Consider the following 56935-nt stretch of genomic DNA (forward strand, 5'->3'; position numbering starts at 1 on the left):
TATATATAAATCTATGGGCGACAGAGACGCTCCGCCGGTCGGTGGGTCCGGACGGATCCGGGCCGACGTGACCACCACCGCCGGCGGGCCTGAGCCGTCTCCGCCGAGCGGTCTGGCGATTCATCCAGCCGCGGCGGGCCTGGCGGCCCGCCGCGTTTATCGCGAAGGACTCTGATGAGACTGCCCGCACGATTAACGACCCGCCTCGTCGCGGCACTGGCCGCCTCGGCCGCGGTCATGGCGGGGATGGCCGCCTGTTCGGACGACAAGGCCGACACGACCACCAGCGCTCCGACGGTCGGCGTCGCCGACGTGAAGGCCGGGCCGCCCTCCGGGTGGAGCGACGGCGGCTACAAGCCGGACCTGTCCACGCTGAAGTGCGGCCAGACGGCCGCCGACCCCACCCGGGGAATCACCGACACGGAGATCACCATCGGTGGCCTGGCCTATCTGACGAGTCCGTCCGGTGCCTCGATGACCGGCACGGAGGCGGGCGCCCAGGCACGGTTCGCCCGTGCCAACGCCGAGGGCGGCATCAACGGACGTAAGATCAACTATGTTGGCACCCTCGACGATGGCAACGACCCGGCCCGCAACAGCTCGCAGGCCAAGGTGCTCGTCGAGCAGAAGAAAATCTTCGCCGCCGTGCCGGTGATGACCAGCGGCGCCAGCTACCTGGACACGTTCTGCGCGCAGACCGTCCCGTTCTTCGGCTGGGGGTTCAACTCCGGCTTCTGCAACACCTCGATCGGGTTCGGCATCACCGGATGCCTGCTGCCCGGCAAGGACCTCAAGGCCACCGCGACCACCTACGGCGTCATGCTCAACGCCCTCTTCGGCGGCAACGCGACCGGGAAGACAGTCGCCCTCGTGGGCAACGACGACGACACCGCACGCACGGGGCTGGCGTCCATCGCCCGGCAGATCAAGTCGGTCGGCCTCGACGTCGTGTACCAGGAGACGCCGATTCCCGACTCCGGCCTGAGCGACGCCACCCCGATCGTCAGCGGGATCATGACGGCGAACAAGGGCGCGCCGCCGGACGTGGTGCTCTACGGCACGGACTTCACCGCGACCACCAAGCTGACCGAGGCGCTGGATGCCGCCGGGTACAAGGGCAAGCACCTCAACACCGTCGGCTATGACCCTCGGCTGGCCGCCGCCAAGCTGCCCGGTCTGGAAGGGGCCTACACGTCCCTGCAGTGGCAGCCGGGCTCGGACGTCTCCGTGCCGGCGATCAAGCAGATGGCCGACGACATCAACAAGTACGCCCCGGGCACTGCGATCAGCCTGCCGACGATCGCCGGGTACTGGTCCGCCGACATGTTCGTCGCCGCGGCGACCAAGGCCGGCAAGGACCTGAACCTCAACACCCTGCTCAAGCTCATGAACGGCAACTTCTCCTACTACGTCGACAACGCGGTGGCCGAGTCCCGCTGGCCGCTCAACCACTTCCTCTCGACGCCGTGCACCTCCGTCGTCCAGCTGAACGGCGACAAGTACGACGTCACCAGCGCCCTGTCCTGCGGGGCCTACACGGCCGGCTGACAGCCTGTGATCCGTGCACAGGCGCCGTGCGCGTGCCGGGCGCGGGGCCGCCGCGCGGATCACATGGTGAACATGTCTGAGGGGCGCCGCCAGGCGGGCGGCGCCCCTGAGCACGGCGGCGCCGGACCGGTCATGGGCCTCAGATGTCAGGCCTCGCGAACCGGCGACCGCCGTCGGCGCCCAGCCGGAGGCGGAGTCTGGTGATGACTGACGAACGGGACGCCGGGCGAGGCCCCGACGCGAGCGAGCGACCGGCGGCGGAGGGCCTGAAGGTCGGGCTGTTCGTGGACGCGCGGAACCCCCAGCCGTGGCGGCGCCCCTGGCGGGAGCACTACCCCAGGCTGCTCGACCTGGCCGCCGAGGCCGACCGGCTCGGCGCGGACTGCATCTGGCTCACCGAACACCACGGGTTCGACGACGGGTACCTTCCGCAGCCCCTCGTGCTGGCGGCGGCCGCGGCGAGCCGCACGGCGCGGGCGAGGATCGGCACGGCCGTGCTGCTGGCGCCGATCCGCGACCCGGTTCACCTGGCGGAGGAGGCGGCACTCGTCGACCTCGTGTCGGGTGGCCGGCTGGAGCTCGGCCTTGGAGCGGGGTACGTGCCGGGCGAGTTCGAGCTGTTCGGCGTCGACATGGCGGCGCGGTTCGCCACCCTCGACGCGGTGTTCACCCGGGTGCGCGCCCTGCTGACCGACGGTGGCGTCACCCCGGCGCCTCTGCAGCGTCCGGTGCCGATGTGGCTGGGCTACGGCGGGCCGGTGGGTGCGCGCAGGGCCGGGCGGATGGGCGCGTCGCTGCTCACCATCGGCCGGCGGGCGGCGGCCGCGTATCTCGAGGGCCTGGCCGAGGGCGGGCACGACCTCGCGTCGGCCCGGTTGGCCGGCGACGTGGACATCGTGGTGGCCGACGACCCGGAAGCCGCCTACGAACGGATCAGGCCGCACTACCTGTACCAGCTGAACTCCTACCGGCAGGCCGGTCGGCTGGGGCCACCGCATTCCGAGGCGGAGCTCGGCGACCGGCTCGGGCATGGCCGCGCCCGCGTTCAGCTGAACCTGCTCGTGCTGTCGCCCGACGAGGCCGTGACCGAGGTGCGCCGCCGGGTCGCGGGCCTGCCGGTGGCGCACGTCTACACCTGGGCGACGGTCGCCCAGATGCCCGAGGACCTGGCCGCCCGTCACCTCGAACTGTGGCTCGGACCGGTACGGGACGCCCTGTCGGCGCCCTGACCGCCCGGCCACGCGCACGTCGACCCAAGCGACACCAACGACACGCATGACACCAACGACCCGCACGACTTGCATGACCAAGGAGGCGCAGCTATGGACTTGGCCGACCGCCTGGCGCTCGGCGAGCTTCCGGCCCGCTACGGCGACCTGATCGACGACCGCAACTGGCGGGATCTCGACCAGATCTTTCTACCGGACGCCACGTTCGACATACCCGGTCAGGTCCTCGACGGGCTGGCCGAGATCCGGACGTTCATGACCCAGGCCCGCCACCCGCGGACCCACATCATGACCAACATCTATGTCGACGAGACGCCGGACGGCGTCATCCTCCGGTTCCGCCTCGTGGGCATGCGGCCCGACGGCCGGATCAGCACCGGCCGGTACCGCGACGTCGTGGTGAAGCGCCCGGAGGGCTGGCGGGTGGTAAGCCGGGTCTTCACCGCGACTCCGTACGAGGATCCAGCGTAAAGAACGTTCACCCGACCGTAGTCGTGAAAGATCGCCGGTTCTGTACCCGGATCCGAGTTCTGACCCCCTGCCAGGTTCGGATTCGGGTACACATCCGCCGATCAAGCTCATGGCGCGGTGGCACGGCCGGGCCAACGTTGGCTGACGCAGGACACTAGCTGGGAACGGGTCGATCACGACTCACCACTTCCGCCCGGCGAAGGCTGTGAGACGCGACACTCGGGCCGCGAGGGCCGTCGATGGGCCGCCGGAGGCCGACCAGCGCCTGTGAGCTGGACATCTGTCGCGAGACCCATAGCCCTGTGCACGGGTGTTCAGCGCGTACCGTACCGAAACAGGCAGCGAGAAAACACACACCGAACTACACTGATGGCGCGACGGAGAATGCGACGTGTAGCCCCGGTCAGCCACGTTCCCGCGCGCCGGAAGAGCAGACCGACAGGCTGGAGTCGATGCCGTGAGAAGGCACTGGTCCTGGCTTATTCCTCTTCTCGTCGCGGTCACGTCCCTCACGACACTGATCTTGCTTCCGGTCGATGGCCGCGGCGCACTGTACGTGTTGCTCGTGGTGGTCAGCTGGGTCCTTTTCGCCGTCTTCCTGACCGCAATGGTGATCACCGTCGTGAACGCGGTGCGCCTGCGACGGAGCCGTCGCCGCCGGGCCCGCGCGGAGATCGCCGCGCGGGAGACGCGGAAACAGGCTGAGACCGTCGAGGCATGGCGTGAGGCATGTGACCTGCTTGTCGCGCTCGCTCGGGGGACTCTGCTGCCAGCGCTAACCGTATGGGGTCCTGTCCTGAACCCCGGTGAACAGGCGTTCCTCGACACGGTGGTTTATGGTTCACGGTACTACGGCGGAGACGGCGCCTACGTGCACGTCAACTCCGTGTTCGTGGGGCCGGCGCCGTTCATGGTATTCGGGATGGCCGCCACGGCGATGGGGAACAGCGCCCGTCGAAACGCGGCCGCAGCGGATGTGGTTCGCCGCTGGCGCGACCCGCGGCAGCTGCGCATCATCGTCACCAACTACGGGTTCCTCTGCTTCGCGGAGGATCGATGGCACTCCTTCGCGTTCCGTCTGGTCTCCGGTTTCTATCCCGAGCCGCTGAACTGGTCGGTCGTGTTCACCTTCAGCGACGGGATACCGCCGTTGCGCCTTGACGGCGAGGGCGCACCCGCTGTCGCGGTCCTCTCCGCCTGGGCGATGGGGGGGCAAGCCTGGCTTCGGGACCATCCGGCGCTGGAACCGCTTCGCCCGGTACGCCACAGCGCCCACTGACCGGTCGCTCACGCTCCCGCGCGGAAGACGGCCCGTCGAGGTCAGGTGGCCGGGCTTGGCGCGCCCGGTTATTCGGCGTGGGCTGGCGTGGGCCGGACGTATCGCTCGGCGAGGAGCTGCCGGTTTCCCTCGCCCTTCGAGGTGTGCGGGATCCGGTCGACCAGGTGGATTCGCTTCGGCACGGCGAATGCGCCCCTTGCCGAGGACCACCAGCGGCCGCTTCGCCTCGGTGAGCAGCGCCAGCGCACGTCGGACCGACCCCGGCGCCGGCGGCCGGCTGGGCGCCGGGCCCGCCACGGTGAACACCGACTCCCGCGCCGCCTCCGGCGACATCGTCTCTCCGAGAACCCGCGCGGGAAGGCCGAGGTAGACCCCTCCCGGGCGTCCGGACACCGCTGCCCGAACGGCCCTGGCCACCCCGAGCCCGACCTTTCCACGGCGTCAACCCGAAACGCCGCCTTCGTATGGGGCCGCGCGGCGGAGAGCTGGTCGAGTTCCTCGTAGTCACCCTGCCGCAGATCGACGATGGCGCGATCGCTCGAACCGCTGATCTGGACGACTGGGAAACAGTTGGTGGTCGCGTTCGCGCGGCTCGCCGGCCCCCCAGGGACCTTTCGCGTGGCGGCCGAGGATCAGCGGCCGAAGCCGCCGTCAAGGCCACCAGCGTCGCACGCGGAGCAGTGCGGAGATGAGCCACCGCGACAGCCCATCCGCCTTTCCGGTCGCGGATGGCGGCCGCCATTGCCTCGGCGAGGGCAGGTTGGAGCTGGGTGGCCGGAAGATGCGGCGCCAGCGCGGCCAGGACCCGTGCCCGGGTGACTGGCCAGTCGACGAGCGAGTCCCGAGGCGGACCATCGAGCCCGCCAGCGCGAGGGCCTGGATCAGCCCGCCGCAGCGCCGGACGATCTCACCGGCGACCGGCGGGAGTTCGTCGACCGCGCGGCCGGCATGCGCCGCCAAGACCCTTCGGGAGAGGTTCTCGTCTGCCATCGCCAGCTCGTGGCCACCGGCGTCGGCGTACCACGCCTGCCGCGTGCGGGATGTGACCAGGATCCGCACCCCGGCCGGCGGCTGGAAGGCATTCACGACGGCGATGTCCCAGACGTCGTCGAGAACGATCAGGCAGCGGGCACCGACCAGCATCCGCCGCAGCCGGCGCACCCCCTCGGCGGCGTCGACGACCCGGGCGACGTCGCCGAACGCGGTCAGCACCCGGCCGAGGAGCCCGGCGAGGCCCGGGATACGTCCGACCCGTTCCCACACGATCCCGTCCGTGAACAGCTCCCGCACCGCGGGGTCGTGCACGACGGCGGTCGCGATCGTCGACTTGCCAGTTCCGCCCATCCCCCACACCTCGACCGCCTGACCGGCCTCCAGCTCGGCCAGCAGCTCGCGCAGCGCGCCGACGTTGGCGCCGCGAGCCACATAGCGGGGTGGCAGGGACGGCAGCAGGTCCTACGCCGGCTTCATACGGCCACGCGCCAGCCCGGCGCCGGCCCCACCCGCGAACACAGCGTTGGCGGGGAACAATCGCGCCGCCTCCGCGAACAGTGTCTCCGAAGGCCCGCTCGCACACCCTGGGTGATCAGAGCGGAGACCTCGGACCAGAAGGCGTATGCGTCGGGTACCTGCCAGGACGGGTGCCGACCAGCGCCGAGCCCCGCCGCCACCAGCAGCCGCCGCGCCGCCCCGGGATCCGCGAACACGTCCGCGAACTCCCCGATCTCCGCCGGCGAGAGGGCACCCACCGGCGGCCCACCCCCGCCCCGACACCGCCACACGCTCTGGCCGGCCGTCCTCACGAACATCATCCCACCCGGCATGGGTTCCCCGACACGCCGCGTTGCCCATACCGGGACACCCCGGCGAGACACCCCGGCAGCGCAGCCCGCGGCAGTCCGGCAAAACCGATCTTGGAGCGTCGCATGCGCGCCCGCGGGCCCGGGGCGCGGACGCGAGTACGGGCGACGGCCGGGGCGGCAACGCACCGCCGAGAAGGCGGCCTCCCCTTGGGGGATGATCTGGTCGGGCCATCCGAGCCTGGAGCGGTATCGATGATTGAGGGTGAGCATGGCCGGCGAGAACACAACCAGGCTCGCGGTACTGATCGACGCGGACAACGCGTCGCCCGCGAGCGTCGAGGGGCTGCTGGCCGAGGTCGCCAAGTACGGCACCGCGCACGTCAAACGCGCCTTCGGGGACTGGACCGGAACCAGCCTGAGGGGATGGAAGGACCAGCTGCTGGCCCAGTCGATCCAGCCCATCCAGCAGTTCGCCTACACCAGCGGCAAGAACGCGACCGACGCGGCGATGGTCATCGACGCGATGGACCTGCTGTACTCCGGCCGCTTCGACGGGTTCTGCATCGTCTCCAGCGACAGCGACTTCACCCGGCTCGCCCAGCGCGTGCGGGAGTCCGGCCTGACCGTGTACGGCTTCGGCGAGCGCAAGACCCCGAAATCCTTCGTCGCCGCCTGCGACAAGTTCATCTACGTCGAGAACCTCACCACCGAGGCCGAGCCCATCACCGCGGCCGGCACGGCACCCAGGCTGGCGACCCGCCCACCCGCGTTGCAGCTCAAGGCGGACGCCGGCCTGGTCAACCTCCTGCGCAATTCGATAGACGCGGCCTCCGACGACGACGGTTGGGCGACACTGGCATCGGTTGGCAACATCATCACCAAGCGGAAGCCGGACTTCGACTCCAGGAGCTACGGCTACACCAAGCTCAGCGACCTGCTGGCCGCGATCAGTCTCTTCGAGGTGAGCCGCCGCAGCCCGGGCGACGGAAAACCCGCGATAATCTACGTGCGCGACAAGCGAAACACCCAGGGCGACAAACCCAAGATCGGCGCATTGGGCGGGTAGGACGGCGCCGAACCGTCCCCAGCCCAGGCGGGCCGTAGTCGGCCGAGGCGCCCTGACGACCAACCCTTCAGGCCCATCCGGATCGAGAAGGTTCATGGTGTCGATCCCATCCCGGCCTGGGTTCTGTGTCCCGGGTCGAGCGGCGGATCGGCCTCGGCGGACCGGCTCCCGACCGACGGACCGAGCTGGTGCTGTCACGGATGTGGCTCCGCTCGGTAATGCCCGCTCGCCTGGAACCACGGATAATTGCGTCATGAGCGAGATCTGCACGGACCGCTGGGGCGTCCCGGTGCGGGCAGCCGACCCGGCCGCCGTCACGTTGCTGGACCAGGCGATCCAAGATCTCGTCTCGCTCGCCGGGGACCCGGTCGGCGGCGCCGAGGCCGCGATCGCCGCGGACGGCGAGCTGGCGCTCGCCCGGGTCTTTCGCGCCTACCTGTCGCTCTACGCGACGACCGCCGAGGGTGGTGCCCAGGCCAGCGAGCTCCTCAAGCCGCTGGAGGTCGCCACTGCCGGCCTGGCCGGGGCCCCCGCCGGGCTGGCAGCCCCGCGCGAGGCCCATCACCTGGCCGCCGCCAGGGCGTGGGCGGACGGCGACTGGCGGGCGGCCACCCGGGCGCTGGAGCGGGCCCTGCTAGCCAACCCCCGTGACCTGCTGGCGCTGAAGGTGGCGCAGGATCTCTACTTCTTCCTCGGCAACCGTCACGAGCTGCGCGACGTCGTGGCGCGGGTGCTCCCCTCCTGGCCGGAGGGCGACCCGGCCTCGGGGTTCGTCCAGGGGATGTACGCGTTCGGACTGGAGGAGAACGCGGACTACCGAGGTGCGGAGGAGGCGGCCCGCCGCGCCCTTGCCCGCGACCCGAAGGACGTGTGGGCCGTGCACGCGCTGGCCCACGTGTTCGAGATGGAGGGCGGCCTCGCGTCGGGCACGTCGTTCCTGACCTCGTCGGCCCCCGCCTGGCGGGACAGCTTTTTCGCGGTGCACAACTGGTGGCACCTCGGGCTGTACCTGCTGGAGCTGGGCCGGGCCGACGACGCGCTCGCGCTGTACGACGAACGGATCCGCGCGGCCAGGTCGACCGAGTGGCTCGACGTCGTCGACGCGGCGGCCCTGCTTTGGCGGCTGGCGCTGTACGGGACGGACGTGGACGCCCGCGCGGCCGCGCTCGCGGCGGACATCTCCGACCTGATGGGCGCGCCGGCATATATCTTCAACGACTGGCACGCTGTCATGACCTTCGGGCTGGCCGGCGATCATGCCCGCGCGGCCCAGGTCATCGCCGCCAACCGGAGCCTGACCGCCCCCACCAACAGAAGGGCGGCCGAACGGGCCGGGCTAACTCTTCTCACGGCCTTCTCGGCGTTCTCCGCCGGCGAGCCTGTGGCCGCGGTGGACCTGCTGATCGACATCCGCCCCGAGGCCAACGCGGTCGGCGGGAGCCACGCGCAGCGCGACATCATCGACCTGACCCTGATTGCCGCGGCGGCAAGGTCCGGGCAGGCCGGCCTCGCCCGCGCCCTGGTCACCGAGCGGGTCGCGCGGAAGCCGCCGGCCGAGCCCTCGGCCCGCGCCCTGCTTCTCGCCAACGGCGGCGACGAAGCCTGGCTCACCTGGTAGCCGGCAACGGGGAGCAGACCAGCCAGCCAGGAAAGCGCGGCGGCACGCGTCGACGAACGCCGAGTGATCAACGCCACAATGCTGGCGTGGTCGCCATAAGCCCTGGTCCCGGGACCAGGGGCCCGGAGCGGGCCCGGCCCCGGACCGCCTGTGCCGCACCTCGTCTGGCTAAGCTGCGGGTGCTTCTGGTCCTCCCGTAGACCGGTGGTGCGGACGACGCCCACGCGCGTGTACGGGGGCTGTATCCATGCGTACGCAGCATCCATGCGTACGCGGCGAGTATGTCGGAGGTCCTGCGTGACCGAGAGGCCCACACTCAGCTGGGACGGCGCGGTGGCCAAGGTCGACCCGGTTGAGCTGCGCACGGACGTTCCTCATTCGGCGCGCGTCTATGACTACTTCCTGGGCGGTAAGAACAACTATCCGGCCGACCGGGAGGCCGCCGAGCTCGTCCTGAAGTCGGGCCCCAACACGCGGATCTCCGCGCTGGCGAACCGGGCTTTCCTGCACCGCATCGCCCGCTACCTCGCCGGGACGGTCGGCGTTCGGCAGTTCCTCGACATCGGCACAGGCATCCCGACCTCCCCGAACCTGCACGAGATCGCGCAGGGAGTCACCGCGGATGCCCGAGTGGTCTACGCCGACCACGACCCGATCGTGCTGGCCCATGCCCGCGCCCTGCTCGTCGGGAAGCCCGAGGGCAGGACCGCGTACATCGACGCGGACCTGCGCGAGCCCGAGAAGATCCTCGGCTCGCCGACGTTGCTGGAGACGCTCGACCTCAGCGAGCCGGTCGCGCTCTCGGTCATCGCGATCCTGCACTTCATCCCGGACTCCGACGACCCGCTCGGCCTGATGCGCCGCTATCTCGACGCCCTCCCGTCGGGGAGCTTCCTGGCGATCACCCACGTCACCCCGGACTTCGCCCCGGAGGAGGCCAGGCAGGTCACGGAGATCTACCGGGCGCGGGGAATCCCCCTGCAGGCGCGTACCCGGGCCGAGGTCGGCCGTTTCTTCGACGGGCTGGAACTGGTCGAGCCGGGCGTCCAGGTCGTCCACCGTTGGCGGCCGGACGCCGGCACCGACCTCAGCGCCACCGACGCCCAGGTCAACCTCTACGGCGGCCTCGCGCGCAAGCGCTGACATCAGGCGTCACCGGGTCTCGGCTCGGCCAGATCCTTCGAGGCCCCCCGCCAACAGGACGGCCAGGTCGGCCCAGGACCCGGCCGGGATCGCCCATGAGGGCACCGGCCTGGTCCCGGCCTCTTCCCGGGCGTCGCCCAGGAACAGGTAGCGGTGCGGGACGGTCGTCATGTGGACCAGGACGTCGAGGCGGTCGTCGACGAAATGGGTGATGCCGAGGCGCGCACAGACCGGGGCCTTCTCAGGACGGCGGCGGACGAAGTGCAGGTTCGCCGGCGGGATTCCGGTGCGTTCGAAGAACTCGTGATGGGCCAGCCACGCGCGGGTGAGCGCGGCGATCTTCGGGCCGCATTTGGAGACGACGTGGACCCGGCCGGCAAAGGGGCCGGCGGTGAGTGCCGTGAGCGCATCGAACGCGCCGGCGACCGCCGGCGTCAGCATCGGCTGGGAGCCGAAGAACGAGGTGTCCTGGTCGTCGGCGGCCCGGCTCGTGAGCACCCCACCGACATCGACGCCGAGCATCGACGCCGACGCGGGCTCCGGATACGGCACCGGCTGGGAATCGGTGAGACCAGCGCGACCCGGGGCGGCTGGTACCCGTCCGCCACCATCGGCAACTACTGCTTCTGTCGAGATTTCCATCATTCTGGACACTCAGGATAGCCACCGCACTTCCTTCGCGACGGGCAAGGTCAGCCGGCCTCAGCCGGCGGTGATCTCGGCAAGGTGCCGCTCAAGATCGCGGGCGGCGGGGACGGACACGTGCCGGCGCAGGCGGCGGCGGACCTCGTCGGCGCGCCGCGCGTTGCGCCGCGACCGGATGACCGTCAGCAACGGGACGGCCTGTGCGGCCAGCGCGCAGCCGGCGTCGACGTCGCCCAGGTCGATCTGCACGCCCGCGCGGCGCAGCAGGTACGTCGCCCGGTCGCGGGCCTTCTCAGCCGGGTGGGCCGCCTGCGCCTGGCTGAGCCATCCGTCGGCCGACAGCAGGTGGCCGAGGTCGACGTAGCAGCAGCCGACCTGGGCCTGGAACTCGGCCTCGTCGAAGTAGTACGCCCAGGCCGGCTCCTGCGTCGTCGCCTGGTCGAACGCGGCCTCGGCGACGGCGAGCTCGCGCATGCACGAGACCTGGTCGCCCAGCGCCGCGTGTGCCCGGGCCTTGCGCATGTGCAGCATCGCGCCGACCCGGCCGGTGATGCTGCCAGCCGTGCGCACGGCCGCCTCCGCCAGCCTGATCGCCTCGACGGGCCGTGCGGAGTCGACGCACTGCAGCGACATGTTCTTCAGCACGTTCGCGCCGAGCGGGCGGTCACCGCCGACGTGCGCGGCGTGCAGCGCGGCCACCCAGTAGCGTTGCGCACTCGTCAGGTAACCGGCGTCAAAGGAGACCCAGCCGGCGAACCGGGCGAGCTCGGCGGCCACGATGTGCAGCTCGCGGCCGATCCGTTCGGTGTAGCGGCCGCGGGCGAGCAGCTCCGCTACCACGCCCAGCTCCGCGTCGACGAGCCGGCGTACGCTCGCGCCGCCGAGCCGGTCGTCCATCACCCGCAGGCTGGGAATGTTGTGCGCGATCTGGTGCACGATCTGCTCGTCGACGAGACCGCCGTCCAATGCGCCCGCCAGACGCGCCGGTTCCAGCTCCAGCCACTCGTCCGCGAGCGCGGCGACGCCGGAGCCGCTGATGGTCAGGAAGCCGCGACGGTCGGTCACCGCATCCTGGACGACGTCGGCCAGCGCGGTCAGGCTGCCGACCTGGGTCCAGGGGTAGTCAACGCGGACGTTGTCGCCGGTGGGCAGCCAGGACGGCCACGGATGGGACTCCAACCGCTCGGTGGGCACTCCCAGCTCCGTGGCCAGCGCCAGCTGGGACACCCGGTCGGGCACGACCCCGCGGTGCTCCCAGCGCCACACCTTCTGCCGCTCGGCGGCCATGTTCGCCTCGCCGAGGTCGCGGGCTCTCCTCGCGACGACCCGGGCGAGTTTCTGATAGGTCCAACCCCGCTGGGCACGGACGAACGTCAGCGGATGCGCGCATATCTGGACATTCTCTGCCATTGTCGGCGATCCTCTCGGGTTGCGGGCATGAACGCCCGGGAGACGACTGGGCCAGGGCGCTGGCAGGGCGCCCCCGCGACGATGGTCCGGCGCTGCAACGGGCAGCTCATGGGCCGCCCAGATCGGAAGTACTCGGCCAGTTGCACGGGTATAGGGACGGGATCTTTCTCGCCAGTCACCGAGCTATTCGGCGACCGCGGGACGGGCAACTCGATCTGCTGGTCACATCCGCTGGCCACGGCCGCGATTTCTCGTTGCCGCCACGCGTCGGGCCCGCCAGGTCTCACTCAGCTGTGGCAGCAACTGGCGTACCGGGCGCTGGCCGGCAACGCCCGTCCGTCAGCGCGAAACGGCCATCCGGCTTGTTTCAAATGGGCGTTGAACCAGATATAGATGAGGACTGCCACTGAAGCCTGGACGGCTTTCACGCGGGATTATGGCATGATATGTCCATAATATTCGAGGCGGGCGGTCCGTCGACTATGGAGAAGGAGAAAAACCTTCCTCGACCGGAAATGTACCCCGGCTAAGGCATGGGATGGCCATGGAGCGGCTGTCAGGCGACGTCGGGAGGTAGCAGGAGGGACGCCACGGCTCGGTGGGCCGAGGCGCATGGACCGCGCAGGGCTCGGCCGTCATCCCAGCCATGACCACAGTCGGGACAGCGTCGGGAATGACGGCCAGGACACGGGCCGTCTTGGCGGTCCGCCGGAGTCGGCGCGCGGTGGTCGCCGAGCCGGCGGCCGCCGCGGCCGCGAGGGCCAGGGCGGCCAGAGCGAGGATGACGGCAGCCAGCATGCATGCCTCCCAAGACAGGGAGGGCGGGGGACGATGTCCCCCCGCCTTCACCCGGACCCGTCATGCGCGCCGAAAGCTTCGGCGGGCCTGATCACAACCTCGTTGTAGCGATCTGTCTGCGGACAGTACGCCCGTGCAGACGCCTTTGCATACGCCAGGACACACTTGGCCCACGATCAGCCCATTGGACTCCGGAAGACTGGCTACAGTTGGTCGACCGGTGGATTTCAAACTGATACACAACGATGCAGGTGAGCGATCCACCAGCCGGCCAGATCTGGCACTTCGGACGCCCGCCATTCGATCTGCGCCGGGCGTCACAGCCGGTCGATGTGGTGATCAATAACTGTCATCGGGGCGCCGGCGGGAAATTCCCAGGTCCGCGAGGCTCCGCGAGTCGAGCTTCGGCCCGTGATCTTGCCCTCTGCGGCTCGCGTGGCTTGTGGCGTGTCACAATTCGATCTGTTGGTGCGGACCCAGATTTCATCACCAGTCGACCCAGAATCTTTCGCACCTGGGCCGAGTGTGACCGTGTGATTCCTTCCGCCCCTTGCCGATGTCGAATTCGCCGGGCCGCGCCGCGCTTGCTCGCCACTCAGTGACACGCCACAGGGCAGGCCCATCGCGACCTCCAGCGGAGGCCCGGTGAGCACATCAACCCCCATCCGCGATACCTCACGGCAGTGACGGCGGGACAAGAAGTGCTATGGGCGGCAGAGCGGGCATGTCGCGGTCAGGGCCGGCAACAGGACAACGAGGTCCGAACGGACGAGAACACGACGAAGCCCGGGGAGGAAGCTATGAGGATGCTGCGGAGGCTCCGTCATGAGGCCCGGCGTGACGTGAACGCGGCCGACCGGTCAGCGGCACGGGGTCCGCGGCGGCTGCGCCGGCGGTCGCGGACCCGCTCGACGACGAGCGCCCGCTACTGACAGATCGCGGCGCCGGCCCGCATTCGCTGCCTGCCCGCCCGCCACAGCGCGGCGGGCAGGCAGCGACTTTTCCGGAGGGACAGGACTACTGACGCGTAGCGCCTCTCTGGCGTCCTGTTGGCCGGGGTTTCGGGCTTGGATGGTCGACGAGGGCGTCGAGGCGGTCGAGGTCGCGGGTTCTGCCAGCTCTTTCGGCGAAGTCGCGCAGGTCTGCCACGGTTGGGGCTGGGACCGCCAAGGCCCTGGCGATGGGAATGAAACGCTGACGCAGGTCGTCGAACGTCCCGACATCGGGCGTTCTGGTGATGGCGAGGGCACGTTCTCGGATCGCCTGACGGCGGACGCCGGCATCGTCGCACCACAGCTGGGCAAAATGGTGCTCGCGTAGCTCGTACGACCCGACCCGCGACAGTGACAGCTGCGGCGAGACAGGGCCAAAACATTTCGCCGGCAGCGTGATGCGCCACTGGCCGTCGCCCTGCCTGGTCGGCACCGCGGGTCCGACCGGCGATCTCTCGGCCCATTCGGACCAGATCCTTGCCGGATCCCCCACACCCTCGGCCTCGATCAGGTCCCCGACCCGGTGGACCTGCGCGATGACCTTGCCGAACAGGTCGTCCGGCTCCTCGGCGAGCGCGGTGTAGACGAGCACGCCATGTCTCTCGGTCTCGACCAGGTAGACCGGCAGGAACGCGTTACCCACCGCCGTGATGCGCAGGTCGGTCAGGAGTCCAGGCAGGTTGAACGCCGCCCGGTCCGGGTGGGCCGCCAGCTGCTGGAAGGCGGCGGGGTTGAACGGGGTCGCGTCGAAGAACGACAGGAACCTCGACCCGCCTCGCAGCCGTTCCGGGGGGACCTCCGGCGTCGGCAGGACGGTGACATTGCCGTGGTAGTAGGCACGCGGGAGAGCCCAGGACGTCCGCTGTTCGAACAGAAGCAGCAGGCGGCTCTCCTTCCACTCGTACCGGATATCTTTTTCCCAGGAACGCCGGCCGAGGCCGGTCAGCGTCAGCCGGTCCCCGTCGACGTGAACGTGGTCGATGATCCGGAGGAACTCGACGCACCGCTGGACCAGGCTCTCCGGCAGGGCGAGGAACCAGGCAACGTCGGCGAGCCGTTCGATGCGTCCTTCGGCGAGCGCGCGGACGACGAAGTGGTCGATGATCTCGTACGCCTGCTCGTCGCACACGCGCGCCGTGGTCTCCACCTGGTGAAGCGGCCAGAGGACCGGGAACAGGCGCAGCGGCCGGACTCCGGGGAGGGTGACGACGTGCTCGACGGCGCGGCGGGCCGGGTAGATGACCGGTCCCGAACCAGCCGTCACCCTGTTCCCGGTGTTTCCGAAGTCCGCGCTGGCGGCGGGGCTCACGGCTGGCCTCGCAGAAGCTTCTCGATCTCGGCCGACGGCCGGATCTCGCCGTGTTGCCGCAAGTGGCCCATCATGGTCTCCATCAGCTCGCGGAAGCCGGAATCAGTGGCGGAGCAGAGCGTCAGCAGATCGCCGACCATGACCAGCTGCCGCCTTGCCCGGGACACGGCGACGTTGATCCTGCGCAGTTCGGTGAGAAATCCGACCGAGCCCCTGCCGTTGCTTCGGGTGAAGCCGTAGACGATCAGGTCGCGTTCCCCGCCCTGGAACGAGTCGACCGTCCCGATGTTGTCCGCGACCTTCGCCGGGTCACCCAACGCTCCGCTTAGCAGCTCTCCGATTCGCCTCGCCTGCGCCTTGTAGGGCACGATGACCGCCCAGTCCCGGTACCAACCAACCGCTCGGCCCACCAGCAGGGCGATCAGCTCGGCCTCGAACGTGTTGATGTAGCCCGGTTGGCGCGCGGTCTCCCGCTCCGTGCGGCCTGGCGACTCCTCTCGCCGCTGACTCGACGGCCGATCGGAGGTGTCGATCATCGCGAAGGGTGCGCCGAACACCGGGCCGCCGCGGACGCCGTCATGCTTGGTCATCAGACGGCCCTGGTAGAAGGCACCGGAGACGAACCGGCCAAGCTCCTCCGGCATCCGCCGCTGGAGGTTGAGCTCGACGTAGTTGGCGCCCGTAGCCGCGGCGTCAGGTACCAGCAGCTCGAAGCCGCTGGCGCGCAGCAGGTCGCTTGTCCGCGCGACGACGTGCGGCGGGTGCTGGCCGTTCGCGCGCAGGCGGTCGGCCCACCCCCGCAGCTCCTCGTCCAGATATGGCGGGAGCTGGTGCTGGTCGCCGACCAGCACCGACCGGCGGGCCCGGACCATCGGCACGATCAGGTTCGGCGTCGAGATCTGGCCGGCCTCGTCGATCAGCGCGACGTCGAAGATCAGGCCGCTCAGCAGTGGGCTGGTGGCGGTGCCAATGCAGGTGGCGGCGACCACGTCGGCATAGCGCACCAGCTCACGTTGGATCTCCGCCTCGGTGTTCGCCGCCTGGGCATGCCATTCGTCGAGCAGCCTGGCCCGATCGGCCATGGTCTCGACCGCGTCGGCTGCCCAGGTCCGGAACCGTGCCCACTGTTCCCCGTCGGTCGGGTCGTCCTTCCAGATCCCGATCGCGGGTTCCGCGGCCGTCCGTACCGCGCTCCTGAGGATCTGGGCGGCCCGCTGGCATTCCTGGTAACACTCGCGGCGCGCGGCGACAAGACGGTCGCGTTCGCGCGGGAGGGCCGCATACGCGGGGCTGGCGGCGAGGAGCGCCGTCGCCTGCGCGTGGAGGGCCTCGACGGTCGCGGCCGCGTCGGTCGATGCCCGCTCGACGGCGGAGATATCAGCCCGCAGCGCCTCGACGTGTCGGCGCAGCCGCGCCAGGCACCAGCGCCGGAACCTGGCGAGAAGCCGCCACCAGGCAGGCGGGCCGGCGGGCGCGCCGGCCTCCCGTCGGGCCAGCTCGGTGACGGCGTGCTCCAGGTCCGCGCCGAGCTGGTGGCGCCGGGATGCCGAGCGGGCGAGCTGGTCGGCGGCGGCCCGGCGGGAGGCGGCGAGCGGCGGCGACACCGTCTCGACCGCCCGGTCCAGCGCTTCCTCGGCGGCGGCCAGCCCCGCCTCCGCGGCGGCCGCGGCGGCCAGCCGGTCGCCGAGGAAGGCGAGCCACCGTCCGAAGGTCTCCCCCTCCGCCGTAAAGCCGGCGAGCTTGCCGCGAGGCTCGGCGGCCGCGAGGATCCTCACCCTCACGGCCTCGGCCAGGTTGTCCACGCTGTGTTCCCGGGCCGTGGCGGTCATCGAGTGCTCCGCGCCGACCCGCACCACGTTGATCTCCGGTGGCAGGTTCTCCAGCACGTTGTCGACCGCGCGATTGGTGTGCGACGTCACCAGGACTCGGCGGCCCTGGGCGACCAGAGCGGTGACAATCTCCGCGATGGTCCGCGTCTTGCCGGTGCCGGGCGGCCCGAGCACGAGCAGAACGTCCGGCACTTCCAAAGCTCGGGCGAACGCGTCTTTCTGGTGATCGTCAAGGTCTCGGCGGGGGGCCGCACCGAGATCCGGCTGATAGGGGGCGTACACGCCGTCGACCAACGTGTACAGCAAGTTCGGATTGGCCGACCCGCCAGCGGCCAGGGTCTTGATGGCGTCCAGCTGCGCCTGGGAAACCCGGTCGCTGACCGATCGCCGCAGCTCGCCTGAAGGAGAGGGAATCCGCTGGAAGTCCACCGCCTTCTCGAACCGGACGACCAGCTCGCTGTTGTCGATCCTGACCACCGTGCCGCGCAGCCGGTCGCCGCCGATGTCGACAAGTTCCACCGGCGCGTTGACGGTGACACCGGCGCGTCCCGGTCGGACCAGAGTGAACGCGTAGACCCCGCGACCGGAGTGGCGTTCCTCCCGCGTGGACCGCACCTCTTGGTAGAGAAGCGGCGGCGCGGCGGTCTGCCGCGCGATCTCGATGTCCCGGTCCGCCTCGACCAGCTGACCGAGCACCTCGAGATACTCCCGGTGACGCTCGGGCAGCGACGACCGGACGGGCATGTCGGCCCGCGGTCCCAGCATCGACCAGTGGTAGGCGAGAATGTCCCAGTACGACGACCACCGCGGCGCGGCCGTCCCCGGCCTTCCCTGTATGTCCCGCACGTCGTGGAACGCGTGCCAGCCTGCCGGGCAGTGCAGCAACAGTGCGCCCAACGTGAGCTTGTCCTCTTGCCAGAAGGAACGCCGGGAGACGTAACCAAGTCTGTACGCATCGCCGTAGTTCGTCGGGTAGAGAAACGCGACGTATCGGCGGCCGTAGACGACGAGCCGCCCTTTGCCACCAGACTCAAGCCTGGCGGGCAGCGCGCCGTACGCCGACAGTTCCGTGAGTTCGGCGATGAACGCCAGCGGCGCCTGCCCGAGTTCATCGATCGCCCTGGCGGACGGGACAACGGCCAGCGGGCCAGGCAGGGTGACCCGAGCGCGGGTGCTGCTGGCCCCGGCTGCCGCGCCAGATCCCGGTGCCGGCCCGGTCACGGCGCATCCCTGGCGGATAGCCGCCGCCGGGCGGCGCGCAGGCCGCTCGCCAGGTCGAGAGCGGTCGGCCGCCGGGCCGGATCAGGGTGCATGGCGCGGTCGAGAAGGGCGGCCAGCTCCCCGTCCGGAACCTCGTCAGGATTCACCTCGGCCCGCTCGTCGACCGGCCGGGATGGAGGTGCCGGCGCAGGGAGGAACGCGATTGGATCATGGAGCGCCCCCGGCCTCGTTCGGACAGGGTCATCGGTGGGCGACCTCAGGAGGGGTGACGCGCCCGGTGGCTCGGGGATCGACATGCCCGTCCGTGGCGCGCCGAGCAGCGTGTCACGCACCAGCGTGGCGACCTGCCGTACGTCCAGGGCCCGCGCCTCACGGGTCGACCGGAGCTCAGTCCCGAGCGCGGCGCCGGTGGCGGGCAGACCGAAACCGGCATAGCCGAGATCCCGTGGCAGCGCGCGCCGGCGCCTGTCCGTCACGAGGACCGTATCCGCGCTCAGCGCGCCGTGTGCCTGTCCGCGGCGGTGCAGAACCGCCAGGATCCCCGCCAGCTCGACGGCCTGCCCGAGCATCGCGGCGGCGGCGATCCGGTCGGTGGCCAGCCGAGCGGTCGCCTGCCCCGCCGCGCCGCGGTGCACCGTTCGCCAGGTCGGTGCGTGGGCGACGGTGCTCACCAGCGTCAGCCGTCCGCCTGACTCTCTCGTCAGCTCCCCGAGCAGGCGAGGCAGACCGGACTCGCCGCCGAGCGCGTCAAGAAGGCTGGCCTGGGCGGTGAGCCCGGCCCGCACGGCCCTGGCCGCGGGACTGTCCCGGCGGACGTGGAGCTGACGTATCCAGACCCGGCGCGGCGAGGGCTCGATCTCCTCCGCCACCGCTCCCCGCAGGATCCACGCGCCGTCCGGCGCCATAACCGCCTCCACTGGGGCGTGGAGCAGGTAGCGGCGCGCTCCGACAGGCAGCTCCGACCCGCCGGTCCAGGCTTCCGACCCGGGCGGCGCGGCGGCGTCCGCCCTGGTTCGCAGCAGCGTTGGCTGCCCGTCCGCCCGGGGACCGTCCCTCTGCTGGATGATCTGCCCGTAGTTGACGCCGACCGCCGTACCGCCCGGCGCGAACACGGCCCCGATCTGGTTCCCACCCGCGGCGGGCGAATCTTCTCTCGGGTCCGAGGACGGGGTGATGCCGGCTGACACAGCTGGGCCGGCCGGGCCAGCCTGGGAGCTCTCCGGGAACGGTGGCGGGCTGACTGGCTTCGCCCGCGCGCCGCTGACGGCGAGCTCGGCGAACTTGAGCAGGTCGGCACGCGCCTTGTCCGGTGCCATGCCGAACAGGTCGAACGACACAACCTGACCGAGTACCCCTGGTCGGCGGCACTCCTCGACCCGGGCGACGAGCAACGTGCGCCTCGCCCCGGTCGGGTCCGCTTTCCACGCCGCCTGCCACTCCGCCGATCCAAATGCCGACTGGGTATACGCCTCCGACAGCACGGCGACTGTCCGGACCGACTGCGTCACCGCCTCCATCAGGCCGACCAACCAGTTGGTTCCCGGCACGAGATCCCACGCCTGAATCAGGACCCGGTAACCGGCCGCCTCCAACGTCCAAGCGATCCATTCCGCCCACGCCTCGTCGACGCGGGTGTAGGACACGAAGAAGTCCCAGCGAGCCTCATCGACCTCCGCCGCCACGCCGGCCCCATCCCCGTCCGCCAGTCACGTGAATGGCGTGCAACCGTCACACACCGCACCAACCGTGCGAATCATAGCTGGGACCGTCGCAGTCAGCCGTCGCAATGGTCCGCGCCGGCAACCGGGGATGGCGGTGTGGTGTGTGGCCGTGCTGTGCGGCCGCCGCGCCCGCTGACCAGGCATGCCTGGTCAGCGATGGTCGATGGTGATGTTGCCGTCGGCGACGTCGACGTCGATCGTCACCGCCGCGCCCGTGGCGCCGTCCGGCGGCAGGATCGTCTGGCTGGTCCCGGCCCCGCGCCGCCGGTCGCCCCAGCCACGGTCACCTTCGGTGAAGGAGCCGGCGCCGTCGACCGTGACGTCGCCCAGATGCACGTCGGCCTTGACGGTCGCGTTCATCGCCTCCGGCAGGAGCAGCCGGACCTGTCCCGCGCCGAGGGTGACATGGATGTCCTGGGCCGGCCCCGGCGTGACGTGACGCAGGTCGAGCACGCTCTGGCCGAAGGCAAGCCGGTAGTCGCCCCGCAGGTCGGCGGCCGCGACCGGCGTCCAGACCCGCTGTCCGACCCCGTCATGCAGGCTCGCCCGCGTCCCGCCGAACGCGGCGGTGCCGAGTGCCGCGACCACCAGCAGCGGGAGCAACGACCATGGGGTGCGGCGCAGCACCGCGCCCAGCAGCAACGTGACCAGGGCGATCCCGCCGATGACCCAGAAGTAGACCGGTAGCCAGATTCCCACGAGGGCATCGGTCACGCCGAGGACGGTCAGCGTCGCCACCAGTGTCGTGAGCGCCGCCACCCGCAGCGGCCAGGACCGCCGGCGCCGTGCGCGCGCCGCCTGCCGAGCCTCGCTCAGCCAGGCCCGCGCCTCGCCGGTCCAGGCAGGCGGCACGGCAGCCGGGCCCTTGTCGAGGCGCACGGCCGTCGCCTCGCCCGAGGCAGTTGCCTCGCCCGAGGCCGGCGGTCCGGTGGGTCTCTCCCCCGGGGCCAGGGACCCGGACGGCGCCATCGAAGCGGGACGGCGCCAGCCGCCGTCCCTGGTCCCGATGAGCAGCAGCGGCACGACGACCAGCACGAGCAGGGGCCACACCGGGTGCGGCGACCACCAGCTGAAGGCGACACCCCACAGCAGGAGGCCGCCGGCCACGGCCACCAGCCACGGCGGGATGTGGTGTCGACGCAGGCCGTCGACCCAGCCGTCGACGGGTGCGTGTTCGGTGCCCTCGGCCGGGATGCCCGCCCACGCGACCGCATAGGCGAGCACGCCGGCGCCGCCGAAGAACGCGGACACGGCGAACAGGACTCGGAACAGCACCGGGTCGACGCCGGCGTACTCGCCGAGCCCGCCGGCGATGCCGGCGCCGACGCGATCGGTGGCGCTGCGACGTAGCCGGCGCCGCGGCGCCGCGGACGCCGTGGGCGGTGCGGACGCCGTGGGCGGTGCCACGGGGGTTTCGGGATCTGTGGTCATAGTGGCTATACGTTGCGGGCCGCGGGGCGCCAGCGCATCGGGTGAACCCCTGATTTCGACCCTGAGCCCGCGTCTGGGGGCAACTCCTGATACCAGGCGGCGGCCTGAGCCGGAATCATGGCTCTGTGACCCGGAGCCTGCCCACCACCCGCGTTCTCTACCGGCGTCCGGACGTGGGCTGGGCCGGCGGTGTCATCGCGGGGATCGCGCTGCACACGGGCCTGCGTCGCCGGGCGGTCGCCCTGGTCTTCCTCGCCCTGGCGGTCAGTGGCGGCCTTGGCATCGCGCTCTACGCGACCTACTGGATCGTGTTGCCCACCCCGGAGGGCGCCCGGCGCTCGCGGCTGCCGCGTCCCGTCGAGTTCGCGCTGCTCGCCGTGGTCGTGCTCGCGGCCACCGCGCTGCTCGCCACCAGGGTCGCCGGCGCCACGCTGTTCGTGCCGACCCTGCTGGCCTGCATCGGCGGCGCGACGATCTGGCGCCAGGCGGCCGGCCCGGACCGCGAGCGCTGGCTGCGGGTCTCGCGCAGCACGGTCGGCGCACCGCCCGCCGACCGGATGGGACGGCTGCGCCTGGCCGTCGGGGCTGTCCTGGTGTTCGCCGGGGGTGTCCTCGTCCTGCACCGGGCGAACGTGAACGCCCTCCGGGACGGGCTGTGGGCGACGGGAGTGACCGCGGTCGGCCTGGCCCTCCTCGGCGGGCCCTGGTGGATCCGGCTGACGTCCCAGCTTGGCGCGGAGCGCGCCGAACGGATCCGCGGCCAGGAGCGCGCCGACATAGCGGCACACCTGCACGACTCCGTCCTGCAGACCCTCGCCCTCATCCAGCGCAACGCGGATTCGCCACGTGAGGTGACCCGCCTCGCGCGCGGGCAGGAACGCGAGCTGCGCGGCCTGCTCTACGGGACGCGCGCCGCGGGCGGCCAGCTTGGCGACGAGCTGCGCACGGCCGCCGCCGAGGTCGAGGACGCGTACGCGGTCAGGGTGGACGTCGTCGTGGTCGGTGATCTCGTCCTGGACGACGCGCTGGCGGCGGCCTGCGCCGCGGCCCGCGAGGCGATGGTCAACGCCGCGAGGCATTCCGGGGCCACGGACGTCTCGCTGTACGCCGAGGTCGAGACCGACGCCGTCAGCGTCTTCGTCAGGGATCGCGGGATCGGCTTCGAGCCGGACGCGGTCGCCGAGGACCGGCAGGGCGTGCGCGGCTCGATCATCGGCCGCGTCGAGCGCAACGGCGGGACGGTCTCGATCCGCAGCAGCCCTGGCGGTGGAACGGAAGTAGCGATAAGGATGCGGCGATGACGACGGTCTATCTGGTCGACGACCACGCCATGTTCCGGGCGGGCGTCCGCGCCGAGCTCGGCGGGCGGGTCGAGGTCGTCGGCGAGGCGGCGACGCCCGCCGACGCCGTCGCGGGCATCGTGGCGAGCAGGCCGCAGGTCGTCCTGCTCGACGTGCACATGCCGGACGGAGGCGGTCTCGCCGTCCTGCGGCAGGTGGGCGAACGCCTGCCGGCCACGCGCTTCCTGGCGCTCTCCGTCTCGGACGCGGCCGAGGACGTCATCGCGCTGATCCGCGCGGGCGCCCGTGGCTATGTCACCAAGACGATCTCCGCCGATGATCTTGCAGACGCCGTCGAGCGGGTGGCGGGCGGGGACGTCGTGTTCAGCCCGCTGCTGGCGGGCTTCGTCCTGGACGCCTTCCGGGACGCCCCGGCCGCGCCGTCCGTCGCGGCGGCCGCCACCGACGCGGACTTCGACCAGCTCACGCCGCGTGAGCGTGAGGTACTGCGGCTGTTGGCCCGCGGGTACGCCTACAAGGAGATCGCGGCCGAGCTGTTCATCTCGGTCAAGACCGTCGAGACGCACGCGTCCAACGTCCTGCGCAAGCTGCGGCTGTCCAGCCGCCATCAGCTCACCCGCTGGGCGGCCGACCGCCGGATCACCTAGCGCGCCGCGGCTGGGACGCCACTGTGGTGGCGTTCCCAGCCGCGGCACCCGACGGGCGCTGAACGCCCTCCCATTTCACGGTTGTGTGGGTGAGACGCGTTCAGCGTGGGACGCGCCGACGGCTGGTGGTGCGGCGTCGGCTGGTGTGGCTGCGGCGACGGCTGGTGGGCCGGTAGATCAGTAGAAGAATGATCGCACCGATGATGGAGCCGATGACGCCGGACGGCTGCAGGGCGCCCTCGCTGAGGTCCTTGTCGAAAAGAACGTAACCCAGGAATCCGCCGATGAACGAGCCGACGACACCCAGGAGAATCGTCGTCGGAACTCCCATCGGGTCAGGTCCGGGCACGAGAAGACGCGCGACCGCGCCGGCGATGAGACCGAGCACAATCCAGGAGATGATGGTCACGAGCACGGGATCCTCCAGGTGGGAAACCATCTTCGGCGATCATCCGTCGTGTTATCGGGAGCTTTACCCCACCGGCCCCGCGGCTCAAACAAAGAAATTTGCGCATACCACCATCAGCACCTTGGCATGCGCCCCCCGAAACCCACACACCCACATTGACGCCAGGATGAAATCAGCACGTCACCTTATGTAGTGGATTCGGATCATCGAGTAGACCCCGACTACCTCGCGTGTTCGATGGCGACCTCCAGGCCACCAGCGGTCCCGGAGGTCAAGACCGCGCGGCTTGGCCCACGGGGGCGCGCCCGGCGTCACTCTCCCCGGCGACGAGCTGGTGGACGAGGCGCATCTTGTCCAGCGCGGGGGGCGGGAGAACGAACGGATAGAGGTCCGGGTGACCCATGGATCTGTTGATCATATTGAGTGACCAGGCCAGCGGCAGCCACAGTTCGATGATGCGTCTGAACCCGACGTCGCCGACGAGCGGAGCCGCCAGGGTGGCACCGGCGGGAGCGAAGCCGAACGCGGCGGCGGTATCGAGAGTGTCGCGGATATGGAGGTAGTGCGCGAAGGTCTCGGCCCAGTCCTCGGCTGGGTGCATGGTGGCGTAGGCGGAGACGTAGGTATCCTGCCAGCCGTTTGGCGGGCCCTTTTGGTAATGCCGGTCCAGGGCGGCCTGATAGTCGGCGTCGGGGTCGCCGAACAGCGTTGTGAACCGTTCCTTGCCGTCGCCGCTGTCGGTGAGGACCGTGAAGTAGTAGTGACCGACCTCGTGCCGGAAGTGGCCGAGCAGGGTGCGGTAGGGCTCGGCCATCGACACACGCAACTGCTCGCGGTGCACATCGTCGCCCTCGGCCAGGTCCAGGGTGATCACCCCGTTGGCATGGCCAGTGACGACATGCTCATGGCTACTGGAGAGCAGGTCGAAACACAGTCCGGTCTCGGGGTTGACGTCCCGCCCTCGAAGCGGGAGGCCCAGCTCGGTCAGCTCGAACACCAGCCGCCGTTTGGCCGCTTCGGCCTCGGCGAAGTCCGGCAGCGCGTCCCGATCGGTATCGGCGGGCCGTGTGCGGGTCAGCGCACACGACCTACACAGTCCGGACGGGCGCTCAACTGGAGCAAGCCAGTTACAGGCGGCAACGCCAACGTTCGCGCACCTGGACGCTCCACCGCCCTCGGCGCGGGCCCCCTCGGCGGTCAGGATGGCGAACGAGCGCGCGTCGAGGTCGAAGCCGATGCTGCTGTGGCAGCCCAGGCAGCGCGAGTTCTCGAACGTCAGCTGCTGCCCGCACCTCGGGCACGCGAAATCACGCATGGCCGATGTCTCTCAGCAACGAACGACGCCGAGCGGCTCGTGCCACGGCCTTAGGCCGCGATGCCGCGTCATAGATCACCTGGTCAGTGTGTCACCACGATGCAGCGCGCCAACCCAGGAGCCCTTTCACGCACGCGACCGCGATGGTGAGGCCGCTCTTCGCCCGTCCCCGCACTCCCATCCCGCTGTGACGGACCACGGCCGCGGCCGCTGGCAGTGGCTCCCCGGGTGAGGCCTGCTCATCAGGTGCCATGGGAAATCCGGTGGAAGGCTCCGGAGCGGCGCTGTTACCGTCCAGCCGTGTACCTGGACCCGTCGGACGAGAACGCCCGACTGTTCTTCGCCCGCGGCATCGAGGGTCCGCTGACGATGCTGAACCTGCTCCGGTTCCGCGACTGGGCCGACTACTCGGCTCACCCGGACCTCGCGCCCCCGGAGCGGATCTCCGGCTCCGCCGCCTACGACCGCTACGTCCGGCACACCCTGCCGTACCTGGCGGCCAGCGGCGGTTCGGTCGAGTTCTTCGGCACCGGTGGTCACCCGTTCGTCGGTCCGACCGACGAACGGTGGGACCTCGCCATGCTGATCCGCCAGGCCAGCGTGGCCGACTTCCTCGCGTTCGCCTCGAACGAGGGCTACGTCGCCGGCATCGGCCACCGGACGGCCGCGCTGGTGGATTCCCGACTGATCCCGCTGGTCGACCGCCCCCTGCCCTGACCAGCGAAACTGTGTTCCTGCGCCCTTCAGGGTACGTCGCGGCGCCGGTCGAAGATCGCCAAGGTTTCCGGAGAGCGACGGGTAGGACGCTGTCGACGTCAGCCCTTGCCGCTCAGGATGCAGAACTCGTTGCCGGCCGGGTCCGCGAGCACCACCCACGACTCTTCGCCCGTCTGCCCGACGTCCGCTCGCGTGGCCCCGAGGGCCAGCAGCCGCTCGACCTCGGCCCGCTGTTCGTCGGGCGACGACGGGGTCAGGTCGAGATGCAGCCGGTTCTTGACGGTCTTGGCCTCGGGCACCAGGCCGAACAGCAGCTTCACCGAGCTGTCCGGCGAGACGACGATCCACTCGCCGTCCTGGTCGGACTCGGCGCTGACGCCGAAGACGTCGGCCCAGAAACTAGCGACCGGGGCCGGGTCGGCGCAGTCGACCACAAGCCACTTCCAGCTGAGTGCCACGTTGAACCTCCTCGCTACCGCCTGATCCAGCGGATTGACGGACGTTGGATACCCAGGTCCCGCCAGGAATCACGTCGGTGTCCCAGCGGCCGCGGCGCGGACGGGCGCCAAGTCACCGACGGCCGCTCCGCGTGCGGGCGACAGCGCGCCGAAATCCCTGGATCGGATCATCAGACTCCGCGCGCGATGGCAGGTCATCGGCGCGCCTCAAAGGGATTTTCACACCTCGTTGCCGCCCGTTCGAAGCGTTCGCGGGCACCAGGCCGGTCGGCATCAGGAGTTGGCCAGGTCCGCGATCGCTTGGAGATCAGGGCCGTTGGTCCAGGACCGGGGGTCGGGTGTCGCGGACGCGCAGGCCGTTGAGGAAGAGGTCGACGGCGTGCTGGAGGTGCGCCTCCTCGACCTCGGGCGTCCGGTGGATGCCGTAGGCGGCGAGCCAGGCTGGCATGGCGCCGACCATGGCGAAGAACTGCTCGGCGGCGATCTCGACGTCGCGGACGACGATGGCGCCGCCGCGCTCGTGCCTGCGCAGCAGATCCATGATCACCTGGATGCGCGGGGTCCAGGTGATGGCCCGGGAACTGGCCGCGAAGTCGGGGAACCGGGCGGACTCGGCGATCGCCATCCGGCTGAGCCGGACCAGGTCCGGGTCGACGGACCGGGCCAGGATGGCACGCGCGATCATCTCCAGGCTGGCGGCGAGGTCGTCCGGCAGCGGTTCCAGCGCCTGTTCGTCGCGTTCCAGCCGCGTCAGCGCCCACGAGCTCACGGCGACGAACAGGGCGCGCTTGTCGGGGTAACGGGCGTAGAGGGTGCCCTTGGTGACACCCGCGGCCTGCGCCACCGCCTCCATGGTGGTGCGGTCGTATCCGTTCTCCAGGAAGATGTCGACCGCCGCCCGCCGGATCCGGTCGGTCAGTTGGGCCGCCTGCGTCGACGTCGGCCGTCCCGAGCGGGAGCGCTCCTTACCCACCTCGGATCCCGCCTCGGACGCCACCCGACAACCCTACGGTTCCGTCCGTTTCAGGTGACCGGCGTGCGCCGCCGCGGCACGCACGCCGAACCAGCCCATGAAAGCCCCGGCCGCGTGCGGCGGCGTACGGCGGTGCCTGCTCGAACTGGGCCAGCGGCCCTGGCACCCGCCTCGGGCCGGTTGACCTAAATCGTACGGCGCCGTATGGTTCTAAAACCGGACGGTACCGTACGATTATGGCCGCCCTCCCTGGCCGCGGTCGACTCGGAGGCAGATCGATGGCGCACTTCCCCAAGCCCAGCGAGGGCAGCTGGACCGAGCACTTCCCGAGCCTCGGCACCGGCCCCGTCTCGTTCGAGGACTCGATCTCGCCCGAGTACTACGAGCTGGAGCGCAAGGCGATCTTCGGCCACACCTGGCTGAACGTCGGCCGCGTCGAGCAGATCCCGAAGACCGGGAACTACTTCACCAAGGAGATCCACGCCGCCCGCACCTCGGTGATCGTCGTCCGGGACACCGCCGGCGAGGTCCGCGCGTTCCACAACATCTGCCGCCACCGGGGCAACAAGCTGGTCTGGCAGGAGAACCCTGGCGTGGAGGTCAGCGGCACGGCCCGGCAGTTCATCTGCAAGTACCACGCCTGGCGCTACGGCCTCGACGGCGCGTGCACGTTCGTGCAGCAGGAGTCGGAGTTCTTCGACCTCGACAAGGCGACGCTGGGGCTCGTCCCGGTGCGCTGCGAGGTGTGGGAGGGCTTCATCTTCGTCAACCTCGACGACAGCGGCTCCACGTCCGTGCGCGAGTACCTCGGCCGTTTCGGGAAGGGCCTTGAGGGCTACCCGTTCGGCGAGATGACGCAGACCTGGAAGTACCGCGCCGAGGTCGGGGCGAACTGGAAGCTCTACATCGACGCGTTCGCCGAGTTCTACCACGCCCCCGTCCTGCACGGGAAACAGTACGTGAGCGCCGAGTCACGCAAGATCCAGAGCTACGGCTACGAGGGCCTGCACTACGACATCGACGGCATCCACTCGATGCAGTCCGCCTGGGGCGGGATGTCGCCGCCGAAGGACCTCAGCATGGTCAAGCCGATCGACCGCGAGCTGCGCAGCGGCAACTTCGGCCCCTGGGACCGCCCCGACCTGGCCGCCCTCCGCGAGCTGCCGCCGGGGCTCAACCCGGGCCGCCACCGCCAGTGGGGCCTGGACTCCTACGTCTTCTTCCCGAACTTCATGATGGTCGTGTGGGCGCCGGGCTGGTACCTCACGTACCACTACTGGCCGACGGCCTACAACAAGCACATCTTCGAGGGCACGCTCTACTTCGTCCCGCCGAAGAACGCCACCGAGCGGATGCGCCAGGAACTGGCCGCGGTCACCTTCAAGGAGTTCGGCCTCCAGGACTCCAACACCCTGGAGGCCACTCAGACGATGCTCGAGTCCCGCACCGTCACACAGTTCCCGATCAACGACCAGGAGATCCTCATCCGGCATCTGCACAAGACCGCGGCGGAATACGTGGCCGCCCACCAGGCAAAGCGTTAGCCGATACGCTCCGTCCGAACGAGACACGCTGAACGGAAGAGGAAGCAGATGCTCGGGAACCTGGTCGGCAAGGTCGCGATCGTGACGGGCGGCGCCTCCGGAATCGGCCGGGCGTGCGCCCTGCGCCTGGCCGAGGACGGAGCCGCCGTCGCTGTGCTCGACCTCAACGAGGCCGACGCGAAGGCGGTCGCGGACGAGATCCAGGCCGCGGGCGGCGCCGCGCTCGCGGTCGCCGCCGACGTCGCGGACGCCGAGAGCGTCACTCGCGCCGTGGCCGCGGCCCGCGCCCGGTTCGGACCGGTCACGATCCTGGTGAACTCGGCCGGCAAGACCGGCGCGAAGCGGTTCATGGACATCACCCTCGCGCAGTGGACGTCGATCCTGACGGTCAACCTGACCGGAACGTTCCTCTGCTGCCAGGCGGTCGCCCCGGACATGACCGAGGCCGGCTGGGGCCGGATCGTGAACATCTCCTCGTCCAGCGCCCAGGGCGGCCAGCCGTTCATGACCCACTACGTCGCGTCCAAGGGCGGCGTCATCGCCTTCACCAAGGCGCTCGCGCTCGAGCTCGGCCCAAGCGGCATCACGGTGAACACGATCCCGCCGGGGTTCGTCGACACACCGATGCTGCGCGGCGAAGAGGCCCGCGGCCGGTGGGGCTCGAACACCGCCGAGGACCTCGTCGCCGCCACACCCGTGCGCCGGATGGGCAAGCCCGAGGACATCGCCGCGGCCTGTTCGTTCCTGGCCTCGGACGAGGCCGGCTACATCACCGGCCAGGTCTTCGGCGTCAACGGCGGTCGCAACACCTAAGAGCCGGGTCTCGTCAGGGGTCCACTTCCGGGGTCATGAGTCCGTGTTCAGCCGGCAGTCAGCGGGCGGCAGGTGGACCGCTCAGATCTGGCTGGCGGCGCACAGGCGCGACCAGTTCTCGCGGGTCGCGTCGTCGTTGGGGAAGAACGACTCCAGCCGGAGCTCCTGCGCGGTGACGTCGATCGGCGTGCCGATCGTGGACACCACGGAGAACAGGTTGAGCGGCGTGCCGTCCACCTCGAACCGCACGTCGACGACAGGAGCCGCCTCCAACCCCGGTTCCGGGGCGGCCAGCAGCGCGGCGACGTCGGACCTTGCTCGCAGCCCGCGCACCAGCTCGGCGGTCCGGTCGTCCAGCACTCCGCCCACGGCTTCGCGACGCGCGCGTTCCAGCAGGTGCGGGACGACGCTGTTCCAGTTCCGGATCGCCCGTCGGACCGGCCCAGGTTCGATGACCATCCGGAGCACGTTGGCCGGCTCAGGCACCGGCTCGGGCGCGCACAACCGCCCGAACAGCAGCTGGGCGCCCTGGTTGGCCCGCAGCACATCCCAGCCTCGGCTCAGCACCACGGCCGGCAGCGGATCATGCTGGTCGAGCATCACCGCCAACGCCGCGCTCACCTGGCGCAGCCCAGGACTGTCCAACGGCTCGTCGGCGTACGACGGCGCGTAGCCACCAGCCAGCAGCAGAAGATTGCGGTCGCGCAGCGGAATGTCGAGCGTGCGGGCCAACCGCTCGATCATCTGGCGGCTGGGCTGGGCCCGGCCGCTCTCGACGAAGCTCATGTAGCGGGGAGTGCTTCCCGCCGCGACCGCCAGGTCCAACTGGCTGAACCGGCGAAGACTCCGCCAGTGGCGGAGCTGATCACCGAGCGCCGAACCCGGCCGCGACGTGGAGCTCGCCAGCACCATGTCCCGGACGCTAGCCGGTCACCGACATCGAATCCCTTCCCTGCCAGGGAATCGCGCCGCCACCAGCGGAGCCGGGAGTCTGCACGGCAGCCGCCGGCAGTCGGCGGCACTTAGGAGAGGCGACGATGAAGCTCACCGTCCACACCGCCGAGTCCGCTCCCGCCGAAGCCGCGGCCCTGCTGCGCGGCATCGCGGACGACCTCGGCGTCGTCCCCAACATGGCCGCCGCGATGGCCAGCTCCCCGGCGCTGCTCGCCGGATTCGACGGGCTGCGCCGCGCCCTCGGAACGGCCCGGCTTCCGCGGCAGGAACGTGAGATCGCCGGTCTCGCCGTGGGCGTCGCCGTCGATAACGCCTATGGCGTCGCCTTCCACTCGACGATGCTCGACCAGCTCGGCGCCGGCGCCTCCGATGTGGACGCGATGCGAGGCGGCCGCGAGCCAGACCAGCCACGCGCCGCCGCTGTCTACGCACTCGCCCGCTCCATCGCGCTCGGGCGCGGCAAGGTCGACGACACGGTTCTGGACCGCGCCTCGTCGGTCGGCCTCGACGACAGCCTGATCCTCGACATCGTCCTCGAATGCGCTCTCGCGAGCCTCGTCGGCACCGTCGACAACCTCGCCGACCGGGTCGAGATCGACGGTTTCCTGCACGCCCGAGCGCGCTAGCCCGCCGTCGGGCCTCCCCCGTCAGGCCAGACCGGGCACTCCACGCTTTGATCAGCTCGTGGACAACGCTGCCGCCTTGAGTCACCTCCCGGCCGGCCGTTCATCTGCCGGGCGGCCGGGCGGCCGAGGGCGGGCCTCTGTGCTCGTCAGCCGTTGAGGGAGCCGTAGCGGTGACTGTCAATCCCTCGTAACCGTGGAGGGTTGAACGGCCCAGAAGGTGATCTTTCCGAGTCTCTGATCCTCCTTAGGGGTGATGTTGTGTGGGCGCCGCACGTCTGCGGCGGGGCAGCGAGGTTTCCCTGGAAGCGTGGAGAAGATCGGCTGGGGCAGGGCCGGGTCTGATGTTGGTGGCTGTGGGTGGGTGTACCCGGCCCAGCCCACGCGTCGTCAAAGACGCTTGACGCCTCGGGGGGCGTCAATCTATTTTGACGGTATGAGCGAGGCGGTGACGCGAGGTAGCCAGATGGTGGAGGCGGCGGGTGATCCTGATCCGGCGACCGGTCTGGCCGCGGTGGCGGCGTTGCGGGGCCTGGTGGAGGTGCTGGAGGAGTTGCAGGTCGACAACGCCCGTGCCCAGGGCTGGTCGTGGCGTGACATCGCCCGGGTCCTCGGCGTGACCAAGCAGGCGATGCACTACAAGCATGCCGGCCGGCTGCGGGGGCGGGACTGATGGCGCAGATGGCGGGGCGGCCCTCGGGTGCCAGTCTGGAGATCAGGCGGTTGGCGGAGGCCGAACGTGACCGCCTGGGCCATCCGTATCTCGGTGATGAGCATCTGTTGCTCGGGGTGCTCGCGCACGCGGCGAACCCAGCCGCGACGATGCTGCACGAACGCGGACTGGACCTGGCAACCGCGCGGACCCAGATCGCGCGGATCGTGGCGGACTCCGGGCCGCTGGCCCGGGACGACGCCGCGCTGTTGCGGGAGTTCGGCGTGGACGTGACCCAGATGCGCCGCCAGCTGGAATCGACGTTCGGGACACTCGCGGTCCACGACGCCGCCCGGCGGGTACGCCGACGGCCATGGTGGCGCGGGCGGGCCTCCCACAACCCGCTGTGCGGGCCCTTCTATCTGATCAAGCGGGCGCAGCTCGTTGCCTGCACCACCGCGGGCGCGCGTGGCGAGGCGGAGATCCGCCCCGAACACCTGCTCTATGGTGTGCTGCGCGTCGCGCGTGACCCACTCGGCTCCGGGCTGGGCCGACGCGGGCGTCGCGACGCCGCGCGCCTGGGACTGCCGGTCGGCGCGGCCCATCCGGTCCGGCTGCTGCTAACCGGCCAGGGCATCGACCTCGACCAGCTCGGCGAGGATCTGCTCGGCAGCCTCGCGGCGACCTGATCGGATGAAAGGCGGGCCCACATGACGACGCCAGTAGCGGCCACGGCGTCAGACGCCGCCGAACCGCTGGAGTGCTGGTGCTGCGCTGGCACCTATCAAGAGCCTGACCTGGTCCGGCTCGGGCGCCATCCCGAGGTCGGGGTCTGCCTGGCCTGCGCGCACTTCCTGCATCAGCAAGCCCGCGGCCGTGAGGACGCACGACGCCCCTCACCCGCCGCCCGCCTACGCGACGGGCTACGGGCCGGCCGGCGGCTGGTCATCCGGCGCCGATGGCATCAGAACCCCGTCATCGGCCGGCCGCTGCGCTGGCTGGGCCGCCGTCTGCCCTAGCATTCCCGTCACCCGTGGCCACGGGTGACGGGATGGCCACCAAGCCGTGGAGATCACCGTCGGTCCAGATGCCGTCAGCGCGCCCTACGCCGGGTCTTGATCGCCGACCGCCGGGGGCCTCTGAGGGCCGGCCGGCAGGTCAAGCGCCGCGCGGAGCTGGGCCGGCGACGGGATCCCGACCAGCCGGCCGGTCTCGTCGCGGTAGAGCCGACACGACAGGCTCGCCGAACGACCCGGCCCAGCAAAGGGGTCGACACCGTCGACGAGCAAGGTGGGCGATCCACTCATACCCACCTCCGCCGCCAGATCCTCGCTATCGACCACACGGACGGTGACGACATCGCCGGCGCCGACCAGGCGACCGAGCCGCTCCTGAAGCGTCGTGACGTGCGGGCAGCCCGGGACGTGCAGAATCGTCAACCTCATCGGTGGTCTCCCTCCCCGGGTCCATGATGTCCTCGGCGCGACCCGGGTTCCCATCGCCGTGCGCTCGGGCGAGCCGAGCGAGGACCGGTCCCGACAAAGCCGCCACGGGCAGACGGGCGTGCGTACCGGTCCTGCGCCACGGTCGCCTGCGCTGGGAGGAGCCTCGATGAGGACCTGGCTCCTGCTCCCGCATGCAGAGCCATGTGGCCTGGCTATGGGGGTGGGCGGAGTTGGGCGGTGCGGCGGGTGAGGTAGTGCTGTTCGGGCAGGCTGGCGGTCATCTGGGCGGCTCGTTGGTAGGACTCTCGGGCGGCGTCGGGGTCGCCTGCCTGTTCGAGGAGGTGGGCGCGGACGGCTTCGAGGCGGTGGCTGTGGGTGAGCCGGTCGTCGGTGTCGAGGGCGCCGAGGGCGGTGAGGCCGGCGGTCGGGCCGTGGACCATGGCGAGGGCGACGGCGCGACTCAGAGTGACGACAGGTCCGGGTGCGACCTGGGCGAGCACGTCGTAGAGGGCGAGGATCTGCGGCCAGTCGGTGTCGGCGGCGGTCGGGGCCTCGTCGTGGAGAGCGGCGATGGCGGCCTGGATCTGGTACTGGCCGATCGGTCCGGTGCCCAGGGTGCGGGTGAGCAACGTCTGCCCTTCGGTGATCGCCGCTCGGTCCCACAGGTCCCTGTGCTGGTCGGCCAGGGGCATGAGGAAGCCGTCGCGGTCGGTTCGCGCGGCGCGGCGGGCATCGGTGAGCAGCATCAATGCCAGCAGCCCGGCGACCTCACCCTCGTGGGGTAGCAGCCCGTGCAGCAGGCGGGTGAGCCGGATCGCTTCGGCGGTCAGGTCGACCCGGGTCAGTTCCGGTCCCGAGGTGGTGGTGTAGCCCTCGTTGAAGATCAGGTACAGCACGTGCAGGACCACGGCGAGCCGGCTGGCGCGGTCGGCGGATGTGGGCAGGTCGAACCGGGCGCCGGTGTCGCGGATGCGCTGTTTGGCCCGGCTGATCCGCCGTGCCATGGTGGCCTCCGGCATGAGGAACGCCGAGGCGATCTGCGCGGTGCTGAGGCCACCGACCGCGCGGAGGGTGAGGGCGAGCTGTGACGGCTGCGACAGCGCCGGGTGGCAGCACAGGAACAGCAGGACGAGCGTGTCGTCGGGTCCAGCGGCAAGCGGCGGGTGGGTGGGGTCGAGCGCGGCCGTTGCCTCGCGGCGGCGTCGGGCGCTGTCGCTGCGCCAGTGGTCGACCAGCATTCGGGTGGCGACGGTGGTCAGCCACGCTTGAGGCCGGTCCGGGATGCCCTCGGTGGGCCATTGCACGGTCGCGGCGAGCATCGCTTCCTGGACCGCGTCCTCGCAGGCGTCGAACTGACCGTGGCGGCGCACGAGCGCGCCGAGGACCCGCGGCGCCAGGTCGCGCAGCAGGTCCCCGAACGGCTCGCCCACGATCGCTCGCCTCACATCTGCTGGGGCGGCTCGTCCATGATCCGCCGGATCTCCATCGGGTACTCGGTGACCGCGACGACCTCCGAGGCGATCTCGACCGCCCGCTCGTAGCTGCCTTCGATGACCCAGTACCCGGCGAGGGATTCCTTGATCTCGGCGAACGGGCCGTCGGTCGGCGTGGGGGCGCCGTCGGTGAACCGCACAGTCGTGGCCTGGGTCGGGTCGGTCAGGTGCCGGCTTTCGACCACCTCACCGGACTCACGCAGCTCACGGTCCATCCGCATCATCGTGGCCTGCATCTCGGTGATCCACTCCGGGCTCCGGTCGGCCAGCGAGGTGCCCAGACCACCGAACATCATGATCATGTACTTCATCGGTCTCTCCGTCCGTCAGGCGCCCGGTCGTGGGCGCTGGCTCCCGGTCGGAGCAGGCCAGCCGGATCTGGACATCCCCGCGCAAGATTCTTGTCTCCGCGGTCCCGAGAAGCGTCGAGGTCGATGTCTTCAGCCACCGCCGGGGCTCGGTAGCCAGGTGTGCCTCCAGACGGCCGCGCCCGCTGTTCCTGGGCGGTGGACGGGCGAGTTCGCTCTGGAGGGAGATCGCCGTGGCGTGCGACGAGGTGCTCGCTGGGCGGTGGCGTGCGCGGTCCCGCGACAGGCCCGCACCTGACGGTGAAGCGCCAGGCGCGCTGACCATACGCGGTCAAGCAGATCGAGCAGGGGCTGAACGGCCGAGCCGGAGTCGAATCTCACCCGTGGTTGTTACCGAAAGTAGTCGGCCGTCATGGGCAGTCCGCTGAGATCGCGATAGCCCGACAGCACCCAGCGGCCTATCCACAACATATCGGTTGCACTACAGTCTGGTTGCGCAACAACCTTGTTGTAGAGACTGCTGGAGGTCCCCTGTGGAGATCTTTGATGCCCTCGACCGCGCCGTCGCCTCAACGTCTGGCATCGTGAAGACCGTGCGCCCCGATCAGCTCAGTGCCGCGACACCGTGCACCGAGTGGGACATCCGCGCGTTGCTCAACCATCTCGTCGGCACGCTCTGGCTCGGCGAGGCCCTGTTCACGGACGGCGCTCCTCGGCATCCGATGCCGCCCGGTGGCCTGCCGGCCACCGACCTCGTCGGCGACGACCCGGCTGTGGCCTACGAGACCGCGTCCGCCGCCCTGCTGGCCGCGGCCCGGGTCGGCGACACGCTCACCCGCATCCACACGACGCCGCTCGGGGACATGCCCGGCCCGGCGCTGGCCGGGTTCACCACCCTCGACATACTCGTCCACGGCTGGGACCTCGCTTCCGCCACTGGCCAGCCAACCAGCCTCGACGACGACCTTGCCGGCCACGTTCTCGCCTTCGCCAGCCAGGCCATCACCGACGACTTCCGCGGCACCCGCATCGGCCCCGCGATCCCGGTGGAAGCCACCGCCTCGGTCACCGACCGGCTTGTGGGATTCCTCGGCCGCCAGCCGTGAACCCCGACGCGGCCCTCAAGGCGCTCGCCGAACCCCACCGCCGCGACATCCTGCGGCTGGTGTCGGCCACCCCGCGATCCGTCGGGGAGATCGCCGACCATCTCGACATCACCTCCCAGGCCGTCTCCCGGCATCTGAAGGTGCTACGGGAAGCCGGCCTGGTCGACGAGCGCCGTGAGGGCACGCGTCACCTCTTCCTCGTCCGCCCCGACGGCTTCTCGGCCGTCCAGGACTTCCTCGACGACTTCTGGACCCGCCACCTCGGCCAGCTCAAGGCCGCCCTCGAAAGCCCTCGCCGGCAGCAGCCACCCACGCCGCCCACAGAACTGTCCGAGTCCCGAAGGCACCACGATGGCTGACCCCTACACCACTGAGATCGAGATCGACGCGCCCGTCGAGGACGTCTTCCGCCACCTCACCGACCCCGCCCACATGATCCGGTGGATGGGCCAACACGCCACCCTCGATCCCACCCCCGGCGGGACCTTCCACCTCGACATCAACGGCGTGCCCGTCCGCGGTCACTACCGCATCGTTGACCCGCCTCACCGCGTCGTCGTGACCTGGGGAGTAGCCGGCAGCCCCGATCTGCCACCCGGTACGACCGAGGTCGAGTTCACCCTCACCGCCACCGCTACCGGCACCCGGCTCCGCCTCGAACACCGAAACCTTCCCGACAGCCAGCGGCCCGCCCACGCCACCGGCTGGCCCCACTTCCTCGCCCGGCTCCACCTCACCGCTGCCGGCCTCGACCCAGGCCCCGATCCTTGGCAGATCACCTCCGGTTCCTAACCAGACCTCCCACCGGCGCGCCGTGACGCGCGAATCCGTCGCGTCCGGCCGCTCGTCGCAGCCCTCACCTACCCGCGGTCGAAGTCGCAGTCGCTTCGACTCCGTCGTCCGGACCTTCTCGGTCGCCGCCGTCGCCTGGCAGTTCTCCGCCCGGCACCACGAGCCCCGGCGACACCGCGAAAAGACCACGTCTCACGGAGGATGTAGGCGAGCCCCGCGCCGGCCGACCAGCGTCGACCTCGCAGCCTCCGACGCGGCGGGCTCCGACGTCGTATCAGACAGTGCCATCTCCGGACGCGGCTACTCCGAGCGCCGCTGGCCCGGTCTAGCGTCGCGCCGTCAGACTCGCTGGCAGGCGATGTCGCGCATGGCCCTGTGGTACCGGAACAGCACACGCAGGCGGATCGCTTGCCCGCCGCCGTGGCGCGATCGGTGCAGAAGGGGTCGCATCGGGCTGAGAGCAGGGCACGCGACGGACCTGCTGCATCGGGCTCGGGCCGAGGATGTGCTGCATTGGCAGCAGCATCAGCGCCCGATCTCCGCGGAGACGCTGCGCAAGCGCCTCCATGTCGGGACTCCGACCGCGCGCAGGCTGGTCGCCCAGCTGCGCAGCACGCTTCAGCGGCTGCCGATTCCTTTCCGCGGTGGCCGAGGTCTACATGGTCGACGGTGCGGTCCGCCGAGAGGCCGGCCGCGATGAGGCAAGCCGAGAAACGAGAGCTGATCGCCGTGAGCATCCCCGCCACGATGCGCGCCCTGCAGCAGACCTCGCTGAAGGGTCCGCAGGACATGCGTCTGATTACCGACGTGCCGGTACCGAGCCCTGGCCAGAGCGAGGTCCTGATCCGGGTCGCCGCCGCCGGTGTCAACTTCGCCGACATCTCGAAGGCCTACGGCACGTTCCTGGGCGGCCCGCAGCCACCGTATCTGGCGGGTTTCGAGGCCGCCGGCGAGGTCGTGGCGGTGGGCGAGGCGGTGACCGGCCCGCGACCGGGGACTCGCGTCATCGGTGTCGGATACGGGGCTTTCGCCGAGTACATGATCCTGTCCGCGGCCGCGGCGATGCCGGTGCCGGCTGGCTGGACAGCCGAGCAGGCGTTGGGCCTGGTCGTGAACTGGCCCACCGCACTCGCCGCGCTCAAGCCCCTGGGTCAGATCGCCGCCGGGGAGACCGTGCTGGTCCACGCCGCGGCGGGCGCGACCGGCCAGGCCGCGGTGACGATGGCCAAGCACTACGGCGCGACGGTCATCGCCACCGCCTCGCCAAGCAAGCACGAGACGGCGCTGGCGCTCGGCGCCGACCACGTCCTGGACTCCCTCGATGGCGACCTCGCCGCCGAGGTGTTGCGGCTGACCGGTGGTGCCGGTGCCGATTTGGTGCTGGAGTCGGCGGGTGGTGCCACCTTCCACGCCAGCCTGGCCGCGGCCAGGCCGGTCGCCGGGCGGGTCATCGTCTACGGCGTGGCAGGCGGCGAAGCCGCGATCACCAACTGGGAGCTGGTGTACAAGCACCAGGTCCACATCATCGGCCTCAACATCGGCGTGCTGATCCAGGCCGCACCCCAGATCTTCGGCGAGCTCATGGGTGAGCTGTCCGTCCTCATCGCCGCCGGCGTCCTCACGCCCGCTCGCCCCACCGCCTACGACTTGGCCGACGGCCCGAAGGCCCTCGCGGAACTGGAAGCCAGGGCGACCGTCGGCAAACTGGCCCTGCGGCCCTGAGCACTCCCGCACAGCCGTGACAGTAGGTGAAAACAGATGACCGCAACCGTGGACCCGACCGCCAAGCAGATGGCGCGATTCGCCATGATCTACGACACCCCCTCCGACGTCGACGCGTTCGAACGTCACTACAACGATGTCCACATCCCATTGGCGAAACAGCTTCCAGGCCTGCGCCGTTACACGCGCAGTCATGAGCCGCCACCCGTGATCGGCGAGCCGTGCTACATGGTCGTGATGCTGGACTGGGACGACATGGCTGCCCTGGAAGCCGCGCTCGGGTCCGAGATCGGCCGGCGCACCGCCGAGGATGCCGCGAACCTGGCCCGCTACTCGACCATGCGCGGCATGATCCTGCAGCTCAACGAGGTCTGATCGCCGCCGCCGCGAGAGGGCGCCCTATGGCCTGGGTTTCGATTTCTTTCGCAACGACGTCCCGGTCGTATGAGCGAGGATCCGGACCGACGGGACTGGACAAGGAGCAGCGCATGGCAAGCAGGCAATCCGCGGCGGCGGACTATGAGCGGAGGCCGCGAGACAACCGCCTGTCGATGGACGACTGGGCTGCCGTCGCACATCTGGCCGACTGGCCGCTGCCCAGATTCGCGGCATGACGGCGCACGTGCGGGAGGCGGCGGACCAGGACCGGTTCGTTGCCGAGACCGAGCGGTTCCGCCGGGAACTGTTGGCGCACTGTTACCGCATGGTCGGCTCGGCACATGACGTCGAGGACCTGGTGCAGGAAACGTATCTTCGGGCATGGCGTTCCTACGCTGGCTTCGAGGGCCGTGCGTCGATTCGGTCCTGGCTCTACAAGATCGCCACCAACGTCTGCCTGACTGCGTTGGAGCCGCGCCGGATCCGGGTGCTGCCCTCGGGCCTGGCAGGTCCTTACGACGGACCCGATGGCCCGGCGAGTCACGTTGCGCCGGGCGAGGTCTCGTGGCTGGAACCGTTGCCGGACCGATGGATCGCCCCGGCCGCCGACGATCCGGCCGCAGCGGTGGTCGCGCGCGAGTCGCTACGGCTGGCGCTCATCGCGAGCCTGCAGCACCTGCCCGCCCGCCAGCGCGCGATCCTCATCCTGCGCGAGGTGCTGGCGTTCTCCGCGGCCGAAACCGCGGAGATCCTCGGCACCACCACGGCCGCGGTGAAGAGCGGTCTGCAGCGCGCCCGCGCCCGGCTGGACGAACTGGAACCAGAGCCCGAGGGATTGCTCGAACCGACCGACCAGCGGGCACGTGCGCTGCTCGACGGCTACATCGCAGCCTTCGAGCGCTCCGATGCCCGCCTGCTGGAACACGTGCTGCGCATAGACGCCACGCTGGAGGCGACGCCGTTCCGCGAATGGCAGGCCGGCCGGGAGAAGTGCATCCACATGCTCGACGCGTACGTGCTGGGCGCACCAGGCGACTGGCAGATGATCGCTACTACAGCTAACGGCCAGCCCGCCGCCGCCGTGTACTACCGGGACGCGCACGGCGCGTTCCGGGCAAACGGCATTGTCGTGCTGGCCCCAACCGCCACAGGCATCTCCCGCGTGATCAAGTTCCACGATCCAGCGCTGACCGTGATGTTCGGCTTCCCGGACGTGCTCACGGACTGATCCCGACCGGGCGTGTAATAGGCACGCCGACTCGGCGCATGCTGACACGCCGAACTGCCGCGGGTGACCTGAGCCGCCTCAGCCCTAGCTGGATCCCCCTGCGCCACAGCAACTCCGCAGACCGATGATCCCGTGTGGTTCACGCGGAGACGTGCGACGTGTCCAGGGTGACCGCCTCGATCAACGACCTCGCGGCCACCGTCGCCCCGTCGGCGCTGATCGTGCCGGCAATGCGGGTCGCTCGGGCACGGGTCTCGCCGCTCAATGCCGTCCTGAGCGCGACCGCCAGGGACTCGGTGGTCGGGGCCGGGCCGTCGTGTGCCGCGCCGATCCCCAACTCGGCCACCCGGCCGGCCCAGTACGGCTGGTCCCCCCCGGCCTGGGGCACTACCACCTGAGGAACACCGGCCCGGGCGGCCGTCGTCGTCGTGCCCGCGCCGCCGTGGTGCACGACGGCGGCAACCCGGCCGAACAGCGCCTGCTGGTTGACCTCGCCGACGGCGAAGCAGTCGTCCCCACTGTCGACCGGGGCCAAGTCGGCCCAGCCGCGGGCCAGGAGGACGCGGCGGCCCTGCGCGCGGATCGCCGCGATGGACACCTGGGCGATGTCCTCCGGGACGCCCCGCATGCTGCCGAATCCCACGTACACCGGTGGTGTACCGGCGTCCAGAAACGCCACCAGCCCGGCGGGGAGCGGGCGGACGTCTAGCAAGATCCACGCGCCGGTGGACATGACGTCGAGGTCCGCCGACTTCGGCCACGGGCTCAGGGTCGGGTCCGCCGCGAGCCATGGGTGGTCGGTGAACATGAACGCGCGAACGTCGTCTACCGGTGGCAGGTCGATCGACGCCCGGTGGCTGTTGATCGGCGGTCCGAACAGGCCGTTCCAGTTCTGGACGTCCAGATCGGTTAGCACGTTCGGAGCGAAGATCACGTATCGGTGGGGGATGTCCACCTTCTCGGCCACCGACTGGGCGACGAAGTGCGACATGGCGGTCGCCAGGAGCACGTCGCATCCCTCGGCTGCCGCGGCGACCGTGTCGTACTGCGCGGCGATGAACTCGGCCACGCGCTGGGTCCGCTCCTCCGGCGTCGCCGGCCGCTCCCAGGAGCGCCACGGCCGGCGGAACGGCACCAGCGGCACACTGACGCCCGCCAGCAGCTTCGCGAACTCCTCATCCGGCGGCGCGCACACCCGCACCTCCGCGCCGAGTGCCCGCATTTGCACCGCGAGTCCCACCATCGGTTCAACGTCCCCGCGCGACCCGTACGTCGACAACAACACGCGCATTTCTTGACTCTCATTTCCGTGAGTTCTGGCCTCGGTCGGTGATTCTGCCGCCGGAGCAGGGTCTTGCCGCAAGCCCTCCGGTCGGCTATACCTTAGAAATGGAGAGAGGTCCTGCCCGGGCTGTAAGACGGTGTCGGGCCGGGTCAAGGAGTTCACCGGACGTACTCAGCACGATCATCCTGCGCATCCGCATCGGCCCGCCGAGCCGCGCCGTGCATGTGGGCATACCAGCCTTTCGCGACGTCGCCGGCCGAACTGGCGGCCAGGCGCCTTGCTGATCTGGAGTTGAAGCCGCCGGCCGCAGCATCGTCCGGTCCAGGCCGATTGCCGCGCGGCGGGGTCGGGTCGGTAGCGGCACCAACGGGGCGTGACGAGAGGCCGACGCTAGGGTGGGGCTATGGCCGGGTCGTCGCGTTCTGCGGTCTGGGGTCGGTCTTTGCCGGGCGTCAGCTTTCTCGGCCGGGTAGGGCGTCGCGCGGTTGTGGAGTCGCTGTATCTGCTGACTGCCCCGGTGAGCGCGGTGGCTGGCCTGTTGCTGGTGCTCGGCGGGCTGTGCGTGGGAACGGTGGGTCGGCTGGTTGCGGGCAGGGCGCCGGTTGTGGCTGGTGTCGCGGCGCCGGTGCGGTGGTTGGCCGATGTGGAGTGGTGGCGGACCGCCAGGGTTCGCTCGGTGGCTGCCGGCGCGGAGGGTCTGGGCCGGCGGTCGAGGCCGAGCGGGGCCGCCGCGTCCGACCCGGGGATGTGACTCGGCCTGGCCCATGTGGTGGTGGTGCTGCCTGTCGCCGTGGTCACCGCGGTGGTGACGGCGCTGTGGTGGTTCTTGGGGGTCGCTGCCGCGACGACGGCTGTGCGAAACCGGGGTGCGTGGGCCGGGACGATGCAGCCCATGACCTTGAGCGCGGGTAGCGCCCAGTCCCACATCGATGTGAGTCTGGGCCTGACCTCGCCGGCCGAGCGGATGACCTTCGGGACCGTGGTGGGGCTGCTGCCGCTGGTGACTCGGGTGTGCGTCGCCGCGCAGGCCGGGCTGGGGCGGGCTCTGCTATCGGATGCGTCCCCGTTGCACCGCAGGATCAGCGGGCTGGAGCAGGAGCGGGACACCGCTCGCGCGCAGACCGTCGCCGCGGTGACGGCGGAGGCGGCGGCGCTGCGTCGGCTCGAACGCGACATCCACGACGGGCCTCAGCAGCGGCTGGTCCGGCTGGCGATGGAGCTGGGCCGCGCGCAGCGCCATTTCGACCGCAGGCCCGAGACCGTCCGGGAGGCGCTCGCCGACGCCCTCGTCCAGGCCGAGGAGGCGTTGGACGAGCTACGGGCCCTGTCACATGGCATCGCCCCGCCGATTCTCGTCGACCGCGGCCTGCGCGAGGCGCTCGCCGAGCTGGCCGCACGCTCGACCGTGCCCGCCCAGCTCGATGGCGGGCCCCTGAGCCACCGGCCGGAGGCCGCCGTCGAGACGGCCGCGTATTTCGTCGTTTCCGAGGCCCTCACGAACGTGGCCAAGCACAGTCGTGCCGGCCGGTGCGTGATCGGACTGCGTCACGATGCGGCAGCTCTGCGGTCTGGGTAGCGGACGACGGGGTGGGCGGCGCGGCGTTCGACAAAGGGCACGGACTGCGAGGGCTGGACGACCGGGTGCACGCACTCCGCGGCGGGCTGCGGGTCACCAGTCCTTGCGGCGGGCCGACGATGATCACCGCGGAGCTGCCGTGCCGCTGACCACCGACGACACGACCCCCGAGCCATGGTCGGGACGGGCGGCCGGCGGTGGGCTGCGGATCGTCGTGGCCGACGACGCGGTGCTGCTGCGTGAGGGCCTCATCCGCCTGCTCGCCGAGGAGGGGCACCAGGTGGTGGCCGCGGTCGGTGACGCCCCGGCCCTCGTCGAGGCGGTGCTGCGACACCGCCCGGACGTCTCGGTCGTCGACGTCCGGATGCCACCGACGCACACGGACGAGGGCCTACGGGCGGCGATCAGCGTCCGTTCGCGCCTGCCCCGCTCACCCGTGCTGGTGCTCAGCCAGTACGTCGAGACGTCCTACGCGGCGGACCTGCTCGCGGACGGCTCCGGCGGGGTCGTCGGCCGGCGCTCTTGCGGCGATGCTCGCGCTGCTCTCTCTGACGGCGGTGATGGCCAACATCCAGGGTGCGAAAGCGCCGTTCTCCTCCCTGATGCCGATGCTGACGGAAGGCGCAACCGACCAGGAGTTTGCGACCACGCTCGACCAGGCCAGGCCAGGCAACGGCTGGCTGACTCCTCTCGCGCGGGTGCACGGACGCCGCCGGCCATCGACGTGATGATCGCCGACTTTTCTCGATACCACGCGGTGATGGCCGTGATTGCCACGATCGCGGCGGCTTCCCTCCTCGGCACCAGCGTGCTGCTGTGGAAGAGGTTCGCGCGAACGGCCTCGTCCGATAGGCGAACTAGACGCGTGGTGGGGTCATTCGGTGTCCTGTCCGCGTTGCTAACACTGGGCCTGATCGTCCACGCGGCGGCGAATGCGACCACCGCGGCCGACCGGGGACCAGCGCTCCTTGGCGCTCTCAAAGGCGGATGGTGACGCACCTCGCCGCGCCCAAGATCAGTAAAGACCTCCCGAACGGCATCTGTCCGCCGTAGGGGAGCCAGTCTCACCGGCGGCACATAGTGTCCGGCGAATTCGCCGGCGCCTCCTGTCAGGTGGGTCAGGCGTAGTTGAACAGCGGAGGGAGGACGAGGGCCGCGATCCAGGCCCAGGCGGCGTAGACGGGCAGGTAGCCGGTCTGCCAGCGTTCGAGCGTCGCGAACGGGGTGCGTCGACGGACGAGCCCCAGCAGCAGCCACGCTGACCAGGCGAGGTTGGCGAGCAGGATGACGTTCTCGCCGAGGGCCGCGGCCTTGTTGGGTGTGGTGCCGTATTCGGTGATGCGCCCGGTGATGGCCAGGAGTACCAGCACGTCGATGGCCAACGCGCTTACCACGAGAGCGAGCTGCAGCTTGTCGAACAGATCGGGTGGGGCCAGCGGGTCGCGGGCTGAGATCGAGTAGAGGAGCAACCCCAGCACGATGACCAGGAGCAGGTCGAACAGGATCAGCGCTTGGCGCTCGACGTCGATGCCGTTGCTGGTCCAGCCGATGGCGACGAGGAAGGCGAGCAGGACCGCTGTGAACAGCGGAGTGAACAGCCGGGTGAGCACCGGAGCGATGTTCTCGACGACGCTTTGCTTGGCCTCGACGAGCCATCCGGCCACGACAACCCCGGCCGCCGCGCCGCATGGAAGGAGCCATTGCGCGATGAAATCCTGCGGAACGATCCCGATGGCCTTGAAGGCGCCGGTCGTGAATGCGGTGAGTACACCGCCGCCGAGAGCCATGAGGACGAAGTAGATGAACCATTCACCGGTGAAGCGGATGAAGTCCATGCGTCGACGGGACGACCGCCAGTCGTCGGCCAGGTAGGCCAGGCCCACCACGAGCCACAGGGCGATGGGCAGGTGGATGCTGGTGATGACCAGCGACTGCGACCTGTCCGCCAGGGGGTAGGCGTTGGCCGCGACGGCGCCGAGCGCGAACAGCGCCACCAGTATCCCGATCAGTGAGCGTCGGGCCTGCCGGCGCCAGGCGAGGAAACCCGCGAGCCAGGGCAGCACGAGCAGGCTGACGTTCGGCCCGTAGAACGAGGCCGACGCGTCGTTGTCCAGCCTCACCCCGAACAGCTCCGGCGCCTTGATGGACAGCGCGGCACCCGCCGCGCAGAAGGCCATCACCCGCAGGTCCCGCCGCGACCGCGCGTCCGCGGCCGGGCTTGCGGTCAGGACCAACTGCTTCCACAGCCGTTCCGAGTGCTCCCGGGCAAACTCACGGGACAGGTCGTCGAGGCTACCCATCCGTTTGACCGCGACCAGGAACGCCTCATCCGCGTTCAGGCCGGCCTCGACGAGCTCGTCCACGGAACCACGGAGATGGTCTTCGAGCTCGTCGGCGTCGGGCGGCCGCATCTCCCGGCGACGCCCCACGTACTGGCGCCACTGCGCGAACTGCGCCTCCAGCTCCTCCTGCCCCTCCCGCGCCGTCATGCCCGGCCCTCCAGCGGGATCGCCGTCAGCGTCCCGCGGTCACCAAGACCCAGCCAGATTCCCTTGAGCGCGTCCATGACCGTGGCCCACTGACGGCGCTGCTCGGCCAGCTCGGCCAGACCAGCCTCGGTGAGGCGGTAGTACTTGCGCCGCCGCTCGCCCGTCACCGACTGCCAGCTGGACTCCACACATCCGAGACGCTCCAGTCGGTGCAGCAACGGGTAGAGCAGGCCCTCCGTCCAGTCCAGCTCGCCACCCGACAACTCGTTGATCCGCTTGAGGATCGCGTAGCCATAGCTCTCCTCCTCGGCCAGGATGCCGAGCACCATCGGCGTCGCCGAGGCGGCCACCAGATCCTTGCCGACCTTCACCAGGCCTCACCCCGTTCGGTACCCTAGAAGTACGATGCATAGTACTGCTAGGTAGAGAGGGCGCAACGGCTGGTACGGCGTTTCGGGCGGGACCAGCCGTTGCACCCACTGCGAGCACCGTTGCGTCGGCTAAGCGCAGGAGCCGGGTCGGCCCCCGTCCGGCGTGACCCTGTGGTGCGTAGCCGCAGCGGTCCCCGGTCTGGGCATCAGAGCTCGCGGCGTACCGGTTCCCACCGGACGTGATCACACTGGCCGCGCGCTGTACCGGCAGTACGCCCGGTCCTACGGCGCTCTGATGCCTCCGATAGATCCGCTCGCGTTCGACGCCGATCCGCTCCCGGACTCACGCAGAACTCGGAAGACGGTCCCATCCGGGTCGGGGCCGTTGAGGAGCGCCGCCATCTCCGGATGCTCGAGTACCAGGACGGCGCCGCCGGGAGCGGCGTCCGGTGCTCGTCTGGCGGTTCGCCGCGCAGGTGCGGATGATCTACAGCGGCGTGTTCGGCGGTGGGCTCGCGCGGGGTGAGTGGGCCATCAATGCCGAGGTGGCGCTGGACTACCACCGTGACGATCCCGGCAGCCGACAGCTGGCACCGTCCGATCCTCGGTTTCGCGACGGTGCTTTGGGCGGAATTCCCGTGACGACCGACGATCTTAGAGATCATCTCGGAGATCGACGATCTCAAAACCGAGCTTCGAGTCGGACCGATGTGAACTCCAGCCCAAGCGAGAGCAGAGCGATGAGCATGACGCGTGCACCGGCAGGGGCGGCCACAGCCCGTCCACGGCCGGCTGGGTGGGGCAGGCCGCGATCGTCCTGGGCCTGCTGGGCGCCGCGCAGGCGGTGGCCACGGTCGCCTGGCCCGCGCAGGTCAGCGACGGGCAGTACAGCTACCCCTTCACCCCACACTGGTACACCGCCGCGATGATTTTCTTCGCGGTGCAACAACTGGGCGTACTGGCCGGCATCGGCGGGATCGCGCTGCTGGCCCGGGCCCGCGCGAGCCAGGCGACCAGGGCCGGGCTGCTCATCGGGACAATCGCCACGATCCTGCTGATGGCAATCGCCGCGATCGCCGCGATCACCACCGCCCACGACGCGGCCGGGCTCGGCCCGGGCCGAGGCATTCGACAGCGCCTACGGCGCGCCGACGATCGGGATCGGGATCGGCCTGGTCATCGCCGGCATCGGTCTGGCCCGACGGCCGGTCCTGCCCGGGCCGGGCCGGGCCGGGCCGGGCCGGGCCGGTGGATCGTACTGGCGCTCGGGATCTACGTCTTCGTGCCGATGCTGCCGGCCCTCTTCGAACCCGTCGTGCTCGGCCGGCTCGCGTTCGGCCTCTGGATGCTCCTGGTCGCCGCACTCGGGCTCATCCTGGTGCGCGCCGGCCGCAGCCCGGTCGACCCCGCCGCGCTACGCCACCGCATCGCCGAATGCGACCGCAAACTGGCCCGCCACCGCGCGGCCATCGAGACCGGCGTCGACCCCACCTCCGACTCGGGGTGCCCTTCGGCTTCCGCCTCATCTGGCCACCGACGTTGGTCAAGGTCGCTCCGACATTCGTGTGGCTGGCGATCCTGCCGCACCCGTGCACGCCTGGCGACCGGGACGCCGGGGACCGCTACCAGCTCTCGGTTCTGCAAGCCGAGTTCTCCCTGCCCCAGGTGCTCGACCGTCCCTGTCCGGCCGAGTGTTCTCTGAGGAGGTCATCCGGGAGAACCTCGACCTGGGCCGCCCCGACAAAGTCGGCCTGATCTTCGACCGGCGGACCGGGCTGCGGCCCGCCGACGGTTCCGTACCTCCGCGCGTTGGAGTCACGACGGCAATGTGTTCGCCAATCTCGACTCCGATGCTATGACCGTGTCCACGACGATCAACGACGCGGCAAGCCCTCGTCCGCTTCGCAGATCGAGTCCGGAGAGCTTCTTCCATCGGTCGATCCGGTAGGCAGCGGTGTTGGGGTGCACGTTCAGTTTCTGCGCGGTCCGACTGATCGAGAAGCCGGAGTTCGAGAACGCGCGCACCGTCTCCGCCAGGTCGGGATGTTCCCGTGCCACCAGCGCAGGGTGGGCGAGCACGGGTGCGAGGCGTTCCTTCTCGGCATGGACACACGCCCACATCCAGTTGTCTTCGAAGAGCTGCACGCCCGCACCGGGCTCTGCCAGCTCGGCCGCTCGTTTCGCGTCCCCCAGACTGGTGCGTGCACCGACCAGCCCGGGTCGTGCCAGCCCGATGCCGATCCGCCCGGGGAGCAAGTCGAGCTGCGCGCCGAGCTGACTCGCACTCGCGCGCTGCACGACGACCACGACGTCGGGGCCGACCACACAGACCGCGGCCGGGAGATCCCGTACGCTGCGAAGAACTGCGGAGAGCATGCGTTCCGGAGCAACATCAGTGTGCAACCAGGCGCCGACGAAATCCTCTGTGGGCACCATCCCGAGATCCTCGGACAGCTCCGCGACATCCGTGCCCGTCGCCCCTCCGAGCATCGCTCCGACCAGGCGACGCTGGAGAGACAGCGTAGTCGTTCCCTGGATCGATTGGCCGGCTCGATAGCCGATCGAGACAGCCTCGATCACCAATTGGAGTCGCGAGAGGAGGAACGTCGTGATCTCGCCCAGGAGGCCGCTGGTCGGCGGAACACGGGTGCGGAGTACATCCCAGATCTCCTTGTGCGTGACTTGATAGGCGCCGATCAGCGCCTCGAGGGGCACCCCCTGGGAGGCTCGCAGGCGGCCGACCGCGCGGGTTGCCGACAAATCGGCGGCGCTTGGTCGTTCCAGCATCCGGAGCTGACCACCCCACAGTCTCAGATGCAGGTCGCGGTTGGTCGAGACGTGGTTCTCGAACGAGATCGACAGATACTCGGGGATGTCCTTGCGCACCTGGGTCACCCAGGAGGCCACCCTGTCGTCGAGGTGCTCGATGACGTCGTCGCAGGCGTCTGAGACGAGGGACAGATGTCCTCTCGCCGGGCCTGGGCCTGCCGCAAGACCGACCGGCTCGAGAACCCCTTGACGTGCCATGGATGAACTCACCACGTTGCCCCTCAATGTTCTTCGAGCCAAGAGTCTGACGCCGGATGCCTGGGACGCCGGAGATCTTGTGACTATCTGAACAGAGTAGGTTGCGCGTGAGTCGGCCAAGAAAAAGGATGGTTACGGACGTGCTGCCGTCTATGACTACTGTCGATAACCGGCGAATCAGCCGGCCGCGCGACCGGCCAGCTCGACGATCGCGTCGCAGACGATGTGCGGAGCTTCCAGGGTGATCCACGATCCTGAGTCCGGGGTCAGTGGCTCGATTCCCATGATCGCGAGCTGCTTGCGGCGGGACGTGGGGGTCACGATCGGGTCGCTGACAGGGTTCATCATGACGGCGGTCACCCCACTGTCATGCAGCCGGCTGAGGATCGCATCACGATCGACGGTGTAGACACCGATGTAGGGGGCAAAGAAGTTGGGACCTCCCCGCAACCGATCGGTGAAGCACTCGACTCGTGTCTGTACGTCTGTCTCGGGCGGCAGGTTCTTCGTGACTGTGTTCCACGTCTCCACGAGTCCTCCCCCGTCGGCGGTGAACTTGTGCAAGCCGACGTCGTAGAACCCGCGCTGCCCCTGAGACCAGTCCTCGTACATCCCGTAGCCGATGCAGAGCACTCCCCTCACGAGGTCGGGGTGCGCGGCACCGAGATACGCCGCGTACACGGCGCCGGCGTGCTGACCGACGACGATGCATCCCGCCTCGCCGATGAGCGGTCTGACCGTTTCGAAGATCGCCTCTGCGTATCCGGGCGCGTCGAGCCACTGTTCCGGCGCGTCGGAGTCCCCGAGGCCGGGGATGTCCGGTGCGACACAGTGGATGGCAGCAAGACCCGACATCACTTTCGTCCACATCCGCCCCGACGACTGCATCTGATGGATGAGCACCACCGTCGGCCGCGACGGGTCGGGCGTGCCGCTCGTTCTCACCATCATCTGGCCGATCGATGTGTCGATGATCGAGCGTCGGATGAGCGCGGTCTGGGTGGGCATTGCGTATCCGTTCTTCGCGGTGGTCTCAAACTGAGGGAACATAGGCCCACCCTTCGATCTCGATCAGTCCGCCGAGGGGCAGATCTCGGACGATGATCGCGCTGCGCGCCGGCGGTTCGTCCTGGAACACCGCGGTGTAGGTGGCGTTCATAGCGCCATAGCTCGAGCCATCGGTGAGGAATACCGTCGTTTTCACGACGTGACGCGGAGACAGCCCGTGTCGCGCGAGCTCACCGACGAAGTTCGCGAGCGCTGACTCCGCCTGGGCATCGAACCCCTCGGCCAGCCCACCGGCGGTCAGCCCGAGCTGGCCCGAGATGGCGACCCAGTCGCCGGCACGGACGCTTGAACGAAAAGGAAGGGCCACGGCTCTCACACCTCCCGCAGATCGATCATGTTGTCCGCGCCGAGCTCGTGCACACTGGTCTTGCCGATCAGCGGCAGCGCCTGGCGGATCTCGTTCGAGAGCAGTTCCAGCGTGCGCATCACGCCTTCTTCCCCGTCCGCACAGACTCCATAGATGGCGAGACGCCCGATGACGACGGCATCGGCACCGAGCGAGAGAGCCTTCAGAACGTCGGTGCCGTTGCGGATGCCGCTGTCCAGCGCGATCTCGATGTCGTCCCCGACAGCGGCGCGGATGGGGGGCAGCGCTTCGATCGGGGCCAGGACGCAGTCGAGCTGACGGCCACCGTGATTTGAGACGAGCAGCGCTGACGCTCCTGCGGCGATGGCCTCCTGCGCGTCCTCCACAGACAGGATTCCCTTCGCCATCCAGGGAAGCGAGGTCTCCCCGAGCAGGCCGCCCAGGTGCTCCCAGGTCCAGACCGCCTTATCGTGAGTGAAGAGTTGTCCGAACGCCGCTGTCAGGGCCTCCGAAGTGGACGGGTAGTTGCCCGCGAGAACATCGACGGGCGGCGACCAGCGATTGCGTTTGTTCCGCTCTCTCCACCCGGCCGTCGGGCAGTCGACCGTGACGCACAGCCCGCGATATCCCGCGCGTTCGTATCGGGAGACGACATCCAGAAAGTTTGCGTCGGTTCCCATCGGGTGGAGCTGGCCGATGGCGCCGGTGCCGGGGGCGACGGCGGCGTTCGCCTCGAGCGAGTGGCTGCCCGCCTCCGGCACGATGCTCGCCGTACCGAACCGGCGGTTGGCCCGGCGCACCGCGAGCTGACCATCGACGTCGAACAGCCCGTCCCCACCGAACGGAGCGGTCAGTACAGGGAGCGAGAGGGGGATGCCCATGAAGCTCGTAGCGGTGACGGCGGGCTGCGACCCGCTCATCGCCCGGGGCTTGAAGGCCCAGCGCTCGAAGACCTGGCGGTTGCGCCGGATCGAGACCTCCTGCCCGGCCCCTCCCTCGAGATAGTCGACGAGCTCAGGAACCAACCGGGCCAGTGCGGCCGCGTGGATCTCGCCCAGCGTGGCGAACCTCGGCGTGGCGACGCCCGCGGTCAGGTCTTCCTTGCGGAGGCCAGGCTGCGGAGATGGATGGGCGGCAAGATGTGTCATGGCGTTCTCTCTTCGTTTCGCACGCGTTGCTTCCGGGCACAATCGATCGAGGTTGAGGTGCGCGGACGCGCGGGATCCTTCAAGGAGGCGAGGCGATGTCTCAGGCGACGGGCCAGGCCGATTCCCTTCTGGGCGGATGCGGAGGCCACCGCAGTACGGATGGCGATGTATCCGATGGCCAGCGTCGCCGCTACGAGGAGAACCCATCCGATGGCCTCCCAGCCCGGCGGCATCGGGGTGGGCAGCCGCCTGAGTAAGAAGTTCGTGCTCGCGGCAATGGGAAAGGTGAACGCCCAGAACGCGCCGCTGAATCTCAATCGCAGATAGACGGGAAGGAGCATGGCCTGAAGCACGATCATCATCACCAGCACCCCAGCGAAGGCGTCGATCGCCGTTCCGTAGTTGGCGGGATGCGCGGCCATCCACGCGATTCCGCCGGTGGCCGGCGGCGCGACGAGCACAGACAACAGCGGCGCACGATTTGCGGGCAGTGGACCGCCGACGATGAGGCGCGACATTACCACTGACCCGATCACGAGCCAGAAGAACAGTCCCACACCGATCGCGGCCATGCTCACCGGGTAAAGGCCGACCGAGGAGAACGCAATGCCGGCGATGAACGCCCCCGCGACTACGGGCAGGAGAAGGCCCGGATTGATGGCCTCCTCGGGCATGTCGCCGGTGAACCATGCCGCGAGCGTGCGCGCGGCGAGGCCCGCGAGCATGATGACGAGCGCCCAGCACGCCCACGTCGCGAGCTGCCGGGCGTAAAGCCCGAAGTGCACGAGAAGCAACAGGCCGATCGCGGGGATGTAGGCGGCGAGATGACTCGTGTGCGGATGCGCGAGGTCGTTCAGCAGTGAGCCGGCGTAACGGATGCTGTGCACGGCATAGCTCACACTGAAGACGAGCCAGAGCCCGGCGCCCAGCGCGTAGAGCACCTCGGAGGGCAACGTCGGCGCTCCGAGCCCACGGGAGGCTTGCGCCCATGCGCCGGCGAGACCAGTCAAGCCGAGCGGGATAGCGAACAGGTTCAGCGGAACTGTCCGCGAGATGGGACTCCGCAGTGTCTCTCGCGAACCGTCACCGAGCCGGATGGCCGCTCGTACTCTCACAGCATTCGCCTTCCGATCGATGGGGATCCGGCAACTTTCGGGCAGGCATTCGCTAAACCGACGTCGCCCTCGGGGGCGGCCTTGGCCGGGGTGTTTCCGTCAGCCGGCGTGTTCCGGCCAGCCGACGATCTCTGCGCTAGAGCACCCGGGAGAGGAATTCCTTGACACGCGGATGCTCCGGAGCGTCGATGACGCTCGACGGTTCACCCTCTTCCAGGATCTGCCCATCGGCCATGAACACGACCCGATCTGCCACTTCGCGTGCGAAACCGATCTCGTGCGTGACCACGACCATGGTGGCTCCCTCCAGCGCCAGCGACTTCATGGTTTCCAGCACCTCGAGCACGAGTTCGGGGTCGAGGGCCGATGTCGGCTCGTCGAAGAGGAGTACGTCAGGTTCCATCGCCATGGCTCGTGCGATCGCGACGCGTTGCTGCTGCCCGCCGGAGAGCTGGTTGGGGTAGGCGTTGTGCTTCTCAGACAGACCGACGTGGTCGAGGAGTGCTCCGGCGCGTTGCCGTGCACGAGCCCGGTCGACGCCCTTGACCTGGGTGGGTCCTTCCATGACATTCTCGATCGCGGTGCGGTGCGCGAAGAGATTGAACTGCTGGAAGACCATGCCGGTCGAACGGCGTTGACGCGCGATGTCGCGCTCCGAGGTCTCCCGCAGCACTCCGCCGGCCTGCCGGTAGCCGAGCACCTCGTCGCCGACCCGCACGAAGCCTTCGTCGGGACGCTCCAGATGATTGAGACAGCGGAGCAGGGTCGTCTTGCCCGAGCCGGAGGGTCCTAGGAGGCACACAACCTCCCCCCGCCCTACAGACAGGGAGACCGACTTGAGAACCTGGTTCTGACCGAACCTCTTGGAGACCTGAACGGCCTCGAGTAGCGATGTCGTCATGCGGCGCTCCCATGCGAGATCGCTTTCTGCTTGCGAAGCGGGTTCGTGCGTCGAGGACGCTCATGCGCGCCGAAGCGCCGTTCCAGATAGGACTGTGCGATGGTGAGCAGCGCAACGAGCACGAGGTACCAGATGGTCACGACCAGCAGCAACGGGATGATCTCGAAGGTTCGCGAGTAGACGCTCTGCGCCGAGTAGAGAAGGTCGGGCACGGCGATGTAGGCGACGATGCTGGTGTTCTTCGTCATCTGGATGAACTGATTCGCCAGCAGCGGAGTCGCAATGCGCATTCCCTGCGGGAAGACGATGCGGCGGAACACCTTCGACGACGTCATGCCGATCGCTGCTCCGGCCTCCCGCTGTCCGGTGGGAACCGACATCAGCGATGACCGCACGACCTCGGAGCCGTACGCTGCCTCGTAAAGACTGAACGCGACCACGGCGCAGACTCTCGGTGAGATCAAGTCTGACGTGCGGAGGCTGACGAGCGGTTCGTAGAACGGCAGCCCCACGACGATATTCGGATACAGGAGCCCGATATTGAAGGTCACAACCAGCAGAACGAGCAGCGGTACTCCACGGAAGAACCAGACGAACACCGCGCCCATCCCGCGCACGATCAGGATGCCGGAGAGCCGCATGGCCGCCACGATGCACGCCAGCACGAGTCCCACCGCCATCGAAATCACGGCGAGCGTGACGGTCATGCCCAGGCCGTCGAGAATCTGCTGGTCGAACAGGTAGCGCCCGACGGTCGACCACTCGAGCGCCTCGTTGCCGAGAAAGGACACGACCGTTGCGGCGATGACGACCAACGCCACGATGGGAACCGTCCTGCGTGCGAGTCGCCGTCTGCGGTGCACGGGCATCCGGAGCAGGTCCTCGGCTGTCGGAACCCTGTTGCCGATTTTCGTGTCGCCGGCCATGAGAGCACTTGTCGCCGCGTCCATTGGGGTCACTCGCTCTCGATCTCAGGGTTGACTTCAGAGCGCTCGACGCCTTGTTCCTCGAGGCCCCACTTCGCCAAGATCTCCTGGTATGTTCCGTCTTCGATCAGCTCGTTGACGGCCTTCGCGAGAGCCTCGGCCATGCCGCTTCCCTTGCGAGTGACGATGCCGGAGACCACACGGCTCCGCGGCTGCGGACCAGTAACCTTCCACACGCCAGGGGACTGCTCCATGGTGTAGGCGGCGTAGATCTTGCCGGTGTACCAGGCGTCGATGTTGCCCGACTTGGTCGCGAGCTGGGCGTCGCTGATCGACGGGTAGGTCTGGATGTCGATGGCCGGGTGGCCCGCCGCCCGGCAGTCCGCAGATCCGTCCTCCAGGACGGCGACAAGGCGGTCGCCGGTCAGCATGCCTATGGACATCCCGCAGAGGTCGGTGAGCTCGTCGCCGATGTCACGGCTTTCGACGGGCACCACGAGGGCGTCGCCGGTGGTCAGGTACGAGGTCATGTCGAACTTCTCGAGTCGCTCCGCGGTGATCGCGGCCGCACCGGTCCAGTCGTACTTGCCGCTTTCGACACCGAGAAGTTCGTTCTCGAAGCTGTTGGCATCGGTATTCACCTTAACGCCGAGCTTCTCGCCGATGGCCATTGCGAGGTCGTAGTCGAGGCCCGTGAGCTCGCCGCCGTCGTCCTGGAAGCTGAGCGGCGCGAATTTCGAGAGCACGGTCGAGTTGAGCGTGCGGCCCTCGTACTCCTCGGGCAGTTCGATATCGCTCGGTGCGGGACGGATGGTGGTCGTCGCCTCGGTGTCGGCCGAGGAACCGGATGCGCACGCGGAGAGCGCCAGGGTGAGCGTCACAGCGCCCAACAAAACGGCGACGCGCCGCTTGGGGAAGGTGATGAACACGATGTCCTCCTGGGTTGAGTCGGTGGGTCTGTGGGGCGGGTGGGCATACGCCGCGTCCAGCACGAGCTGGCGGCCGTCCCGGACGTATTTCCAGATCCCGTCGTGGACCGACCCCAGCGTGTACAGGACGATTCCTGAATGCCTGTGCTCGGTGTTGTAGTAGCCGAGGAACGCGGCGGCGAACACCGGGAGGTGTCGATGCCCGTGAACGAGCCCGGGAATGCGGGACAATACTTCAGAGTTTTAAACGCCGCTTCGGAGTAGGTATTGTCGTTCGACAGCTTCGGATGCGACCGCGACGGCGTGATATACAGATCGGCCAGCAGGTCCGAGACGGTCTTCCCTCAGTCGTGGTCAAAATCACAAGACCCTGATCCGCATCTCGCCCCACTCCCACACTCGATGGCTTGACCGTCCCGTCTTAGACCAGCGTGACAGAGAGGGTTACGGACGCCGAGCCAGTGTGGGCACCTTCTCGTTTTCCACCGCATACCTGGCAGGTGGTTCGCGGCTGGACTGTGAGATCCACGATGCCGGGCGTCATGTCATCGGCGTGCGGGATCTCTACCGGGTGCCGGGTCACTCGATGACGTCTTCGGTGGGATTAACTTCCGAGACCTCGAGCGCCTGCCCGCCGATGCCCCACTTCGCGAGGATAGCCTGGTATGTTCCGTCTTCGATCAGCTCGTTGACGGCCTGCGCGAGAACCTCGGCCATGCCGCTTCCCTTGCGGGTGATGAATCCATCGACGACGCGGCTGCGGGGCTGCGGGCCAGTGACCTTCCACACGCCAGGCTCGAGCTGTTCGGAGTAGGCGGCGTAGATCTTGCCGGTGAACCAGCCATCGAGGTTGCCCGACTTCGTCGCGAGCTGGGCGTCGCTGATCGACGGATAGCTCTGGACGTCGATGGCCGGCTCACCCGCCGCCTGGCATTCCGCGGAACCCTTCTCCAGTTCGTCGATAAGTCGGTCGCCGGTGAGCGACCCGATCGACAGGCCGCATAGGTCGGTCATCTCGTCGCTGAGCTCTGGGCTGTCAGCGAGCACGACGAGGGCGTCGCCGGTGGTGAAGTACGACGTCATGTCGAACTTCTCGAGTCGCTCTGCGGTAATCGCGGCCGACCCGGTCCAATCGTATTTGCCGCCCTCGATACCGAGCAGTCCGTTCTCCCAGGCGTTCGGAATAGCCTCGACCTCCACGCCGATCTTCTGGCCGATCGCTTCCGCGAAATCCTTGTCGAGTCCGTCGAGCTCGCCGTCTTCGTCGAGAAATCCGAGCGGCGCGTAGTTCGAGAGCACGGTCGCGGCGAGGCGCCGACCCTGGTATTCATCGGGCAGTTCGATGCTGGCCTGGTGGCTTGCGCTGGTGGTCGTTTCGTCGGTGCCAACCGTGCTGGAGGAGG

At 69.5% G+C, this 56935-nt stretch carries 54 protein-coding genes and 1 pseudogene (1 of these 55 cut by a window edge); 27 read left to right on the forward strand and 28 right to left on the reverse strand.

The features are described 5' to 3' along the window. The first annotated feature begins 174 nt into the window (after positions 1 to 174). The 4 genes from BCD48_RS13710 (at position 175) to BCD48_RS51235 (ending at position 4527) form a co-directional block, all read left to right on the forward strand. Positions 175 to 1548, forward strand: coding sequence for an ABC transporter substrate-binding protein (locus tag BCD48_RS13710; protein WP_071048752.1), 1374 nt, complete (start codon positions 175 to 177; stop codon positions 1546 to 1548). 203 nt (positions 1549 to 1751) lie between these two features. After that, positions 1752 to 2777, forward strand: coding sequence for an LLM class flavin-dependent oxidoreductase (locus tag BCD48_RS13715; protein ID WP_116271511.1), 1026 nt, complete (start codon positions 1752 to 1754; stop codon positions 2775 to 2777). Positions 2778 to 2870: 93 nt separating this feature from the next. Continuing rightward, positions 2871 to 3248: a nuclear transport factor 2 family protein gene (locus tag BCD48_RS13720; RefSeq protein ID WP_071048753.1), complete on the forward strand. Its 378-nt coding sequence runs from the start codon at positions 2871 to 2873 to the stop codon at positions 3246 to 3248. Between the two features lie 457 nt (positions 3249 to 3705). Then, on the forward strand, positions 3706 to 4527 hold the full coding sequence (locus BCD48_RS51235) for a hypothetical protein (RefSeq protein ID WP_071048754.1): 822 nt from the start codon (positions 3706 to 3708) through the stop codon (positions 4525 to 4527). 651 nt (positions 4528 to 5178) lie between these two features. Here the strand turns inward: BCD48_RS51235 and BCD48_RS13735 are convergent. Then, positions 5179 to 5952 (reverse strand): NB-ARC domain-containing protein, encoded by a 774-nt coding sequence (locus BCD48_RS13735; protein ID WP_071048756.1) that lies wholly within the window; start codon positions 5950 to 5952, stop codon positions 5179 to 5181. Positions 5953 to 5993: 41 nt separating this feature from the next. Continuing rightward, on the reverse strand, positions 5994 to 6599 hold the full coding sequence (locus BCD48_RS56585; RefSeq protein WP_397428756.1) for an effector-associated domain EAD1-containing protein: 606 nt from the start codon (positions 6597 to 6599) through the stop codon (positions 5994 to 5996). Between BCD48_RS56585 and BCD48_RS13740 the strand changes: the two genes are divergently transcribed. The 3 genes from BCD48_RS13740 to BCD48_RS13750 all read left to right on the forward strand — a co-directional run bounded on the left by BCD48_RS13740 (position 6598) and on the right by BCD48_RS13750 (position 10156). Further along, the gene (locus BCD48_RS13740) at positions 6598 to 7395 is read left to right on the forward strand and encodes an NYN domain-containing protein (protein WP_071048757.1); all 798 of its coding nucleotides are present in this window, start codon (positions 6598 to 6600) and stop codon (positions 7393 to 7395) included. The genes BCD48_RS56585 and BCD48_RS13740 overlap by 2 nt on opposite strands. A 253-nt stretch (positions 7396 to 7648) precedes the next feature. Next, the gene (locus BCD48_RS13745; RefSeq protein ID WP_071048758.1) at positions 7649 to 9013 is read left to right on the forward strand and encodes a tetratricopeptide repeat protein; all 1365 of its coding nucleotides are present in this window, start codon (positions 7649 to 7651) and stop codon (positions 9011 to 9013) included. A gap of 297 nt (positions 9014 to 9310) precedes the next feature. Next, positions 9311 to 10156: an SAM-dependent methyltransferase gene (locus BCD48_RS13750; RefSeq protein ID WP_071048759.1), complete on the forward strand. Its 846-nt coding sequence runs from the start codon at positions 9311 to 9313 to the stop codon at positions 10154 to 10156. Between the two features lie 9 nt (positions 10157 to 10165). On the opposite strand, the gene BCD48_RS13755 is transcribed toward BCD48_RS13750, so the two are convergent. From BCD48_RS13755 to BCD48_RS54870, 6 genes are all read right to left on the reverse strand, one after another. Beyond that, positions 10166 to 10708, reverse strand: coding sequence for a hypothetical protein (locus BCD48_RS13755; protein ID WP_241841708.1), 543 nt, complete (start codon positions 10706 to 10708; stop codon positions 10166 to 10168). 150 nt (positions 10709 to 10858) lie between these two features. Next, the gene (locus tag BCD48_RS13760) at positions 10859 to 12211 is read right to left on the reverse strand and encodes an NsdA family TPR-like regulatory protein (protein ID WP_071048760.1); all 1353 of its coding nucleotides are present in this window, start codon (positions 12209 to 12211) and stop codon (positions 10859 to 10861) included. Between the two features lie 1815 nt (positions 12212 to 14026). Next, positions 14027 to 15310 (reverse strand): hypothetical protein, encoded by a 1284-nt coding sequence (locus BCD48_RS13765; protein WP_071048761.1) that lies wholly within the window; start codon positions 15308 to 15310, stop codon positions 14027 to 14029. Continuing rightward, entirely contained in the window at positions 15307 to 18360 is a 3054-nt protein-coding gene (locus tag BCD48_RS13770) for a DEAD/DEAH box helicase (RefSeq protein WP_198543231.1), read from the reverse strand. Before BCD48_RS13770 ends, BCD48_RS13765 begins: the two co-directional genes overlap by 4 nt. Beyond that, on the reverse strand, positions 18357 to 20042 hold the full coding sequence (locus BCD48_RS53510) for a toll/interleukin-1 receptor domain-containing protein (protein WP_071048762.1): 1686 nt from the start codon (positions 20040 to 20042) through the stop codon (positions 18357 to 18359). The genes BCD48_RS13770 and BCD48_RS53510 overlap by 4 nt, the downstream gene beginning before the upstream one ends. Before the next feature lie 189 nt (positions 20043 to 20231). After that, on the reverse strand, positions 20232 to 21512 hold the full coding sequence (locus tag BCD48_RS54870; RefSeq protein WP_071048763.1) for a PspC domain-containing protein: 1281 nt from the start codon (positions 21510 to 21512) through the stop codon (positions 20232 to 20234). A gap of 125 nt (positions 21513 to 21637) precedes the next feature. Here BCD48_RS54870 and BCD48_RS13785 point away from each other — a divergent pair, with 125 nt between their 5' ends. Then, positions 21638 to 22813, forward strand: coding sequence for an ATP-binding protein (locus tag BCD48_RS13785; RefSeq protein ID WP_083418591.1), 1176 nt, complete (start codon positions 21638 to 21640; stop codon positions 22811 to 22813). Then, positions 22810 to 23460 (forward strand): LuxR C-terminal-related transcriptional regulator, encoded by a 651-nt coding sequence (locus BCD48_RS13790; protein ID WP_071048765.1) that lies wholly within the window; start codon positions 22810 to 22812, stop codon positions 23458 to 23460. Before BCD48_RS13785 ends, BCD48_RS13790 begins: the two co-directional genes overlap by 4 nt. A gap of 100 nt (positions 23461 to 23560) precedes the next feature. Here the strand turns inward: BCD48_RS13790 and BCD48_RS13795 are convergent, their stop codons facing one another. After that, positions 23561 to 23875 carry a GlsB/YeaQ/YmgE family stress response membrane protein gene (locus BCD48_RS13795; RefSeq protein WP_071048766.1) on the reverse strand — a complete coding sequence of 105 codons (315 nt, stop codon included), beginning with the start codon at positions 23873 to 23875 and terminating at the stop codon, positions 23561 to 23563. Between the two features lie 265 nt (positions 23876 to 24140). Continuing rightward, on the reverse strand, positions 24141 to 25184 hold the full coding sequence (locus BCD48_RS13800) for a zinc-binding metallopeptidase family protein (protein ID WP_071048767.1): 1044 nt from the start codon (positions 25182 to 25184) through the stop codon (positions 24141 to 24143). A 300-nt stretch (positions 25185 to 25484) separates the two neighbouring features. On the opposite strand from BCD48_RS13800, the gene BCD48_RS13805 reads away from it, so the two are divergent. Continuing rightward, entirely contained in the window at positions 25485 to 25901 is a 417-nt protein-coding gene (locus BCD48_RS13805; RefSeq protein WP_116271513.1) for a DUF1330 domain-containing protein, read from the forward strand. 98 nt (positions 25902 to 25999) lie between these two features. Here the strand turns inward: BCD48_RS13805 and BCD48_RS13810 are convergent, their stop codons facing one another. Both BCD48_RS13810 and BCD48_RS13815 read right to left on the reverse strand, forming a co-directional pair. Continuing rightward, complete coding sequence (locus tag BCD48_RS13810; protein WP_071048768.1) at positions 26000 to 26359, reverse strand: VOC family protein; 360 nt, start codon at positions 26357 to 26359, stop codon at positions 26000 to 26002. Between the two features lie 307 nt (positions 26360 to 26666). Continuing rightward, positions 26667 to 27356: a TetR/AcrR family transcriptional regulator gene (locus BCD48_RS13815; RefSeq protein ID WP_241841709.1), complete on the reverse strand. Its 690-nt coding sequence runs from the start codon at positions 27354 to 27356 to the stop codon at positions 26667 to 26669. 254 nt (positions 27357 to 27610) lie between these two features. On the opposite strand from BCD48_RS13815, the gene BCD48_RS13820 reads away from it, so the two are divergent. After that, positions 27611 to 28876, forward strand: a complete 1266-nt coding sequence (locus tag BCD48_RS13820) for an aromatic ring-hydroxylating oxygenase subunit alpha (protein WP_071048769.1) — start codon at positions 27611 to 27613, stop codon at positions 28874 to 28876. Positions 28877 to 28924: 48 nt separating this feature from the next. Beyond that, positions 28925 to 29689: an SDR family NAD(P)-dependent oxidoreductase gene (locus BCD48_RS13825; RefSeq protein WP_071048770.1), complete on the forward strand. Its 765-nt coding sequence runs from the start codon at positions 28925 to 28927 to the stop codon at positions 29687 to 29689. 81 nt (positions 29690 to 29770) lie between these two features. On the opposite strand, the gene BCD48_RS13830 is transcribed toward BCD48_RS13825, so the two are convergent. Then, positions 29771 to 30601, reverse strand: coding sequence for a helix-turn-helix domain-containing protein (locus BCD48_RS13830; RefSeq protein ID WP_071048771.1), 831 nt, complete (start codon positions 30599 to 30601; stop codon positions 29771 to 29773). A gap of 125 nt (positions 30602 to 30726) precedes the next feature. Between BCD48_RS13830 and BCD48_RS13835 the strand changes: the two genes are divergently transcribed. The 4 genes from BCD48_RS13835 to BCD48_RS13850 all read left to right on the forward strand — a co-directional run bounded on the left by BCD48_RS13835 (position 30727) and on the right by BCD48_RS13850 (position 32937). Further along, complete coding sequence (locus BCD48_RS13835; protein ID WP_071048772.1) at positions 30727 to 31269, forward strand: carboxymuconolactone decarboxylase family protein; 543 nt, start codon at positions 30727 to 30729, stop codon at positions 31267 to 31269. A gap of 445 nt (positions 31270 to 31714) precedes the next feature. Continuing rightward, positions 31715 to 31939: an RNA polymerase subunit sigma-70 gene (locus BCD48_RS13840; protein ID WP_071048833.1), complete on the forward strand. Its 225-nt coding sequence runs from the start codon at positions 31715 to 31717 to the stop codon at positions 31937 to 31939. After that, complete coding sequence (locus BCD48_RS13845) at positions 31939 to 32607, forward strand: Clp protease N-terminal domain-containing protein (protein WP_083418593.1); 669 nt, start codon at positions 31939 to 31941, stop codon at positions 32605 to 32607. Before BCD48_RS13840 ends, BCD48_RS13845 begins: the two co-directional genes overlap by 1 nt. 21 nt (positions 32608 to 32628) lie before the next feature. Further along, positions 32629 to 32937, forward strand: a complete 309-nt coding sequence (locus BCD48_RS13850) for a hypothetical protein (RefSeq protein WP_071048774.1) — start codon at positions 32629 to 32631, stop codon at positions 32935 to 32937. 84 nt (positions 32938 to 33021) lie between these two features. Here the strand turns inward: BCD48_RS13850 and BCD48_RS13855 are convergent, their stop codons facing one another. From BCD48_RS13855 to BCD48_RS13865, 3 genes are all read right to left on the reverse strand, one after another. Next, positions 33022 to 33363 (reverse strand): hypothetical protein, encoded by a 342-nt coding sequence (locus tag BCD48_RS13855; RefSeq protein WP_071048775.1) that lies wholly within the window; start codon positions 33361 to 33363, stop codon positions 33022 to 33024. A gap of 212 nt (positions 33364 to 33575) precedes the next feature. Then, entirely contained in the window at positions 33576 to 34793 is a 1218-nt protein-coding gene (locus BCD48_RS13860) for an RNA polymerase sigma factor (protein WP_071048776.1), read from the reverse strand. Between the two features lie 11 nt (positions 34794 to 34804). Beyond that, entirely contained in the window at positions 34805 to 35167 is a 363-nt protein-coding gene (locus tag BCD48_RS13865; protein WP_071048777.1) for a YciI family protein, read from the reverse strand. 530 nt (positions 35168 to 35697) lie between these two features. Here BCD48_RS13865 and BCD48_RS13870 point away from each other — a divergent pair. From BCD48_RS13870 to BCD48_RS13895, 7 genes and pseudogenes are all read left to right on the forward strand, one after another. Beyond that, the gene (locus BCD48_RS13870; RefSeq protein WP_157910493.1) at positions 35698 to 36270 is read left to right on the forward strand and encodes a TIGR03086 family metal-binding protein; all 573 of its coding nucleotides are present in this window, start codon (positions 35698 to 35700) and stop codon (positions 36268 to 36270) included. Further along, positions 36267 to 36629, forward strand: coding sequence for an ArsR/SmtB family transcription factor (locus BCD48_RS13875; RefSeq protein ID WP_071048778.1), 363 nt, complete (start codon positions 36267 to 36269; stop codon positions 36627 to 36629). The genes BCD48_RS13870 and BCD48_RS13875 overlap by 4 nt, the downstream gene beginning before the upstream one ends. After that, positions 36622 to 37062 (forward strand): SRPBCC family protein, encoded by a 441-nt coding sequence (locus tag BCD48_RS13880; RefSeq protein ID WP_071048779.1) that lies wholly within the window; start codon positions 36622 to 36624, stop codon positions 37060 to 37062. Before BCD48_RS13875 ends, BCD48_RS13880 begins: the two co-directional genes overlap by 8 nt. Positions 37063 to 37527: 465 nt before the next feature. Continuing rightward, positions 37528 to 37762, forward strand: a pseudogene (locus BCD48_RS53520) (hypothetical protein); the annotation flags it as partial. Beyond that, entirely contained in the window at positions 37759 to 38784 is a 1026-nt protein-coding gene (locus tag BCD48_RS13885) for an NADPH:quinone oxidoreductase family protein (protein ID WP_198543232.1), read from the forward strand. The pseudogene BCD48_RS53520 and the gene BCD48_RS13885, both read left to right, overlap by 4 nt. A gap of 36 nt (positions 38785 to 38820) precedes the next feature. Then, entirely contained in the window at positions 38821 to 39159 is a 339-nt protein-coding gene (locus BCD48_RS13890; protein WP_198543233.1) for an EthD family reductase, read from the forward strand. Between the two features lie 235 nt (positions 39160 to 39394). Next, complete coding sequence (locus BCD48_RS13895; protein WP_071048780.1) at positions 39395 to 40390, forward strand: RNA polymerase subunit sigma-70; 996 nt, start codon at positions 39395 to 39397, stop codon at positions 40388 to 40390. Between the two features lie 139 nt (positions 40391 to 40529). Here BCD48_RS13895 and BCD48_RS13900 read toward each other — a convergent pair whose 3' ends face one another. Next, the gene (locus BCD48_RS13900; RefSeq protein WP_241841710.1) at positions 40530 to 41633 is read right to left on the reverse strand and encodes a glycosyltransferase; all 1104 of its coding nucleotides are present in this window, start codon (positions 41631 to 41633) and stop codon (positions 40530 to 40532) included. A 934-nt stretch (positions 41634 to 42567) separates the two neighbouring features. Between BCD48_RS13900 and BCD48_RS53525 the strand changes: the two genes are divergently transcribed. Together BCD48_RS53525 and BCD48_RS56590 are read left to right on the forward strand one after the other, a co-directional pair. Next, a complete protein-coding gene (locus BCD48_RS53525; protein WP_241841711.1) occupies positions 42568 to 43251 on the forward strand; it encodes a sensor histidine kinase in 684 nt (227 codons plus the stop codon). Between the two features lie 202 nt (positions 43252 to 43453). Next, positions 43454 to 44245: a response regulator gene (locus BCD48_RS56590; RefSeq protein WP_241841722.1), complete on the forward strand. Its 792-nt coding sequence runs from the start codon at positions 43454 to 43456 to the stop codon at positions 44243 to 44245. Positions 44246 to 44369: 124 nt separating this feature from the next. Here BCD48_RS56590 and BCD48_RS13915 read toward each other — a convergent pair whose 3' ends face one another. After that, positions 44370 to 45740 (reverse strand): permease prefix domain 1-containing protein, encoded by a 1371-nt coding sequence (locus BCD48_RS13915; protein WP_071048782.1) that lies wholly within the window; start codon positions 45738 to 45740, stop codon positions 44370 to 44372. Then, a complete protein-coding gene (locus BCD48_RS13920; RefSeq protein ID WP_071048783.1) occupies positions 45737 to 46111 on the reverse strand; it encodes a PadR family transcriptional regulator in 375 nt (124 codons plus the stop codon). The genes BCD48_RS13915 and BCD48_RS13920 overlap by 4 nt, the downstream gene beginning before the upstream one ends. Positions 46112 to 46907: 796 nt before the next feature. Here BCD48_RS13920 and BCD48_RS51240 point away from each other — a divergent pair. Further along, complete coding sequence (locus tag BCD48_RS51240) at positions 46908 to 47813, forward strand: hypothetical protein (RefSeq protein ID WP_071048784.1); 906 nt, start codon at positions 46908 to 46910, stop codon at positions 47811 to 47813. A gap of 113 nt (positions 47814 to 47926) precedes the next feature. On the opposite strand, the gene BCD48_RS49045 is transcribed toward BCD48_RS51240, so the two are convergent. Together BCD48_RS49045 and BCD48_RS13935 are read right to left on the reverse strand one after the other, a co-directional pair. Next, positions 47927 to 49006: a PucR family transcriptional regulator gene (locus tag BCD48_RS49045; RefSeq protein WP_131803984.1), complete on the reverse strand. Its 1080-nt coding sequence runs from the start codon at positions 49004 to 49006 to the stop codon at positions 47927 to 47929. Between the two features lie 309 nt (positions 49007 to 49315). After that, positions 49316 to 49993 carry an alpha/beta fold hydrolase gene (locus tag BCD48_RS13935; RefSeq protein ID WP_241841712.1) on the reverse strand — a complete coding sequence of 226 codons (678 nt, stop codon included), beginning with the start codon at positions 49991 to 49993 and terminating at the stop codon, positions 49316 to 49318. A 40-nt stretch (positions 49994 to 50033) separates the two neighbouring features. Here BCD48_RS13935 and BCD48_RS53535 point away from each other — a divergent pair, with 40 nt between their 5' ends. Further along, the gene (locus tag BCD48_RS53535; protein ID WP_241841713.1) at positions 50034 to 50180 is read left to right on the forward strand and encodes a hypothetical protein; all 147 of its coding nucleotides are present in this window, start codon (positions 50034 to 50036) and stop codon (positions 50178 to 50180) included. Here the strand turns inward: BCD48_RS53535 and BCD48_RS13940 are convergent. The 7 genes from BCD48_RS13940 to BCD48_RS13970 all read right to left on the reverse strand — a co-directional run. Beyond that, the gene (locus BCD48_RS13940; RefSeq protein WP_071048787.1) at positions 50172 to 50522 is read right to left on the reverse strand and encodes a RidA family protein; all 351 of its coding nucleotides are present in this window, start codon (positions 50520 to 50522) and stop codon (positions 50172 to 50174) included. The genes BCD48_RS53535 and BCD48_RS13940 overlap by 9 nt on opposite strands. Further along, positions 50519 to 51703 carry an alpha-hydroxy acid oxidase gene (locus BCD48_RS13945; protein WP_241841714.1) on the reverse strand — a complete coding sequence of 395 codons (1185 nt, stop codon included), beginning with the start codon at positions 51701 to 51703 and terminating at the stop codon, positions 50519 to 50521. The genes BCD48_RS13940 and BCD48_RS13945 overlap by 4 nt, the downstream gene beginning before the upstream one ends. Continuing rightward, positions 51658 to 52776, reverse strand: coding sequence for an SLAC1 family transporter (locus BCD48_RS13950; protein WP_157910494.1), 1119 nt, complete (start codon positions 52774 to 52776; stop codon positions 51658 to 51660). The genes BCD48_RS13945 and BCD48_RS13950 overlap by 46 nt, the downstream gene beginning before the upstream one ends. Positions 52777 to 52912: 136 nt before the next feature. Continuing rightward, entirely contained in the window at positions 52913 to 53677 is a 765-nt protein-coding gene (locus BCD48_RS13955) for an amino acid ABC transporter ATP-binding protein (RefSeq protein ID WP_071048789.1), read from the reverse strand. Further along, on the reverse strand, positions 53674 to 54498 hold the full coding sequence (locus BCD48_RS13960; RefSeq protein WP_157910495.1) for an amino acid ABC transporter permease: 825 nt from the start codon (positions 54496 to 54498) through the stop codon (positions 53674 to 53676). The genes BCD48_RS13955 and BCD48_RS13960 overlap by 4 nt, the downstream gene beginning before the upstream one ends. Before the next feature lie 134 nt (positions 54499 to 54632). Further along, a complete protein-coding gene (locus tag BCD48_RS13965) occupies positions 54633 to 55718 on the reverse strand; it encodes an ABC transporter substrate-binding protein (RefSeq protein ID WP_071048791.1) in 1086 nt (361 codons plus the stop codon). A gap of 393 nt (positions 55719 to 56111) precedes the next feature. Next, positions 56112 to 56935, reverse strand: the 3' portion of a protein-coding gene (locus BCD48_RS13970; protein WP_083418603.1) for a transporter substrate-binding domain-containing protein. 79 nt of this gene lie beyond the right edge of the window; the window shows 824 of its 903 coding nt (coding positions 80-903); its start codon lies off the right edge, out of view — the gene reads right to left on this strand; it ends in the stop codon at positions 56112 to 56114.

This window comes from Pseudofrankia coriaricola, assembly GCF_001854805.1.
Classification (GTDB): Bacteria; Actinomycetota; Actinomycetes; order Frankiales; family Frankiaceae; genus Pseudofrankia.

What these genes read in the sequence shown, in the direction of transcription:
- BCD48_RS53525 (WP_241841711.1), top strand. Translation starts at nt 42,568, where the DNA reads ATGACCTTGAGCGCGGGTAGCGCCCAGTCCCACATCGATGTGAGTCTG.
- BCD48_RS13800 (WP_071048767.1), bottom strand. Translation starts at nt 25,184, where the DNA reads ATGCGTGATTTCGCGTGCCCGAGGTGCGGGCAGCAGCTGACGTTCGAG.
- BCD48_RS13760 (WP_071048760.1), bottom strand. Translation starts at nt 12,211, where the DNA reads ATGGCAGAGAATGTCCAGATATGCGCGCATCCGCTGACGTTCGTCCGT.
- BCD48_RS13865 (WP_071048777.1), bottom strand. Translation starts at nt 35,167, where the DNA reads ATGAAGTACATGATCATGATGTTCGGTGGTCTGGGCACCTCGCTGGCC.
- BCD48_RS56585 (WP_397428756.1), bottom strand. Translation starts at nt 6,599, where the DNA reads ATGCTCACCCTCAATCATCGATACCGCTCCAGGCTCGGATGGCCCGAC.
- BCD48_RS13835 (WP_071048772.1), top strand. Translation starts at nt 30,727, where the DNA reads ATGAAGCTCACCGTCCACACCGCCGAGTCCGCTCCCGCCGAAGCCGCG.
- BCD48_RS13820 (WP_071048769.1), top strand. Translation starts at nt 27,611, where the DNA reads ATGGCGCACTTCCCCAAGCCCAGCGAGGGCAGCTGGACCGAGCACTTC.
- BCD48_RS13885 (WP_198543232.1), top strand. Translation starts at nt 37,759, where the DNA reads ATGAGGCAAGCCGAGAAACGAGAGCTGATCGCCGTGAGCATCCCCGCC.
- BCD48_RS13955 (WP_071048789.1), bottom strand. Translation starts at nt 53,677, where the DNA reads ATGACGACATCGCTACTCGAGGCCGTTCAGGTCTCCAAGAGGTTCGGT.
- BCD48_RS13845 (WP_083418593.1), top strand. Translation starts at nt 31,939, where the DNA reads ATGGCGCAGATGGCGGGGCGGCCCTCGGGTGCCAGTCTGGAGATCAGG.
- BCD48_RS13850 (WP_071048774.1), top strand. Translation starts at nt 32,629, where the DNA reads ATGACGACGCCAGTAGCGGCCACGGCGTCAGACGCCGCCGAACCGCTG.
- BCD48_RS13935 (WP_241841712.1), bottom strand. Translation starts at nt 49,993, where the DNA reads ATGTCGGGTCTTGCTGCCATCCACTGTGTCGCACCGGACATCCCCGGC.
- BCD48_RS54870 (WP_071048763.1), bottom strand. Translation starts at nt 21,512, where the DNA reads ATGACCACAGATCCCGAAACCCCCGTGGCACCGCCCACGGCGTCCGCA.
- BCD48_RS13900 (WP_241841710.1), bottom strand. Translation starts at nt 41,633, where the DNA reads ATGGTGGGACTCGCGGTGCAAATGCGGGCACTCGGCGCGGAGGTGCGG.
- BCD48_RS13855 (WP_071048775.1), bottom strand. Translation starts at nt 33,363, where the DNA reads ATGAGGTTGACGATTCTGCACGTCCCGGGCTGCCCGCACGTCACGACG.
- BCD48_RS13715 (WP_116271511.1), top strand. Translation starts at nt 1,752, where the DNA reads ATGACTGACGAACGGGACGCCGGGCGAGGCCCCGACGCGAGCGAGCGA.
- BCD48_RS13790 (WP_071048765.1), top strand. Translation starts at nt 22,810, where the DNA reads ATGACGACGGTCTATCTGGTCGACGACCACGCCATGTTCCGGGCGGGC.
- BCD48_RS13830 (WP_071048771.1), bottom strand. Translation starts at nt 30,601, where the DNA reads ATGGTGCTGGCGAGCTCCACGTCGCGGCCGGGTTCGGCGCTCGGTGAT.
- BCD48_RS13915 (WP_071048782.1), bottom strand. Translation starts at nt 45,740, where the DNA reads ATGACGGCGCGGGAGGGGCAGGAGGAGCTGGAGGCGCAGTTCGCGCAG.
- BCD48_RS13825 (WP_071048770.1), top strand. Translation starts at nt 28,925, where the DNA reads ATGCTCGGGAACCTGGTCGGCAAGGTCGCGATCGTGACGGGCGGCGCC.
- BCD48_RS13895 (WP_071048780.1), top strand. Translation starts at nt 39,395, where the DNA reads ATGACGGCGCACGTGCGGGAGGCGGCGGACCAGGACCGGTTCGTTGCC.
- BCD48_RS13740 (WP_071048757.1), top strand. Translation starts at nt 6,598, where the DNA reads ATGGCCGGCGAGAACACAACCAGGCTCGCGGTACTGATCGACGCGGAC.
- BCD48_RS13720 (WP_071048753.1), top strand. Translation starts at nt 2,871, where the DNA reads ATGGACTTGGCCGACCGCCTGGCGCTCGGCGAGCTTCCGGCCCGCTAC.
- BCD48_RS13890 (WP_198543233.1), top strand. Translation starts at nt 38,821, where the DNA reads ATGACCGCAACCGTGGACCCGACCGCCAAGCAGATGGCGCGATTCGCC.
- BCD48_RS13880 (WP_071048779.1), top strand. Translation starts at nt 36,622, where the DNA reads ATGGCTGACCCCTACACCACTGAGATCGAGATCGACGCGCCCGTCGAG.
- BCD48_RS13745 (WP_071048758.1), top strand. Translation starts at nt 7,649, where the DNA reads ATGAGCGAGATCTGCACGGACCGCTGGGGCGTCCCGGTGCGGGCAGCC.
- BCD48_RS53535 (WP_241841713.1), top strand. Translation starts at nt 50,034, where the DNA reads ATGAGCACCACCGTCGGCCGCGACGGGTCGGGCGTGCCGCTCGTTCTC.
- BCD48_RS13710 (WP_071048752.1), top strand. Translation starts at nt 175, where the DNA reads ATGAGACTGCCCGCACGATTAACGACCCGCCTCGTCGCGGCACTGGCC.